Source organism: Ureibacillus endophyticus (genome assembly GCF_003628435.1).
Taxonomy (GTDB): domain Bacteria; phylum Bacillota; class Bacilli; order Bacillales_A; family Planococcaceae; genus Ureibacillus; species Ureibacillus endophyticus.
Map to the genome: position 1 here is coordinate 1 of NZ_RBZN01000017.1, position 57,671 is coordinate 57,671.

63 protein-coding genes (1 of these 63 running past the window's edge) are annotated in these 57,671 nt (G+C 35.7%); 13 read left to right on the forward strand and 50 right to left on the reverse strand.

Features of this window, described 5'->3' with window-relative positions:
- Positions 1-108: 108 nt before the first annotated feature.
- Complete coding sequence (locus tag D8M03_RS17960) at positions 109-237, reverse strand: hypothetical protein (RefSeq protein ID WP_281272152.1); 129 nt, start codon at positions 235-237, stop codon at positions 109-111.
- A 479-nt stretch (positions 238-716) separates the two neighbouring features.
- Entirely contained in the window at positions 717-1,028 is a 312-nt protein-coding gene (locus D8M03_RS08550; RefSeq protein ID WP_121214351.1) for a hypothetical protein, read from the reverse strand.
- A gap of 557 nt (positions 1,029-1,585) precedes the next feature.
- Between D8M03_RS08550 and D8M03_RS08555 the strand changes: the two genes are divergently transcribed.
- The 4 genes from D8M03_RS08555 (at position 1,586) to D8M03_RS08570 (ending at position 6,320) form a co-directional block, all read left to right on the forward strand.
- Positions 1,586-3,667 carry a methyl-accepting chemotaxis protein gene (locus D8M03_RS08555; RefSeq protein ID WP_170148408.1) on the forward strand — a complete coding sequence of 694 codons (2,082 nt, stop codon included), beginning with the start codon at positions 1,586-1,588 and terminating at the stop codon, positions 3,665-3,667.
- Between the two features lie 132 nt (positions 3,668-3,799).
- Complete coding sequence (locus tag D8M03_RS08560) at positions 3,800-4,615, forward strand: hypothetical protein (protein WP_121214353.1); 816 nt, start codon at positions 3,800-3,802, stop codon at positions 4,613-4,615.
- 198 nt (positions 4,616-4,813) lie between these two features.
- Positions 4,814-5,326 (forward strand): DUF2269 family protein, encoded by a 513-nt coding sequence (locus D8M03_RS08565; protein WP_121214354.1) that lies wholly within the window; start codon positions 4,814-4,816, stop codon positions 5,324-5,326.
- 247 nt (positions 5,327-5,573) lie between these two features.
- On the forward strand, positions 5,574-6,320 hold the full coding sequence (locus D8M03_RS08570) for a YHYH domain-containing protein (RefSeq protein ID WP_121214355.1): 747 nt from the start codon (positions 5,574-5,576) through the stop codon (positions 6,318-6,320).
- Between the two features lie 269 nt (positions 6,321-6,589).
- Here the strand turns inward: D8M03_RS08570 and D8M03_RS08575 are convergent, their stop codons facing one another.
- The 14 genes from D8M03_RS08575 to D8M03_RS08640 form a co-directional block, all read right to left on the reverse strand.
- A complete protein-coding gene (locus tag D8M03_RS08575) occupies positions 6,590-7,303 on the reverse strand; it encodes a hypothetical protein (RefSeq protein WP_121214356.1) in 714 nt (237 codons plus the stop codon).
- 179 nt (positions 7,304-7,482) lie between these two features.
- Positions 7,483-8,430, reverse strand: a complete 948-nt coding sequence (locus D8M03_RS08580; protein WP_121214357.1) for a DUF4145 domain-containing protein — start codon at positions 8,428-8,430, stop codon at positions 7,483-7,485.
- Positions 8,431-8,513: 83 nt separating this feature from the next.
- Complete coding sequence (locus D8M03_RS08585) at positions 8,514-9,965, reverse strand: 5-methylcytosine restriction system specificity protein McrC (RefSeq protein ID WP_121214358.1); 1,452 nt, start codon at positions 9,963-9,965, stop codon at positions 8,514-8,516.
- Entirely contained in the window at positions 9,958-11,463 is a 1,506-nt protein-coding gene (locus D8M03_RS08590) for an McrB family protein (protein WP_121214359.1), read from the reverse strand. Before D8M03_RS08590 ends, D8M03_RS08585 begins: the two co-directional genes overlap by 8 nt.
- 126 nt (positions 11,464-11,589) lie before the next feature.
- Positions 11,590-12,246, reverse strand: coding sequence for a carboxymuconolactone decarboxylase family protein (locus D8M03_RS08595; RefSeq protein ID WP_121214360.1), 657 nt, complete (start codon positions 12,244-12,246; stop codon positions 11,590-11,592).
- Between the two features lie 992 nt (positions 12,247-13,238).
- Entirely contained in the window at positions 13,239-13,553 is a 315-nt protein-coding gene (locus D8M03_RS08600; RefSeq protein ID WP_121214361.1) for a MazG nucleotide pyrophosphohydrolase domain-containing protein, read from the reverse strand.
- 108 nt (positions 13,554-13,661) lie between these two features.
- Positions 13,662-14,201: a DinB family protein gene (locus tag D8M03_RS08605; RefSeq protein WP_121214362.1), complete on the reverse strand. Its 540-nt coding sequence runs from the start codon at positions 14,199-14,201 to the stop codon at positions 13,662-13,664.
- A gap of 90 nt (positions 14,202-14,291) precedes the next feature.
- Positions 14,292-14,798: an SRPBCC family protein gene (locus D8M03_RS08610; RefSeq protein WP_121214363.1), complete on the reverse strand. Its 507-nt coding sequence runs from the start codon at positions 14,796-14,798 to the stop codon at positions 14,292-14,294.
- A 17-nt stretch (positions 14,799-14,815) separates the two neighbouring features.
- Entirely contained in the window at positions 14,816-15,106 is a 291-nt protein-coding gene (locus D8M03_RS08615) for an RNA polymerase alpha subunit C-terminal domain-containing protein (protein WP_121214364.1), read from the reverse strand.
- A gap of 58 nt (positions 15,107-15,164) precedes the next feature.
- Entirely contained in the window at positions 15,165-16,271 is a 1,107-nt protein-coding gene (locus D8M03_RS08620) for a Ger(x)C family spore germination protein (RefSeq protein WP_121214365.1), read from the reverse strand.
- On the reverse strand, positions 16,268-17,362 hold the full coding sequence (locus D8M03_RS08625) for a GerAB/ArcD/ProY family transporter (RefSeq protein ID WP_121214366.1): 1,095 nt from the start codon (positions 17,360-17,362) through the stop codon (positions 16,268-16,270). Before D8M03_RS08625 ends, D8M03_RS08620 begins: the two co-directional genes overlap by 4 nt.
- Positions 17,359-18,825: a spore germination protein gene (locus D8M03_RS08630; protein ID WP_342768800.1), complete on the reverse strand. Its 1,467-nt coding sequence runs from the start codon at positions 18,823-18,825 to the stop codon at positions 17,359-17,361. Before D8M03_RS08630 ends, D8M03_RS08625 begins: the two co-directional genes overlap by 4 nt.
- A 183-nt stretch (positions 18,826-19,008) precedes the next feature.
- On the reverse strand, positions 19,009-19,665 hold the full coding sequence (locus tag D8M03_RS08635) for an LbetaH domain-containing protein (RefSeq protein WP_121214367.1): 657 nt from the start codon (positions 19,663-19,665) through the stop codon (positions 19,009-19,011).
- A gap of 75 nt (positions 19,666-19,740) precedes the next feature.
- Positions 19,741-20,640 (reverse strand): PhzF family phenazine biosynthesis isomerase, encoded by a 900-nt coding sequence (locus tag D8M03_RS08640; RefSeq protein WP_121214368.1) that lies wholly within the window; start codon positions 20,638-20,640, stop codon positions 19,741-19,743.
- Positions 20,641-20,745: 105 nt separating this feature from the next.
- Between D8M03_RS08640 and D8M03_RS08645 the strand changes: the two genes are divergently transcribed.
- A complete protein-coding gene (locus D8M03_RS08645; protein WP_170148409.1) occupies positions 20,746-21,174 on the forward strand; it encodes a DUF3888 domain-containing protein in 429 nt (142 codons plus the stop codon).
- Positions 21,175-21,234: 60 nt separating this feature from the next.
- Here D8M03_RS08645 and D8M03_RS08650 read toward each other — a convergent pair whose 3' ends face one another.
- Positions 21,235-21,501, reverse strand: coding sequence for a hypothetical protein (locus tag D8M03_RS08650; RefSeq protein WP_121214370.1), 267 nt, complete (start codon positions 21,499-21,501; stop codon positions 21,235-21,237).
- Between the two features lie 515 nt (positions 21,502-22,016).
- Between D8M03_RS08650 and D8M03_RS08655 the strand changes: the two genes are divergently transcribed.
- The gene (locus D8M03_RS08655; protein WP_121214371.1) at positions 22,017-22,481 is read left to right on the forward strand and encodes a VOC family protein; all 465 of its coding nucleotides are present in this window, start codon (positions 22,017-22,019) and stop codon (positions 22,479-22,481) included.
- A gap of 334 nt (positions 22,482-22,815) precedes the next feature.
- The gene (locus tag D8M03_RS08660) at positions 22,816-23,358 is read left to right on the forward strand and encodes a DUF7010 family protein (RefSeq protein WP_121214372.1); all 543 of its coding nucleotides are present in this window, start codon (positions 22,816-22,818) and stop codon (positions 23,356-23,358) included.
- Here the strand turns inward: D8M03_RS08660 and D8M03_RS17685 are convergent.
- From D8M03_RS17685 to D8M03_RS08700, 9 genes are all read right to left on the reverse strand, one after another.
- Positions 23,353-23,529 carry a hypothetical protein gene (locus tag D8M03_RS17685; protein WP_170148410.1) on the reverse strand — a complete coding sequence of 59 codons (177 nt, stop codon included), beginning with the start codon at positions 23,527-23,529 and terminating at the stop codon, positions 23,353-23,355. The genes D8M03_RS08660 and D8M03_RS17685 overlap by 6 nt on opposite strands.
- Before the next feature lie 77 nt (positions 23,530-23,606).
- Complete coding sequence (locus tag D8M03_RS08665; protein ID WP_121214373.1) at positions 23,607-25,283, reverse strand: sensor domain-containing protein; 1,677 nt, start codon at positions 25,281-25,283, stop codon at positions 23,607-23,609.
- 11 nt (positions 25,284-25,294) lie between these two features.
- The gene (locus D8M03_RS08670; protein WP_121214374.1) at positions 25,295-28,291 is read right to left on the reverse strand and encodes an EAL domain-containing protein; all 2,997 of its coding nucleotides are present in this window, start codon (positions 28,289-28,291) and stop codon (positions 25,295-25,297) included.
- A gap of 297 nt (positions 28,292-28,588) precedes the next feature.
- Entirely contained in the window at positions 28,589-30,202 is a 1,614-nt protein-coding gene (locus D8M03_RS08675; RefSeq protein ID WP_170148411.1) for a GAF domain-containing sensor histidine kinase, read from the reverse strand.
- Between the two features lie 25 nt (positions 30,203-30,227).
- Positions 30,228-30,953 carry a LytR/AlgR family response regulator transcription factor gene (locus D8M03_RS08680; RefSeq protein WP_121214376.1) on the reverse strand — a complete coding sequence of 242 codons (726 nt, stop codon included), beginning with the start codon at positions 30,951-30,953 and terminating at the stop codon, positions 30,228-30,230.
- A gap of 573 nt (positions 30,954-31,526) precedes the next feature.
- A complete protein-coding gene (locus D8M03_RS08685) occupies positions 31,527-32,123 on the reverse strand; it encodes an NADPH-dependent FMN reductase (protein WP_121214377.1) in 597 nt (198 codons plus the stop codon).
- Complete coding sequence (locus D8M03_RS08690) at positions 32,123-32,761, reverse strand: NAD(P)-dependent oxidoreductase (protein ID WP_121214378.1); 639 nt, start codon at positions 32,759-32,761, stop codon at positions 32,123-32,125. The genes D8M03_RS08685 and D8M03_RS08690 overlap by 1 nt, the downstream gene beginning before the upstream one ends.
- Before the next feature lie 12 nt (positions 32,762-32,773).
- A complete protein-coding gene (locus tag D8M03_RS08695; protein ID WP_121214379.1) occupies positions 32,774-33,814 on the reverse strand; it encodes an LLM class flavin-dependent oxidoreductase in 1,041 nt (346 codons plus the stop codon).
- A gap of 9 nt (positions 33,815-33,823) precedes the next feature.
- Positions 33,824-34,672: a VOC family protein gene (locus D8M03_RS08700; protein ID WP_121214380.1), complete on the reverse strand. Its 849-nt coding sequence runs from the start codon at positions 34,670-34,672 to the stop codon at positions 33,824-33,826.
- Positions 34,673-35,010: 338 nt separating this feature from the next.
- Here D8M03_RS08700 and D8M03_RS08705 point away from each other — a divergent pair, with 338 nt between their 5' ends.
- Positions 35,011-35,340, forward strand: coding sequence for a winged helix-turn-helix transcriptional regulator (locus D8M03_RS08705; protein WP_121214381.1), 330 nt, complete (start codon positions 35,011-35,013; stop codon positions 35,338-35,340).
- A 104-nt stretch (positions 35,341-35,444) separates the two neighbouring features.
- Positions 35,445-35,930: a hypothetical protein gene (locus tag D8M03_RS08710; RefSeq protein ID WP_121214382.1), complete on the forward strand. Its 486-nt coding sequence runs from the start codon at positions 35,445-35,447 to the stop codon at positions 35,928-35,930.
- A 69-nt stretch (positions 35,931-35,999) separates the two neighbouring features.
- Here the strand turns inward: D8M03_RS08710 and D8M03_RS08715 are convergent, their stop codons facing one another.
- From D8M03_RS08715 to D8M03_RS08760, 10 genes are all read right to left on the reverse strand, one after another.
- On the reverse strand, positions 36,000-36,443 hold the full coding sequence (locus D8M03_RS08715) for a GNAT family N-acetyltransferase (protein WP_121214383.1): 444 nt from the start codon (positions 36,441-36,443) through the stop codon (positions 36,000-36,002).
- A gap of 320 nt (positions 36,444-36,763) precedes the next feature.
- On the reverse strand, positions 36,764-37,417 hold the full coding sequence (locus D8M03_RS08720; RefSeq protein WP_121214384.1) for an HAD hydrolase-like protein: 654 nt from the start codon (positions 37,415-37,417) through the stop codon (positions 36,764-36,766).
- Between the two features lie 12 nt (positions 37,418-37,429).
- Positions 37,430-37,645 (reverse strand): hypothetical protein, encoded by a 216-nt coding sequence (locus tag D8M03_RS08725; RefSeq protein ID WP_121214385.1) that lies wholly within the window; start codon positions 37,643-37,645, stop codon positions 37,430-37,432.
- A gap of 100 nt (positions 37,646-37,745) precedes the next feature.
- Positions 37,746-38,174: a DUF418 domain-containing protein gene (locus tag D8M03_RS08730; protein WP_170148412.1), complete on the reverse strand. Its 429-nt coding sequence runs from the start codon at positions 38,172-38,174 to the stop codon at positions 37,746-37,748.
- 24 nt (positions 38,175-38,198) lie between these two features.
- A complete protein-coding gene (locus D8M03_RS08735; protein WP_147404816.1) occupies positions 38,199-38,861 on the reverse strand; it encodes a DUF418 domain-containing protein in 663 nt (220 codons plus the stop codon).
- A gap of 180 nt (positions 38,862-39,041) precedes the next feature.
- Entirely contained in the window at positions 39,042-39,290 is a 249-nt protein-coding gene (locus D8M03_RS08740) for a DUF5412 family protein (protein WP_121214388.1), read from the reverse strand.
- 6 nt (positions 39,291-39,296) lie between these two features.
- Positions 39,297-39,686: a hypothetical protein gene (locus D8M03_RS08745; protein WP_121214389.1), complete on the reverse strand. Its 390-nt coding sequence runs from the start codon at positions 39,684-39,686 to the stop codon at positions 39,297-39,299.
- A complete protein-coding gene (locus D8M03_RS08750; protein WP_121214390.1) occupies positions 39,683-39,916 on the reverse strand; it encodes a hypothetical protein in 234 nt (77 codons plus the stop codon). The genes D8M03_RS08745 and D8M03_RS08750 overlap by 4 nt, the downstream gene beginning before the upstream one ends.
- Positions 39,917-39,928: 12 nt before the next feature.
- Positions 39,929-40,738 (reverse strand): ATP-binding protein, encoded by an 810-nt coding sequence (locus D8M03_RS08755; RefSeq protein WP_121214391.1) that lies wholly within the window; start codon positions 40,736-40,738, stop codon positions 39,929-39,931.
- A complete protein-coding gene (locus D8M03_RS08760; RefSeq protein ID WP_170148413.1) occupies positions 40,680-41,426 on the reverse strand; it encodes a conserved phage C-terminal domain-containing protein in 747 nt (248 codons plus the stop codon). Before D8M03_RS08760 ends, D8M03_RS08755 begins: the two co-directional genes overlap by 59 nt.
- Positions 41,427-41,773: 347 nt before the next feature.
- Between D8M03_RS08760 and D8M03_RS08765 the strand changes: the two genes are divergently transcribed.
- Complete coding sequence (locus tag D8M03_RS08765; protein ID WP_121214393.1) at positions 41,774-42,145, forward strand: nucleotide excision repair endonuclease; 372 nt, start codon at positions 41,774-41,776, stop codon at positions 42,143-42,145.
- Between the two features lie 73 nt (positions 42,146-42,218).
- On the opposite strand, the gene D8M03_RS08770 is transcribed toward D8M03_RS08765, so the two are convergent.
- From D8M03_RS08770 to D8M03_RS08780, 3 genes are all read right to left on the reverse strand, one after another.
- Positions 42,219-42,797 carry a transcriptional regulator gene (locus D8M03_RS08770; protein ID WP_121214394.1) on the reverse strand — a complete coding sequence of 193 codons (579 nt, stop codon included), beginning with the start codon at positions 42,795-42,797 and terminating at the stop codon, positions 42,219-42,221.
- 90 nt (positions 42,798-42,887) lie between these two features.
- The gene (gene panF, locus D8M03_RS08775) at positions 42,888-44,315 is read right to left on the reverse strand and encodes a sodium/pantothenate symporter (RefSeq protein ID WP_211330881.1); all 1,428 of its coding nucleotides are present in this window, start codon (positions 44,313-44,315) and stop codon (positions 42,888-42,890) included.
- Entirely contained in the window at positions 44,315-44,587 is a 273-nt protein-coding gene (locus tag D8M03_RS08780) for a YhdT family protein (RefSeq protein ID WP_170148414.1), read from the reverse strand. The genes panF and D8M03_RS08780 overlap by 1 nt, the downstream gene beginning before the upstream one ends.
- A 147-nt stretch (positions 44,588-44,734) precedes the next feature.
- On the opposite strand from D8M03_RS08780, the gene D8M03_RS08785 reads away from it, so the two are divergent.
- Positions 44,735-45,208 (forward strand): hypothetical protein, encoded by a 474-nt coding sequence (locus D8M03_RS08785; protein ID WP_121214397.1) that lies wholly within the window; start codon positions 44,735-44,737, stop codon positions 45,206-45,208.
- Positions 45,196-45,489 (forward strand): YxcD family protein, encoded by a 294-nt coding sequence (locus D8M03_RS08790; protein WP_121214398.1) that lies wholly within the window; start codon positions 45,196-45,198, stop codon positions 45,487-45,489. Before D8M03_RS08785 ends, D8M03_RS08790 begins: the two co-directional genes overlap by 13 nt.
- A 331-nt stretch (positions 45,490-45,820) precedes the next feature.
- Here D8M03_RS08790 and D8M03_RS17690 read toward each other — a convergent pair whose 3' ends face one another.
- The 11 genes from D8M03_RS17690 to D8M03_RS08830 all read right to left on the reverse strand — a co-directional run bounded on the left by D8M03_RS17690 (position 45,821) and on the right by D8M03_RS08830 (position 57,404).
- Entirely contained in the window at positions 45,821-45,997 is a 177-nt protein-coding gene (locus D8M03_RS17690; RefSeq protein WP_170148415.1) for a hypothetical protein, read from the reverse strand.
- 67 nt (positions 45,998-46,064) lie between these two features.
- Positions 46,065-46,334, reverse strand: a complete 270-nt coding sequence (locus D8M03_RS08795; RefSeq protein WP_121214399.1) for a hypothetical protein — start codon at positions 46,332-46,334, stop codon at positions 46,065-46,067.
- Between the two features lie 191 nt (positions 46,335-46,525).
- The gene (locus tag D8M03_RS08800; protein ID WP_121214400.1) at positions 46,526-48,736 is read right to left on the reverse strand and encodes a 5'-nucleotidase C-terminal domain-containing protein; all 2,211 of its coding nucleotides are present in this window, start codon (positions 48,734-48,736) and stop codon (positions 46,526-46,528) included.
- A gap of 189 nt (positions 48,737-48,925) precedes the next feature.
- Positions 48,926-51,631, reverse strand: a complete 2,706-nt coding sequence (gene acnA, locus D8M03_RS08805; protein ID WP_121214401.1) for an aconitate hydratase AcnA — start codon at positions 51,629-51,631, stop codon at positions 48,926-48,928.
- A gap of 238 nt (positions 51,632-51,869) precedes the next feature.
- Positions 51,870-52,070 (reverse strand): YqaE/Pmp3 family membrane protein, encoded by a 201-nt coding sequence (locus D8M03_RS08810; protein ID WP_121214402.1) that lies wholly within the window; start codon positions 52,068-52,070, stop codon positions 51,870-51,872.
- Positions 52,071-52,915: 845 nt separating this feature from the next.
- Positions 52,916-53,038 (reverse strand): hypothetical protein, encoded by a 123-nt coding sequence (locus D8M03_RS17965; protein ID WP_281272153.1) that lies wholly within the window; start codon positions 53,036-53,038, stop codon positions 52,916-52,918.
- 48 nt (positions 53,039-53,086) lie between these two features.
- Positions 53,087-53,641, reverse strand: a complete 555-nt coding sequence (locus D8M03_RS08815) for a hypothetical protein (protein WP_121214403.1) — start codon at positions 53,639-53,641, stop codon at positions 53,087-53,089.
- Positions 53,642-53,895: 254 nt separating this feature from the next.
- Complete coding sequence (locus D8M03_RS17695) at positions 53,896-54,033, reverse strand: hypothetical protein (protein WP_170148416.1); 138 nt, start codon at positions 54,031-54,033, stop codon at positions 53,896-53,898.
- A complete protein-coding gene (locus D8M03_RS08820; RefSeq protein WP_121214404.1) occupies positions 54,018-54,848 on the reverse strand; it encodes a DUF2785 domain-containing protein in 831 nt (276 codons plus the stop codon). The genes D8M03_RS17695 and D8M03_RS08820 overlap by 16 nt, the downstream gene beginning before the upstream one ends.
- A 58-nt stretch (positions 54,849-54,906) precedes the next feature.
- On the reverse strand, positions 54,907-56,253 hold the full coding sequence (locus D8M03_RS08825) for a vWA domain-containing protein (protein ID WP_121214405.1): 1,347 nt from the start codon (positions 56,251-56,253) through the stop codon (positions 54,907-54,909).
- A 29-nt stretch (positions 56,254-56,282) separates the two neighbouring features.
- Entirely contained in the window at positions 56,283-57,404 is a 1,122-nt protein-coding gene (locus tag D8M03_RS08830) for an AAA family ATPase (RefSeq protein ID WP_121214406.1), read from the reverse strand.
- Between the two features lie 234 nt (positions 57,405-57,638).
- Between D8M03_RS08830 and D8M03_RS08835 the strand changes: the two genes are divergently transcribed.
- On the forward strand, positions 57,639-57,671 hold the 5' portion of the coding sequence (locus D8M03_RS08835) for a right-handed parallel beta-helix repeat-containing protein (RefSeq protein WP_121214407.1). Its footprint extends 1,884 nt past the window's final position; 33 of the gene's 1,917 nt are visible here — the first part of the coding sequence; the start codon lies at positions 57,639-57,641; its stop codon lies beyond the right edge, outside the window.

The window sequence follows — 57,671 nt, forward strand, 5'->3', positions numbered from 1 at the left end:
AGTATAGCTCATAACGATTCCTCCTCTGATGTTTGTGTGGTAACTAACATTTTATACGAGGTCGTTGTGGGCTTCTTCTATTTTGACTTACAGGTGTTGCACTTAATATTACAATCCGTCATTTAAATAACTTTCAGCTAGTTCGTATGCTGTATCTGTACCTGGAATACCATAAATCGCTTTGGAATAAGCCCAATCTAAAACTTTTCCTATATTCGATTCAGTGAGCGCTGTCATATTTCTCCTCCTAAACAAATCTAACCTAATTATACAAATATGCATATTTTTATATATTTTTTATTTTAATAAATATTGAGACTTTATTTCATATTATTTACTACAATTTTATCTGCACTTAAATGCATTAGATGAAATTCAATAACAATATAAATGGCCAACACCCAATTATATATCAGGGGTATTGACCTTCAAATATTTAATAGAAATCATGTGTATGGAGACGGCGGGAGTCGAACCCGCGTACAGAAACCCAAAACTCTAGCTTTACTTTTATAGTTTGTCTATGTTATTTTATTTTTTTACTCAAATAGCTTCTATATAGACCGATATATCAAGACTAATAAGGTATCAACAAGTAAATGTTAATAAATCTCAAGTAAACTACTAAAGAAAAAACAAAAAAACAATACGTTTATGTATTTTTGAAATATAACCAATACAAAAAGGTGAGCAGTTTTCCTCACCATAAATTGTACTTATGATTTTTTCGTAAACATCAGATCAAACAATCTGAAAAAGTTATAATCCCCTGTTGTTTCTAACTCAATTTCAATACTTTCTGAAAAGTTTGCTCCAAAATCTGCAAACAGTTTTTGATAGTCTGCATTTTCCAACATATCGATACGACGTTCTGCCGCTCTTCTAATTCGATCTCCATTTCTTTTGAAACCACTTAAATATATTTCTTGGTGACATTGTTGAATTTCATACGAACGGTATGCTTCTAAGAATAAGTCCCACTCGTCGTTAGCTAACGTATGGTAACTTCTTTTATCTGTGTCGCTCATCTTTCATCCCCCCACCGTTCAATTCATAGTCAAACCAATCTATAGAAATAAACCATTTTCTTGCAACTCGTCCGCTTAATAAAACCCTATAATCCAATCCACATTTTTTATTTTCAAAAATTTTACAGTATGCGGAATATTACTTGTTTTATACATTATATTTCCCTTGAGAGTAATTATCCCTAGAGTTCAGACATTTCCTTCGATATTTTTAAATTTTCTATTGACTTTTGCAAAATCCTTTACTTGTAAAAATTTTTTTTTGCAATTAAATATGGTTAGTATTCACTACATCTCCACTTACACACAATGTTTTCTACTAAGTTTCGATTGTCGTTCAGTATTCATTCGAATCCTCGTCTTTTTATTTTGATTACCCCTTCCCCACACCTCGAAAGTTTCAATCATTTCACATAATTTTCATACTTTTTTAAAATATAAATAAAACGTGTAAACTTTTATAACATAAAATTAGATAAATTCACCAAAATATGGTATAAAATCTATAAAAATATTATTTTATGTTATTTTTTCTTACATTAGAGAGGTGTTTTCCTGTGAAAATTTTTCAACCTGCCGTTTTTGTTCTTAACAAATTTCGTTTCTCGCTGAAATTTTTAACGATTATGTCCATTACCGCTGTTGCTTGTTTTGTTTTAGTTTTCGCACTCATTCGTCAGCTCAATGCACAAATTGAATTCAATTCCTTTGAAGCTTATGGTGTGGATTATTTAGAGCCCATGCAATTATTGTTGCAAGATGCCCTTGCCTATCGACCGGTACTAGAAACAGGTGATTCGGCATTAGAAAAACAAATCGAGGAACACTTTGTGGCCATCCACCAAGTCGATGAAAAGCTTGGCCCTCTTTTAAATACCCCAGAGAGCAGTGTTTCTGAGAAAATACAGCAAATTGAAGCAAATTGGTCAACGTTAAAGCAATCCAAAAGCTTAACAAACTATGAAAATTGGGTATCATCCATTATTTCTATTTATCAAAATGAAGTAGCGAACAACTCCAATTTAATTTTAGATCCGGATTTAGATACGTATTATTTAATGAACTCTTTTTTATTTTTAATCCCGAACTATGTACAAAGTCTAAATAATTTATATTTAACGATCGAGCAATACACGGATGAAGTATTAACGATGGAACAAAAAGTTGAGGTAATCAGCTTATATTCAGTCCTTCATTCAACAATTAATCAATTGCAGTCTAATTTTGAAACTTCCACTCGTCATACCGCAGATGTTTCGATTTTTAACGAAATGAAGAATATGTTAGACAATATTTCGAATGAGTCAAATTTACTTTTAAATACAATTGAGCAACGTTTATCGCTACAGGATAGTGTGATTGATGAAAACATGATGAAGCAATTCGAATCAACGATGATTTCACAATTTGATAAATTTGATGACTATCATCTTGAACATGCAAAATTACTCGATTTTTTAATTAACATACGAGTAGACAACTATAAACAAACGAAATATTTAAGCCTTGCAGCACTGGCGGTATTGGGTTCAATCGCGTTTTATTTTGTCATTGGTTTTTACATTTCGATTCGTCACGCTGTAAACCAAATTCAAGTTTTAGCCAAACGTGTAGAAGATGGAGAACTAAAAGCCGAGGCGTATTTAGATTCAAAGGACGAGTTTGCAATGGTTGCTCAATCATTTAACAATATCATCACGTCATTTCGAACAATCATTGAATCCAATCTTCAAACAATCGGTCAGCTATCTACCAATTCAAAGCATCTGCTATCCCGTGCTAGTGAAACAAGTCAAATCACCCATGCGGTTACGGATAATTTTCAAGCATTTTCAAATAATATGCAACAACAGCTTCAAGCAACGAATGATAGCATACAGGCGGTTGAAGATATTGTGGAACACATCGATTCGATTACACAAGCAACATACTTAGTATCAGATGCCTCCCATGAAAATACGAAAACTTCGATGAAAGGAAATGAGCTCCTTCAACAAATGACGGGTCAAATTGAGGCGATACAAACAACATTCCATCAAGCTGCGAAAATGATTACCCTTCTTGGTGAACGGTCAAATCATATCAATGAAATTACCGCAACAATGGAGAATATTAGTCAACAGACAAATTTACTTGCCCTCAATGCATCCATTGAAGCGGCTCGTGCAGGCGAACATGGAAAAGGCTTTGCTGTTGTTGCAGAAGAAGTACGCAAGCTAGCTGAGCAGTCAAACGAAAGTGCCAATCAAATTCGCATACTCATTCATGAAGTACTAGGTGAAACATCTTCTGCTGTGCAAGCGATGGAAATGGGTACGAAGGAAGTAGAACAAGGGATGGCCATCGTTCAATTAGTAAGCCAAGCTTTCGAGGAAATATTACAAAGTGCTAATAATGTATCCAATCAAACAAAAAACATTGCACAGGCTGTGGATCAACTCTCCTCCGCTTCAACGGTAATTACAGAAAAAGTATCGGAAATGCAGCAAACAACCATGCAATCAAACGAAAAAACGACCGAATTATTCGCCTTTGCGAAAGATCAACTTCAGGCAATGGAATCTGTCTCCTCTACCTCTCAGCAATTAGATGATATTGCGAAAGAACTGGAAAAAGGCGTAAGGAAGTTTGAGGTTTGATTTCAAATGATATGGAAATTAAAATAACAGAGGATTAGCATAAGAGCTATCCTCTGTTTTTGCGTTTTAAACTTCGAAAGATTCATTTATTATTAAGATACTTCAATCACATTTGATAAGGAGCTTGTTCAAATGAATTTATACTTAGATATTCCTCTTCATGGTTCAATTCGCATAGTTAACTCTAAAAATCAATCACCAAATTCTAGAGTTTTAACTGATATTATTAATTCCAATTCTCCTTTTGTTATTCAAGCAAATAATAATATAGTAATTGATAAATCCTTTTGGAAACCTGTACCAAATGTCATTCGCTATACGTTCCAATATCTTGGGAATAATCAATTTCAAAGAATACAAAACAGTTTAAATAATAACCTTATTGGTAATTCTAACTATCCTGATATGATTTTCAAACAAAAGAATAATAACAACAAATTAATTGGTTTCATTTTAGAATCACCACATGAAGATGAATACCAACATAATTTCAGTTCAATGATTCCAATTGCCCCAGCACAGAACCTTGCTGCAACTGGCGGAGTAATACATAATGAGATTAATCATGTACTAATTAGTCTGTCTACTCTATACCCCACTCATTTTTCTAACGGGGAAATGATTGATATCGTCATTTTAAATCCCATTCCTTATCAAACTTCATTATTCCATGTTCATCAAAAAGCTTTAAAAGGCCCATATGTTACGTTAAGGAATAACATTTGGAAATGTAATTGGAATATGCAAAGTATAAAAAATGAATTTCATTCGATATTAAACATCTTTAGTACAAACGATATTTTAATCAATTGCTGTACTAGCCAATTACAACCTATTTTACATACTTGGCTTCAAAATACACTTTCTTCAAATCCCCCACTACTTTTAAGAGGGCATCATCCATCAACTTTAAGAATGAGAGGAAGATGGTATCAAACAATTAATTAGTGGGGATTTATTGATATACCTTGGAACAAGCTTTAAAATAAGACCTCAGATGTAGAGAAATATAAGGCTGTGGCTCATTATATGCTTATCCCCTTTCTATTAAAATGAATAGTGCATTTAGTAGCAGTTATCGGAATTGCACTTATTAATAATGCTATTTGTGGCAATAATTAGTAGAACAACTTGGGGGTTTGCGTAATGAAAAAAATTGGTCCAAAAGGCATGAAGTGGCTGAAGATTATCCACGTGTTTCTTGTGGTATTATTTTTCGGAGGCATTTTAAGTTCGGTAGCTTTAACTTTTCATATTGATTTCTCAAATTATGATGAGTCCTACCTTGGATATAAAAGCATTGTTGTGATTAGTGATAACATTGTGCGCTGGGGTGCGATTGGAACTTTAATAGTGGGTCTCATTTACGGATTTTTTACCAACTGGGGCTTTTTCAAGCATCGATGGGTTGGTGTAAAATTTGTGCTTTATATCATTCAAACAATCGTTGGAATTTTTGTGGTAGACAAGCTCATGCTAGCGAATATGGAATTGTTGGAAACTCAAAAAGAAATGGCTTTAATCAACCCAATCTTTGCTCGAAATCACGTGTTACGAGATAATGCGGTCTATTTCCAAATCATCGTTACAATTTTTATCTTTATTATTTCATATTTAAAGCCTTGGAAGAAGAGAAAAGTTCCTGCAAAACAAAACTAATGGAAAAAAGCGTGGTTGGTTTAACCGCGCTTTTTTGCGTTTTATTAAACTTATTATGCAAATGAATGTGAATGTTTTAATTTTTCAGCTTTTAATTTTAATACCTTGTCCAATTTAACATATATCGCCTTCCTAAAATCTATATATTTATCAAATTATATGATGACAAATATTAGGTGATGTGGTAAATTCTACATGAAACTTTTGTATCAAATTATAGATTTAGTGTTTTTTGGGAGGAATTTTTATGAAAAAATCAAGAATCTTATTATCAACAGCATTAATCATGGTACTATCTGCAAGTAGTGTGTATGCACATCCAGGAAGAACAGACAGTAACGGTGGTCATACTTGTAGAACGAATTGTACTGAGAGATGGGGATTAGAGTATGGTGAGTACCACTACCACAACGGTGGCAGTTCTTCGTCTAATAGCTCATCAACAAGTAAATCTTCAAATAGTTCTAGCTCTGTAAAGAAAAGTGGTCAATCTGCAAAAGAAATTGCAACACAAAAAGCTAAGAAAGCTCAACAAGAAAAAGAAGCAGCTGTAAAGAAAGCAAAACAAATTAAACAAGCTGAAAAAGATGGCTATGCAGACGGTTTAAAAGATGGTTATAATGGAATTTCTAATATTGGCATAAGTAAATATCAAGGTGCTTACAATAAAGGCTATAAAGAAGGTTTTGCTAAAGGGAAGCTTAAGTTAACTAATGAAAAAAACAAAGCATACCGCGCAGGATATTCAGCAGCACAAAATGGTAAATCTTCGGTAGTACCTTCTATTTATCAAACTAATAAAGCACTATCAGATTCCTACTTACAAGGCTTTGAACGTTTTGTTATAGATGTTGAAAAACAGAAGTATTATCAAATGGGATATAATGACTCATTTAATATGGAGAAATATATAAAACCAGACTTTGATAACGCAAATCATATTCGTTGGTACAAAGAAGGCTTCGATGCAGGTAAGAAGAAACAAGCAGCTTAATATATCTTTAATCTATTACTAAATGAACAAATAGTAACATAAGGATAAGTTTTTTACGCAGATATTTTATATAGCTAGCACATCTTGTAAACAAAACTAAATGTAATAATGAGATGACTGTCCGCAATTGAATTTTTTTACTTGTTAAAAAGATTTACCTATTTTTTATAATAAGAATAATTGTTACTAATAGTGATCGTTTGTCGGTAAAAGTAGCTAATTCGATTCAAAAAAAAGCGTGGTTGGTTTAACCTCGCTTTTTGTGTTTTTTAAATTAGTTTCACAACATACATAACAACCGTAACAACCAACAATACCGGCATCGCCTCGTTTGGCAAAAGCAGTTCGATTTTGCGTCTAATTAGAAATGCCACTATGATGAGTGTGATGAGTCCATACAACATATAACCACCTTCAGCGATGATCGGCGTTGCAGGGACAAAAAATAAAATAGTTAATGCCATTAAGAAGAACACAAGTCGTGCTACCATTTGTGTAACACGTAGGGATTTCTTTGCCCCAAGGATTAAAAATGGCATTGAAATGACGATGCCACCAATAACTCCTCCTGGAAAAATCGTATGTTCAAAACGCATCGCAATGTATGCTATTACGAATAATAGAGCCGCTGTTAACGCATCCACTACCATTTTATTTGCGCGGTAAATATAGATGCATACAAGTACACAAACTAGCATTCCTAATTCTATTAAAATAATCTTCGTTGATTGGACAAATAGAATCTCTCCAATTGTTAATAATGCAAACCAAGTGATCGCAACAAGTATCCATTTATGAAGTGTTTCATACTTTATTTGCTGCACGAGCTTTATCCATCCAATGGTAAAGACAATATATATAAGAGCCGTTAAAGCTGCCATAAAGACATCCTGCATGATATTTTCCTCTGGATCAAACATTGTCAGCGTCAATGAAATGACTGTAATTATATATGTAATTATTAATAGGAGATTTTTCTTCATTCTCATCCCACCTTTCCTAAAATTATTGCACAAAAATAATAGAAAAGATATATTTTTCCATTTGAAAACAATCGTTCCCCTATACTCTTATATAAGTGCAGCTTATTAATTAATATGTAAAATATTCCTACATCATCGCCCAAAAAAGCGTCTCTACATATAGTAGAAACGCTGCACAATTACTGATATCTAGAATTGAGTACTTCACCAATTCGTAGTAATATTGCTTCTAGTTCGCCATTTGTTTGGAATGTAAATGGATGTCCATAATTCGATTTTTTTGTGTTATCTTCTATCTTTCTCGGAAATTTTGTTAATCCTGTGTGTTTAAGAGGTTCTGAAGCCATTTCCTCTAGCTGTGGTGCCTTTGCAATCAACGTAGGATGAACAACAATTGTAGGCGTTACGTTATCTAACAAGTAGACATATGCTTCATCGTCTTTTTCCCCAAACTCCATATGTTTGAATTCTGCAGTCTTTTTCGTTGTTTTCTTCAAATCGAAATTTGCTTTTTTAAAGGTTTCTTTATATTGATCTAACGGGACAATACGTTCACGCTTAGGGACTTTTTGAGTGTTTATTTTTTTCACTTCTTTTACTGTATTTTGTTGTTTTTCTTGTTTTAGTTCTTCCAGTTGTTTTTCTATCTCAGCTATCTTCTTTTGATGTTCTTTCATCCATTCCTGTATAAAATGAGGCTCTTGAATTTGTTTAGCGGGCAATTCATAATCTGGCGCATTGAATTTATAACTCCCATATACTTCCACATACCAAACACCCAAATCAAAAATAAACTGATGGGCTTGTTTTGCCACTTCGATATCCATCTCTGTCGGTTGATGCACTGCGGTATTGCCGTTTTTTCTTATGTATTCGAATTTTTTATAAATATCATCTGGAATAATATCATGATTATACAAGCGATTCGTCTTTTCCCACTGTTTCAGCGGATACACTTCATTCATATTTTCTTGCTCAAAAATCATGTTTACTAATGTTTCGCCAAACAAACGCGCATTCATCATGGCAGCTTGTGGTTGGTCCCATAAAAGGTCCTCAAAACGTAATACCAACTCTTTTAGCGTACTGGAATAATCCCCAAGAAATTTTAATATACTAGATTTCATTTTTTACTTCCTTTCCTTAACTCCTTTATAAGTTTACCACAATATTAAAAGCCCAACTTCTCATTGAGAAATTAGGCTCTGGACTATAGTTTGCTTTTAATTACTTTTAAGATTTTAGACATGGATTTTTCAATATTTTGTTTAAACGTATCTGTCCATACCTTATATGTGCAATCTCCTACTGGCACAACGACTTCAAAGGAATAGAATTTTGTTTTCTCATTAAAAGGACTTATTTGGAATTCATTATTCAAAATTTCACCATGATTCGTTGGGAAGATGACTCCTGCAGCTTTGGTATCATAAGAAACCATATAATTGATGACTTGTAAATAATCATCATACACTGGGTTCAGGGATTTTCCCCTCGCTGTAACGTCATACCACTTCGGTTTAAATTTCGCATCAAGGATAAAGAAAGGAGTATCAACATTTCGATAGAATACAAAATCCGGACGAATCAGTTTTCTATAATCTTTCCCATCATTACCTTTAAAGATATAAAGGTTATTTGCTGCATCAACGAAAAACTCTTCACCTAAGAAATAATTCTTATAATTATGTAGTAAGAAGCTCTCCCATAGGTCAGGGATATAGTATAATAAACCGTTTACTGATTCATCTTTCCCATCAAAAACAGAAATCCCTAAGTTTCTAAATATTTTAATACACGTTTTTCTCAAGACTTCATATTTAGTGAAATAAGGATGAGAAAGTGGTGTCATGCTATTTAAAAGCACTTTATGTCGATTGCTCGTAAAATATTGTGGTGCAGCTTCCTTCAATGAGTTTATGATGGTTCTCATTTCATTATCCTGATCAATATGCTTTACAGTCACTTCGGGAAAACTGCTTTTCAAGTAGTCATAGGTATGAAGGATAAGGTGATTGATTGTATTATCCACTGTATTTTCTTTAGAAGTGTAGGCTACTTTCCCATTGAAAATCAAATTTTCTTGAATATGTCTTGGAACATTAATCGCCCCTTTTATCCGACCATCATTGTATTCCTTTCGTTGATAGGTTCTAAACAATCCTTGTCGAAAAGCTTCTTTTAACTGCTTTTTAAAAAGATATAAAAGTAGTACGGCTAACAAATCCTCATCACTCGATTCGGTGAAAAAATCCTCACTAAAATTTGGATTTTCATAGGATAACATGTAAGAAAGAAAATATGGCTTTATTTGATCAAAGCGAGAGGTAATTGTTATTTTTACATCAAAGACTTGGGATTCCCCGTCCTCCATATCCACTTTTACGTCCTTCACTTTCAAAACCCCAACCAACCCTTTTGTTTCAAAAAGACTTTTTGAAGAGAACGTGTCGAATTCAATAAGCGTTAATTTATCCTGATCCTTAAAACCTGTTTCAGTAATATTCGCCATTAATTTTGAAGGTTTGATCCTTTCCTTCACAGCTATTTCAAATGCACGGAACTCTGGGCTTTGTCTATCGATAATTGAATCTTGTCTTTCAATTAACTCATCGTAGGAAGTATAGTCCTTAAAATAAAACTCTAGCTGTCTGTTATTCATCCTTACTCAATCCTAGAAAAGCAGATTCACAGGCTGCTAAAAATTGCTGCGTATTATGATAACCTCTACAATATTCCTTTAAAATTGGTTCAATACGGTACTCCCAAATTTCACCTTTCGCATCAATAATGTCAGAAGCTTTACTTTTTAAATAGGCTGGCCCAATATGATGCGCTTCCGTTAACCCCATTTTTCTTCCTTCTTCGCCGCTAATCAACGAATTTAATGCTTTCACACTTTCTATTAATTCGTGTAAATTGATGTCTTGATGAATCTCGTTGTTTTGTTGCATCCCTTCTAACGCATCTTTCATAACATCATTAGCTTTTACTTCAATCCACTGAAATCTTCTTCGTAACGCAAAATCAAAGGCCTCTACAGATCTGTCAATATCATTCATAGTCGCAATAATATACACATTTTTCGGTATGAAAAATCCATTTTCAAAGACATCCGACACCATTGGAACAGCTCTTTTATTCTTCATTTCATAAGTTGGTAAATTACTATATTGCGTTTGAAAAATCGTTTCTCGATATTGTTCCTCAAGTCCATACATAAGTTCCCCAAAAACTCTTGATAAATCAGCACGATTGATCTCATCGATTATAAAAAAGTATTTTTTATTTGGTTCATTTTCTTTGACAACCGCTCGGCAAAAGTCTTTGAAACTTCCGTCTAATTTTACAAACTGTGTCTGCCCATCTTCTATTTGTACTGGACGTAACCCTTCAACGAAGTCCGTATAATCATAGGAGGAATGAAATTGAACAAAAGCAAACTTTTCCCCATTAATTTCGCCAACATCGGGTAAGTTTTTAGCAAATTTTTTAGCAAAATACGTTTTTCCTGTCCCTGGCGCACCAGTTAATACTATTTGCTGAACACCGTTGTTAATGAGTTTTTCTAGCTTTACTTGTAACACATTTGTTTTATTCACAGTAGATTGCCCACTTTCTTCTGCTTCGAATGAAACACTTGAAAGATCTAGTTCCTCGTAGCATGTATTTATTTTTTGGATTAAGCTTTGTCGTTCTTCTCTAGTAGAGTGAATACTATTTTCAATTTTTTCGATTAACACTCGAATAACTTCCTCAACCGTGTTATCAAGTGGTATGCCGTTCTCGATAAAAGCCTTCATTCTAGAAGACATTTTGCGATCATCTTTTGCACCGATGATAATGTCACCAAATAAAATATTATAGTAGCCATCTTCACCTTTATAATTCCAAAGCTTATTTCCATTTTGGGTGAAGTTACTTTTTAATGAGCCAACACCTGAACTAGTTAATCCTTCTATGAAGCCAAACTCACAAAATTTCCGACTCGGGTTTTGATTGCCGATAAGTACCATTAATAATCCGAAAAACGCAGATTTATTGTTAGTTTTTTTTGCCACTTTAACTAGACCCATCAATAATTTTTCTGACTCTTCGCTTTCTTCATTGTTAAATAGATTACGTAACTCATGAATCGTCATTTGTTTTATATCAATCATTTAATTTTCCTTCCTCATAAAGTTATTGAAATATAATTATATATTTTACCATATGGCAATATTTGTAGATGCAAAAAAATAGCACCTTCTGAAAAAAAGAAGGTGCTAGACTATAAGATTATTTAATTATTTATCATATGCTAATAAAGCATTCACCCCATGCGCCAGGGCTGATCCTGCTTTTAACGCCGTTGCTACTAGAATAGCTTCTGCAATTTCTTCCTTTGACGCGTCCGCTTTTTTGGCGTTCTTCGTGTGTAGGTCGATGCAGTACGGGCAACCTGTTGTATGCGCCACTGCCACCGCAATCAACTCTTTCTCCTTCACGCTTAACAATCCTGCTTTTAGTGCTTGCTGGTCAAAGTTGATAAACGCTTCAAAGCAATCCCCGTTTAGCTTAGAAAATTCTCCTAATCTCTTAAAATATTCTGCTTTATACAATTCGTCGTCAGCGCTTTCATCATACGTGTTTAGTGCATTGACCCCATGTGCTAAAGCTGAACCTGCTTTTAAAGCAGTTGCAACCATAACAGCCTCTGCGACTTCTTCCTTTGTGGCTTCTGCTTTTTTAACCGCTTTCGTATGAACATCAATGCAATATGGACAGCCTGTTGTATGTGCCACAGCGACGGCAATTAACTCCTTTAGTTTAACTGTTAATTCCCCTGCAGCTAACGCCTTCTTGTCAAAAGTCACAAATGCTTTAAACGCATCCGGCGCCAATTCACCAAATTCCCCTAAAAGATCGAAATAAGATTTTTTGTACAAACTTGCCTGACTCATCTTTTCTCCCCCAATTTAAAGTGTTTTGCTTTATCCATGGGTGCCTTTGCATGAGATGTACTTACTAGCTAGTATTTAATTTACCATAAATGGAAGAAAATATAAATTGAAAATTTTGAAATTTGATAGAGTTTTTAAAGATTATTTCTATCATGTTGTGTTAGTTTTTCTAGAAGGTAGTGAAAGATAAATCTTTGGAAAAATATTCTCCTAATGTTTGCATGAGAAAGATGAAACTGGAGTAGGAATTGGATTCATCAGTCCAATGAATACAAAAATCTAATAAAATCCGTGTGAATATCGTATTCATAAACCCCATGAATACAAAAATCTAATGGAATTCGTGGGAAATTCGTATTCATAAACCCTATGAATACAAAAATCTAATGGAATTCAAGTGAATATCGTATTCATAACCCGATGAATACAAAAATCTAATGAATTTCGTGGGAAAATCGTATTCATAACCCCGATGAATACAAAAATCTAATAAAATTTGTGGGAAATTCGTATTCATAAACCCCATGAATACAAAAATCTAATGAAATCCGTGTGAATATCGTATTCATAAACCCCGATGAAGGTCAAATCACACCAAAAATCCAGTCGAAATGGTCTTCATAACCCCGATGAAGGTCAAATCTCACCAAATATCCAGTCGAAATGGTCTTCATAAGCCTGATGAAGGTCAAATCTCACCAAATATCCAGTCAAAATGGTCTTCATAAGCCTGATGAAGGTCAAATCTCACCAAATATCCAGTCAAAATGGTCTTCATAAGCCCAATGAAGGTCAAATCTCACCGAAAATCCAATCGAAATGGACTTCATAACCCCGATGAAGCTCAAATCCCATCAAAAATCCAGTCGAAATGGTCTTCATAAGCCTGATGAAGGTCAAATCTCACCAAATATCCAGTCGAAATGGTCTTCATCAGCTCAATGTATCCCCCATCTTCGTTTCTTGATTTAACAAGTGTTCTTAGATATGTATCATTTAAACCGATTTGTAAGTTTCTCTTTATGACTCTCCATAATCTCAGTCAAATCAATATCGTACTTATCCGCTAATATAAATAAATTATCCAACACATCCCCAAGTTCTTCTTTTAAGTTCTCAATCTGTTTTTCTTTTGATAGTTCCCTATGGTTTGGGCGATCGATGCCAATTTCTAGAGTTCGAACTGCTTTTGAGACCTCTCCCACTTCTTCCGTTAAAAAATTAACACGAATAAACGAATTCAACTCATACCAACCGCGCTCTTTATAAAAATCAGTAATCCATTTCTGGTATTCAAAAATATTCAATGCTATCACTCCTTATTTTTCCATAATAGCACAAAAAAAGCGCATTCTAATTAAAGAAATGCGTCTGAAAAAAACTTCAAATATTCGGTATTTCATATCCAAATAGAGCTATTTATTGTTCAAATCTCTCTTTTTCAATATCCCCAAATATTCTCTCCATGGCCCCACGTCCGATCTGTATCGCTCAGCCATTATCCGTACAATTTGCGAAATATGTGTTAAATCATGCACAACCCAAGTTGACAGCAACTCTCTTATTTTCACTGTACCAAATGCAGGATGGTACCCCTCCAACTCGAAATCGGCAGGCTCAATCAACGTGTTCATTTTACTAATATTTTCCATTCTAATTGTTTTAAACTCCTGCAAAGATTGGTCAATGGTCCTTTGAGATTGATTCTTTAAATGGGAAAACCGATCAAATTCAGGAAATGGTTGATTGCTACCGTTTTGAAGAATAAACTCTAACCTTGGGATCCAGTTGTTTTTCTCCCCTTCAATGAGATGGTCCACCACTTCAATGGCATTCCACGTTCCTTCGCCCTCATTACAGTATAGCCAACCATCAGATAACCCCGATAAAAAATGCTCCAACGTTTGCGGTGTTCGTTCTAACACTTCAATTGCTTCTTTTAAGTTAAACTCCATCTAACTCCCCCTCCCCATCTTTTATGATTTTTTCTCCACAAAAATTCAGAAAGCGCAAATCCATCTCATTGGAAATGCGCCATTACCATCTTATTGACCTGTATAACTAATTTTCCCTGTTTCCACAAGTTCCTTCAGCCCCAAGAACATGTAATACCAGCCTTGTTCTGTGCCACTACGCCAGTCATCATGGGCTTTTACGATATCAGCATCAGTCCAATTTTCTTCATGAATCACCGTAATTTCTTGTGTGAAGGTCATTTCACAGCCTTGTTCCTGTTCTTTTAGCTCCACTGTAATGGTATCGGCTAAATCGTTGCCGCTTAGTTCTGGCATTTTAAATGTGAATACGAGTTTTTTCGGAGGATCGATTTCTAAATACTCCCCGATTGCACGATAGTCTTTACCGCCACGATGGTCAACAATTTCCCACGTACCGCCTACTTCAGGGTTGTTTTTGCATACCTTATTTGTTCCTTCCAATGTGAAAAACCATTTTTTCATCATGTTTGGGTTAATCCATGCATCAAACACTTTTTCAGGTGCTACATTAAATTCTCTTACCATCGTTAATGTTGTTGTTGAGATGTTTTCCATACTAAACCCTCCGTCAATTATTCTTTAAAGGATAAACCCGCCTCTTCCAATGAATTTCTCAAGATGGGCATGGTCGTTTTTCCAATACCGTGGAGATTTAAAATTTCTTTTTCCGTGTATTGGGATAGTTTTTCCAGTGTATTAATTCCTTCATTCGTTAAGGCTCGTCTGGCTGGTGCAGCTAATTTCGATAAGAAGCCACTTTCTGGTTTTTCCTCTTTATCACATGTAGGACAACTTCTGCAATCACTACTCTTGTAATACGTATGCCCTTTTTCACATACCCTTAAACTTTTTTCAGATTTCAAGATAACCCCTCCCCCAAAATTCTAATTTCAGTATAAACAAAAAAACAGGCAGTACCTATTAATAAATACTACCTGTCTTAATTATCTCAACTTCCACATTCGGTTTAATAGTTACGTTTTTAAAATCCTTATCCCAATTCAATTTCTCCCATGTTTCCGGATATGTAGTCGACACCCTCAAGCCAATTCCAAAAGGATCACAATTTGCTTCTTGCAAAATGTTCGTAATCTCTTTTGCTTGTTTTGTAAGTTCTCTAGAAATTTTTTGGCTCAACTCATTTTGATTAATATTCTTATTTAGATTATGAGGATAGCTATCGATTCCAATTTTTAGTTTCAAATTTATCGATGCCATGACATTCCCGTTTTTTTCGTCGACTTCGATATCCAATTTTCTTTTCACTTGTTTTGTGGAAATTCTAATGGACTCATCCTTTGCTTCGTCCAACACGAGGTACATTTGGCTCGTTTTTTTTAATTCGTCCATCATTAAAAGCAATAAACTGCTTTGCTCGATTGTTAGTGTTTTTCCAGAAAACTTATCCCCATCCATCAATGCAACACCAGCTATCCGGATTTTTTCTGGTGTTACTTGCTCCATATATGGAAGCAGCAAATCTCTCCCTTGCGTCAAAAGTTTTGTCCATATGGAGGAAATCGATTCATCTGGCAAATAGGAGGCGTTTTCTCCCCCTTCAATTGCTTGCAAAATAAAGAAGGCAATTGGGCTTTTTTCAATTTCAGTAGATATCACGGATTCTGCAGTTCCTTTTGTAATCGCCACTTTTTTCGCAATATTAGCATCTTTCCCTCGATAATAAAATTCCAGCAACTGATTTATTCCCGTTTTGGCCATCTCATCGCCAATCAGTATTATATGTGCCTGACTAAAATCCACTTCCCCAGCTACCATACTATCGATTTCGGTTCCTAATCCGATTTGCATTTCCTGCTCTGCAAAAAGAAGTATGTCCTCAACATCGAACTGGCCGCCACCTTTCCCCTTAATATTCACTGTTCTTACCGTCACTTTCACATTGCCTTCTTCCGTCAAATCATAACCAATCCCATTCACAAAAGTTTTATTGACAAGATGATGCTGATCCCAACAGCCTGCCAACATAAGAGACATCAGGATGTATAGTAGTAGGTGCCACTTTTTCATACGAAACCACCACTTCTGCGTTTTTTCACAAGGCGAGATAGAAGAAGCAACAAACAAGGTAAGAAAATTACAATGGTGTAGCTAAGAAACGAAACATATTGAGTCAGAGTATCTGTAATTTTATCTGTATTCGGGATAAAAGATAAGCAAAACAGGATAATGCCATTGATGATAACCGCATTTTTATAGGATTTTTTCTTACCAGCTAGACATTTGCTTGCAAGGAACAAATACATAATAATTGAGGTCGTCATTGGAATAATCCAGATAGAAAGAAAAATTAAATCTAGTCGGTCAACCATTCTGTACGTTAGCCCCCTAAAGAGAAAAAGTACAGGCTCCCTAATTTGGTGTAATTGCTCAGGACTAAATGTGACAAGACAAAGAAAGGTGATAAACGTGTAAAAGCTTGTAACAAATAAATTGGCGTAAGATACCGTTTTTAGCATGCCTTTCGTATTTCCAATAACAAACGGGAAGAGAAATAGCAGTGCTTCAAATCCAAGCATGGCAAGTAGCGCATTATTACTCCCAAGCAAAATATTCTTCCCTCCTGCACTCCCAACAGGAAGAATAAATTGAATTTCTTTTGGTAGCCAAATCGAAAGAACCGTGATACAAATTAATACTAAAATCCAGAAAGTTGCCAGGACAAAGAACCTCGCAATAACTCTTAAATTGCTAACGGTCAAATAGACGCAAGAAGCAATAATAAGAAATGAGACTACCCACCCTGGAGTTAAAGGTAATAATTGCTCATTAAGTATTTTTATCATTAATATCGTCAACGTACTTCCTGTAAAAATGAAGTAAAAGTAGATGGTAGTATTTACGATGGTTCCCAAATGCTTTCCAAGGAGTTTTTTCGTGATGTCTGTCAACATATCATTCGGAAATTTCTTTAAAAGTTTCAAGTAGATAATAAGCAAGAATTGAATAACCACCCCCGCAAAAAGTATCGAAATCCATCCATCCCCACGCGCGGATTCCTGAACCACATTCGGTAGTGATAACAGGCCAATTCCTATCTGAGTTTGAATCAAGACCATTAACAGCTGGAACTTGGTAATAGAGATTTGACTACCCATCATGATTTTTTCCACCCCCGCGTTCGCCACTGTTGCTTCTTATAGGCAGGTAGAGAATCAGATGGTCGAGTCACCATTTTCCATGCAGGCATTCGAATTAACGTATCTTTTAAGTCTTTTTCCTTTAATGGAGCTAATGGAGAAAAGTAAGGCATTCCGAATGTTTCAAGTTTGCATAAATGCATGACAATCACCATTAATACAATGGCAATTCCAAAAAAGCCTAATACGGCTGCAGCAACCATAACTGGAAAACCAAGTAGTCGAGCACTTGTCCCCATCTCATTCACTGGTGCAACAAAGGACGAAATAGCTGTCAGACCGATGATTACAACCATGGTATTGGAAACAAAGCTGGCTTCCACAACCGCCGTCCCAATCACCACCCCACCTACAATCCCGATTGTTTGTGCAATAGGTGTTGGTAAACGAATGGACGCTTCCTTCAGCAACTCCAGAACAATTTGCATTGTAAAGGCTTCGATAAAAGGATGGAATGGTACGTTCTCCAATGAGACTCGCACGGAATACAAAATGCCGATAGGAAGAACTTCAGAATGATAGGACACAATGGCAATATAAATAGCAGGTAAACAAATGGAAATGATATAACTTAAAAATCGAATACAACGGAAAAAAGTGCCGACCATCCATCTGCTGTTATAATCATCTGATGCTTGGTAAAAGGCAAAGAAGGTGATCGGCATAATCAAAACCCTTGGATCTCCATCCACCAATAGAAGAACTTTCCCTTCCGTCAAATAGGAAACGGCTCGGTCTGGCCTTTCCGTATGTAACATTTGTGGAAAAGGTGAATACGGATTATCCTCTATGAATTCCTCGATTTCCCCAGATGAAAGCAATTGATCCACATCTATCGAGCTCACTCTACGCTTTATTTCCTCTACCATTTCGCTATTGGCCAAGTTCGCTAAATATACGAGATTAACCTTCGTATTGGACTGTCTTCCTAGCGTATACGATTGAACTTTCAATTGAGGAGTCTTCACCCTTCTCCTTATCAAAAGTAAATTCGTACCGATACTCTCTACAAATCCATCATGGGCACTTTTTATGCTCCGCTCATTGGCTGGCGTCTCTATAGAACGGGATGTCGTTTCAGCAACGGATACTGTCCAGGCTACTTCTCTCCCTTCTATTAATATTACACAGCAGCCTTCCATCAGCTTGCTACCTATTTCAGAAATCGATGAAACGGCCTGAACTTCGGTTGCTTCTACAACTTTGTCAATCTCCCCTGTTTCGGCTTCGAGTATGGGGGCGATCACGAAGGTTTGAAGCTGTTCTTTATTCACCATCGAATCTAGGAATAAAATGGTACAGTTCTTATTGTCAAAAATCATTTCTTTTGTAGCTAAATCTTCAGTGTAACTAAAATATTTAAGGATTTTACGGAAATTGTTTTGTAGTTCCTGCGTCAGCTGCTCTTCCACGCTAGTCTCCACCTCCCATCAAAGCACATTTTTTCCTATTATTCTTTCCGTAACGTTTTTGCGTTATTCAATTGGGGATGGCTGTCGGCAAAAACGGGGGTATATTAGTTAAATTATTGGTATTAGCAAGGGATGGCGGATAACATTATATCCGAAATAATATCCAAATAAAAAAAGCTGCCAAATGACAGCTTTCTAGTCATAAGCAACCCCACAGGAGCAACGATTTTTCCCAAAGGAGTGATGATAGGATGGGGGAAATTCTTGGTTCACCCGTTGCACTTCTCGGGCAAATTCCTCACGATCTTCTGGGATACGTGAAAGTGCGTCCGCCTTTTCTTGAGTGTCAATCGTTGCACCAGGTGGTATGAATCGATTCGGCGCAATTCGCACGCCATTTGTCACGACCGCATTCGTTGAAATATAGGTGCCTTCCCCGACAATTGCATTAAACACAATGGCATGAAATCCAACAAAGACGTTGTTGCCAATGTAGCAAGGTCCATGAACTAGGGCACCATGGGCAATGGATACTTCATTTCCAATGTAAATCGAATATTTTTCTTTTCCTTTCCAAATACGTTTATCTAATAAACCATGCAGTACAACACCGTCTTGGAGATTCGTATTGGAACCGATATAAAATGGCGTGCCTTCATCCGCGCGAATACTCACATTCGGTGCGACATACACGTTATCTCGAATCGTTACATCTCCAATGACACTTGAAAACTGACTGATAAATGCGGTTTTATCAATTTTAGGGTATCGTGGAACAGGATTGAATGAAGTAATTGGGTTGGGACTGATGAATGGTTTAAAACAGTCTGACTCAGTGTTTTTTCTTTCCAACTAGTCACCTCCTCAATTTTTAATAGCATAACTTTATAGTATGCAAAAAAATGGATGAGGAAGAGACTAAAGCTTCTACCCTTCTATCGAAACATCGAGATTTTTCACAAAAATTGCAGTCCCTGTTATTTCAACATCATAAGAGTCCTCATTTTTCGAAATTTGTACCATTACCCGGCCATCTTTTCCGATTTCTTGTCCTTGCTCTACGATGAGATTCAATTTATCTATCTGTCCGTTTTTGATGTACTGCGCACAATATGCCCCCATTACACCTGAAGCCGTTCCTGTCACAGGATCCTCTAATGTTCCTGAGTAAGGAGAGGAAAAATGCCTCCCATGCATCTGTGCATTCACATCAAAGGTTTCTAAACAAAACGGATGTACCGATGCTGTAGGCATTTCTTTTAAAATTTCAGGAAATGTTTTATTATTCGGTTTCATTCTTTTAAATGCTTCTAGTTTCTGAATGGGCACGATTAATGTCCAAGCACCTGTACTGCCGTAAACAATTGGGAAGTCTTCATGAAGGTCACTTTCTTCTAAACCAAGGGAATCGGCTAAATCTTTTCGTGAACCTTTGAATTCAACAAATTGAGGAGAAGTCTGTCTCATGGTGATGAGAATTTCATTAGTAGCACCTGTCTCAATTTTGATTGGCAAAATACCAGCTTTCGTTTCAATGGTAAACTCTTTTTTGTCACCTAAAAATCCTTTTGTATATAACCCACATACAGTCGCCATTGTTGCATGCCCACATAAATTCGTCTCATGCCCTGGTGTAAAATAACGAATTCGAACGTCTGCTACTTCGGAATTAAGAGCAAAGGCAGTTTCATTGAATCCTACTTTTAAGGCGATTTCTTGCATTTCTTCATCCGACAATGGAACTGCGTTAAAAACCACCCCTGCAGGATTTCCTTTATTCGGTTCCTTACTAAAAGCATCAAAATGATAAACGGATATTGATTTCATATAATCTTCCCCATTTCATTGATAATTCCACTTATTTTACCATTATGTTGTAAGGAAAATATAACTTTTTCGGAGCAAACTAATGGTTAAAAAGGTGACATGGTTATGAAAAAATATATTCTGATTCCAGTCATTACACTTTTGATTTTGACCGCAGCATTATTAACCTTTGCGGAAACTCCTTATTATCAGCCACCAAAAGAATCTGATGAAGAACTTGTCATGGACATGTTTTTTTCACTGTTATTACCAGAAATTCAACAGGCCGTTACCCATTACTATGCAGATTCTTACTATGAAAGCCCATTAGTATATCCGTATCAAATTAACATTTTGAAGATGGAAAGAACGAATGGTTATCGTGGATTTATGTTTTCCGTTGTCATCGAAGTAACGCCGGTCTTTGGTGCACACAATCCGATCGGCAGAGATCAACTCACCTTTTCGATTACACCTTCTGAAGTTGAACTGAAAAAGTTTAAACATTTGGAGGATTTTGAGCTACCAGAGCATTTGAGGGATTTGAAGAGATGATTTCAAAGGAACCATATAATGTGGTTCCTTTGAATTATTGTTTTTATAGTAAGATTTAACTTATGAATTTAAAACACGATTAATAAAATATTTTGCAATCTCTGCATCTTTTTTTCTTACCGAAACAACATATTGTTTTTCGTATTTACTGTCCATCCCGAAACTCCCAAAATTCCCTCGCTTTGTTCCAGGTCCTACCCAACTTAATGAAGGGTCTATTACCTTATAGGTATACTTAATTCCCTCTCTTGCTAAAATATCTTGCACCTTCCATAATTCATCTATTGAAAATCCAGTATAAACTTCTACTTTATTAAAGAAAAACATATCCCTTCCCCTTTAAGTTGAAAAAATGATTTATTAAACTTCTTTACTTTAATACGGATATGAAGATGGAAAGTTTTCAAAATTCATAGTTTGTATTGTGGTTTAGTAACTAACCAGAACCAAGTCGAGGTACTATTATTGTGATGGATATGTTTTCATTAGAAATTCAACAAGCAGTTACCACTATCAATTTAATGCTTTGAAAATGAAAAGAACAAATAATTATCATGAATTAATATTTTCCGTTTTCATTTTTATGCATGATGAATACCAATAAAAAGGTTTAAATATGTTGACTTAAATTTTGACAAATTCCTTTCCTAAAACTTAATCCCCATTTATTTGCTCTCGGCTCACTAAATGAAACACAGCATCGCTTTGGTAATATTTTCAACAATCTACTCAACAGTTTAGTTGAACCAGAAACATATTTATTTTTCAGCCCTATGAATGAGGTGTAATATTTAAAAAATTGCTATTATTTTATTAACATAATTATGTAAGGGGTATTTTTTATGATAAAAGGTTTATATGAAGCACATTTGCCAGTAAAAAATTTAGATAAATCCATAGCGTTTTACGAAAAATTAGGCTTGAAAATGGCATGGCGAGATGAAGACACTGCTTTCTTTTGGTTAGAAGAAGGTAAAAGTTGGTTAGGTTTATGGGAAGGAAATGAGTATCAAACGCCTTACCACCCTTCTTTACGACACATTGCTTTTCGAGTTTCATATGAAGATTTAAAAGAGTCTCTAAAATGGTTAGATTCTATTGGTGTTGAGGGAGTGCCATTCGGTGGTAGAGAATCAATCGAGCCGTTTGTAAGACCACACCAAGGCAATGCGTCTGTTTATTTCAATGACCCAGATGGCAATAGTTTAGAATTGATGTGTTATGTTGAAGTTCCAGATAAATTAAAACATATTAAAGAAAAGTTATCCTTTGAAGATTGGGAGAAATTAGTTGGAATCGAAGTTTAATAAAAAGCGTATCTAATATAACGGATTTATATTGCATACAAATAACATTCACAAGCAAAAGTTTGGACAAACATTGTTGTAACAGCGTTTGTCTCTTTTTTTGCATAACTTTGTTTATACAAATAGTATAATCGTAAATTTTCTTTAGCTGCTCTTTTATTAATTATTCCAGGTTTTCATCACTTCTACATAAAATTCCGCTCTTTTATACCCTACTCTAACAATCTATGTAAAGAAATATATAGAATTTTTTTCCTATATACCTATTCATAACTTGTTAAATTATCAGTTATAATAATACAATTAATACCATTTTTAGAAAGTTGGTGGGTTTGTGTCAAAAAGTCTTGAAACATTACAATCGGATATTATTAAGGATGCCAAAAAAGGCTTTCCTATTTTACTAGCTGGTTCTATCGTGTTTTTCATTTTTACTTTCTTACCTTTGCTGTTCTCAATGAAGGCCGTTTATTTAATTTGGATTTTTGGATTAGGTGCCATTTTTCCTTTAGGCATTTTATTAGGGAAGTTATTTGGGATTGATATTTTAAAAGCTGGCAACCCATTAGGCACATTAGGCGGCATTGTTGGAGGTACTCAAGCCTTCTTTATTCCGGTATTTGTTATCGTGTATATGCACATTCCAGCCTATTTACCATTTACGATTGGATTACTTGGCGGCGCACATTTCTTGCCGTATATGTGGATTTACAGAAGCAGAGCGTACTTATTTGTTACTCTTGGCGTTTGTTTATCTTCTTTAGTTTTTGGAGGTTTTTTTGTATCTCAAGCATTTACTTTGGTACCAATTTCTATTTGCCTTGTATATGTGATTGCGGTTCTTTTGATTTTAAGAGAGCTTAAAAGTGATTTATGAAAATATGGTTGTAATATGTAGAATATCTGGATGAAAACACTCTTTATGTGGACGAAACGCAACACCATCCGGACGATTCCACTTTCTATGTGGACGAAACACGGCACCATCCGGACGAATCCACCCTCTACATGGACGAAACGCTGCACCATCCGGACGAATTAAACTCAATCTAAAGCCCCCGCTATAGTTTTGCGGGGGCTTGTTCTATTCTCACTATATAAAACGTAAAAACTATACATAATAAGCTAGAATTGTAGTAAGAATTCAGCATCGTCATATATTTTATAAGCATTTTTCCCACTATCTTTCGCTTGATACAAGGCAAGATCTGCGTTTTTCATTAAGGAAGATTTCGTAAAATTTTTAGAATTTGGTGCCATTGCAATGCCAATGCTTGTCGTAACCATTAATTTTTCGCCATTTATCTTCCACGGCTGCTCCATTTTATTAATGATTCGTTCTGCAATTTTGATTGCATTTTTCTCATTCTGAATGCCAGTTAGTAGAATCACGAATTCATCGCCACCTAATCTTGCCACTGTGTCGTGATCGCGAACACACTCTTTAATTCTACGGCCGAATTCTTTAATTACCAAATCCCCAATGTCGTGACCGAACGTATCATTGATAGACTTAAAATTATCCATATCTAAAATAATAAGGGCTAACCCATTGTTTTCTTTTAAAAAATGTTCCTTTGCTATTTCAAAACGTTCTTTCAACAAAAGACGATTCGGTAGACCTGTTAATGTATCGTGATATGCAAAATGTTTTAGTTTCGATTCATAGTCTTTTCTTAAACTGATGTCCCGCGTTAGCACGACTAAATGTTGAAATTTATTCTTCTGGTTAAAAACTGGTTTCCCAATAGATTCACACCACAACATTTCTCCATTAGCATTTTTTTGTCTAAATTCAATTTTAAATGGCTCCCCCGATTGTATGGATTTCCGTACAATATCCATAAATCGTCCTAAATCATCCGGGTGTACATTATGAATAAAATGTTTTCCAACATACTCTTTATGGGGATACCCTAAAATGGATTGATAGGAGGGAGACACATAGGTAATCTCACCATTCTTGTCCACTAATGTAATCAAATCGTGGGCATTTTCTGCAATGATTCGGAAACGTTTTTCATTTTCTTCAAGCTTTTCGATATTTTTCTTTTCTTCTGTAATATCTTTAAACATCCCAAACAATCCGATAACTTCATTTTCCAATATTAATGGGACAACTTTTAAATTAATTGTTAAGATGTTGCCTGATTTATCTTTTAATAGAAATTCTCCACCTGTAGAACGTCCATTTAATGCCTCATTAATCAATTGCTGAAGTAAATAAATATCTTCATAAATGATGTCCACAAAAGACTTCCCGACTAATTCCATAATGTCAAAGCCTGTAATTTTGACAACTTCAACATTCCCATTTGTAATTCTGCCTTTTTTATCAAAGGTCAATATGCCATTTGGGTTATGGGTAAATAAGGATTGATATCTTTCGTTACTTTCGGCAATTCTTTCTACCATCTCATTTACATAAGATTGGGCCGACTTTTCTTTCGTAATATCTCTGACAACGGATACGATTCGGATGCATTTTCCGTTTTCATCAAAAATGGGGGTTAGTTTCACTTGTGAATAGTGCATTTCGCCAGCATTCACTCTATACGAATCTTCATACGTAATACTTTCTCTTTTGATTATTACTTCTTGGTATTTTTTATTTAAAAATTCTGCTTGTTCTCTCGGTAACACATCTTTAAAGGTACTCCCCAAAATGTCATGATTCAATTTCAAGATTTGCTTGGCACTTTTATTTATAAATTCGTAGCGAAACGTTTGGTCTTCTACTTTCACCACAAAAACCATATCATCGATGCCATTGTATAAAATTTCTTGAAAAGAAAATTCCATATAAAATCCCCTTATATATTCAATTGTAACAACTTTTTATTAAAGTATTGAGAAGCAGCTTCATAGACAAATGCTGTATCTGGTATGTTCTTATTGTTTCTTCTATATGAGCTTAGTCGATTGATGACAGAAGATAAACGTCTTTCGGTCGCTTGATCGATTTCAAAGCTTAATCCATAGGTGAAAATACAACTATCTACTTCTTCAAACCATTTGATAGCGCCAGTAAGTTCAAAAATTTCGTTAAGAATTTGGCACTTAACACTGAATTTCATTTGGGTATTAACTGGAAGCTTTAATGTCGAAAGAATCTTCACTCCCCCGATTCCGATATTATCGATGAGGATAGGAGATTTACCAACGTTTACTCCCTTCCCGTTTACTTCTACAATCGTCATTTCCCCTTCAATTGGAGCAGGAAATTGGAAACGATAGTACTTTCTCTTTTCCACTAATACGACTTTTGAATTATTCACTTCTGCTTTTAGATACCCTTGTTTTAACAGCTTTTCAAAGGTCTTTACCATCACTGGTTTCGAGTAGATATACCCTTGGACGAGATCGCAGCCATTTTGTTTCAAAAACGTAAATTGCTCTGATTTTTCTACCCCTTCAGCAACTACTTTCATCCCAAGTACTTTACTTAAATGCATCGCAGAAGAAATAATTCCTCTTTCAACCCCATCTTCATTCCCAATATGGTCAATAAAGATTTTATCGATTTTAATCGTATTTGGTTTAAACTTACGTAATGAATCTAATGAGGCATATCCCGTTCCAAAATCATCAATGGCAAAGTTTATCCCTAATTCTTTTAACCCTTCGATGGTTCTAATTACTTTCTTATCACTTTTTAGTAAGGAACCTTCTGTAATTTCAAATTCTAAATAGTGAGCAGGTACTTGATAAGCATCTAATTGCTCTTTTACAAATTCTAAAAGACCTTTTTTAATGAAGCGGATTGGCGGGATATTAATCGAAATCGGACGTACTTCAAATTCTCTATCCATCCAATCTCGTAAATACATAATCACCTTTTGAATAACCCAATCTGTAATGTTATTAATCATATGATTTTCTTCCGCTAAAGGAATAAATTCGCCCGGTGACACCAATCCCCATTCTTTATGATTCCATCGAATTAACGCTTCGGCACCACAAATTTTTCCTACACTCGGGTCCACTTGCGGCTGAAAATATAATTCAAATTCTTCATTGAGTATAGCTTTTCTCATATCTCGGTCTAGGACATATTTTTTATAAGAAGAGATATCCGTTAAATGGGAAGACAGTTGATAATTATTTTTTCCTTCCTTTTTCGCTTTGTAAAGAGCTGTATGTGCATTTTCTAACAGCACTAACTTCTCTTTCCCTTCTTCCGGGAAAAACGTAATCCCAATACTTGTCGTAACATATAATTCGTAATCTTGCACAATCAGCGGGTTTTCAAATTCACGGATAATGTTATCTGCGAGTTTATGAATATCTTGTTTACTAGAATAATGTTGAACAACCATGATAAAGTCATTACTACTTAATCGTGACAGATAAACATCTTGAGAAACCATTGCACTCAATCGTTTACCAATTAACTTTAACGCCTCATCCCCGACATGGTACCCTAATGAATCATTAATAATATTAAAACGGTCTATATCAAAATATAACACTGCAAAAGCACTCTCTTCTTTACACAGTTTATCTAAATGATTATAGAGTGATTTTTGATTCGGTAAGTCCGTAAGCGCATCGTAGCTTGAATAATATGTAAGTTGTTCTTTCGTTTCCATCTCACCCGATATGTCTGTCACTAATCCAAAATAATTCGTGATGTTTCCGCGAACGTCCTTTCTAGGCACAATTTGTTCGAGAATCCATTTCGTCTCTCCTGCCCCATTGATGATTCGATAAACTACTTCGATACTTCTACCTTTAGAGAGCTCTTTAACTCCTTCTTCAATTGTCTTATAACAATCCGGTTGAATCATGTTGTACCAAAGATTTTTCTCTTCATAAATTCTTTTTGCAGGGTAAGCTGTGATTTTTTCTAATGCTTTTGAAACATATTCAAATTTCCCATCAAATGATTTCTTCATCCATATGCCCGATGAAATATTGTCAAACATATAATAAAAGTTATCTTTTACTTTCGTAATTTGATTTTCTAATTCGATTTGATAGGTTTCATCTTTAATGATACCGATAATCTTATACGGTCGGTCCTCTTTAAAGAAGACTTCTGCATGTACTTTGATATAGCGAATATCCTGATTTTTACCATGATAAATACGGAAATGATTTACGAAGTTTTGCCCTTTTTCAATGGCATTATGTATTTTTTCATATGCATCTTCATAATCATGGGGATGGACTAATTTAAACGGGTCCTCCATTTTGACACAATCATCTTTGTTGATACCAAAAATATGATAGAAATAATCCGAGCAATATAATCGATCTTCTTCAATTAAATATTCCCAACTACCGATTTCGGTAATTTCTTGAGCAGAGTTTAAATGTTTTTCGCTTAATGTTAACTTATTTTTTAACTGCACTTTTTCGGTAACATTAGCTGCGATTAAATAAACACCTTCCACTTGTCCCTCATGCTTAATTGGGATGAACGTAACAACCAAGAAGATGGATTGATTTGAATGTGTTTTAATTTCTATTTCATGTTTTTCCGTGTTCCCTTTTAATGTATTGTAAAAGGCAGACTTAAGCTTTTTACAATGATCCTGTGATAACATTTTTGTTACTTCTTTTACATCTTGTATTGGAAGACCAAGTAATTCATGTATCTTTTTATAATCAATTGTGATGACTTCACTATCTTTCGAAAAGACAATCACAATATCAGGATGATATAAGGCTAGTGAAGAGTAATAATTAAATAACCTACTATTATTCTCTTCATTTAAATTAGTGTTCATTGGTTGCTGAGAATCCTTCCTTAAAAACAACTCTTTCAATTTATTACTTTTTTTCGTAATCGATAAATCCCTCATAATATTGCCTCCCTATTTTCGTTTCAAAATAGAGGTATTTGTATAAATCTTATTATAAAACGTATCCTTTTCAATTTTATGTATACCTCCCGAAATGCAGAGATAGACGTCTGACATGTCCTGTACACCTTCTGAAATAACCACAGAAAAATATCATTTATTTGCGATTCATTAACTAAAAAGTCATGATTTCTTATAGGATTTTAGAATCTAATAAACTTCTATAAATTGTAAATAGTTTAGGAATATTTTATCTATTCCTATCAAAAAAAAGACTAGTGAATATTCACTAGCCCTTTAATTTAGTGGTAATTTAATTGTAAATGCACTTCCTACACCTATTTTGCTGCTTACCGTTAAACTTCCACCTAATTCATTTATGATTTGTTTGGAAAGTGATAACCCAATGCCACTTCCTTCAATTGATGGATTATTTGAAGACGATCGGTAAAAAGTTTTAAAAATTTCACTTAACTCGTTCTCTTCAATTCCAATTCCAGTATCTTGAAATTCTATCATTACAGCTTCTTCTAACACTTTTGTAAAAATCCGTATTGAACCATCGCTATTATTATATTTAATGGCATTTATTAATAAATTATTGAACACTTGTTTTAATCTTTTTGAATCCGTAAAAATGCTTAATTCTTTTTGTTTGAAAAATTCGATTGTAATCCTTTTACACTTCGAGAAATATGTAGCATCGCGAATACACTCATCTATCAATGAATTGATATCAACCTTCTTCAAATCGAATGTTAGTGATACATTATCATACCGGACAAAATCTAACATATCGTCAAACATTCTTTTTAATTGCTTCCCTGCATTTAACATTTTCTCAAGTTGATTTTGTTGAGTTGCTGTTAAATTTTTGTCTTGTGATGTAAGTAGTAATTGATTGTACCCCATAATTGAATTAAGTGGCGTCCGTAATTCATGACTCATTAGCAATAAAAAGTTCGATTTTGCATTGTTAGCTTTATCTGCTCGTTCTTTTTCAAATAGCAATTGTTGATTAGTTTTAATTAGTTCCTTATTCGTTTCTTTTAAATTCGAAATTAATAAAACTCTTTCAAGGGTTATTGCGATGCGTTCGCATATTTCACTGATTAATAAAATTTCATCGGCTGAAAACGTGGATCGTTTACTGGAACCAAAAGATAATGTGCCGAGAAGTTTCCCGTGAGCAAGTAATGGATAACAGATATAAGCCTTTAATCCCATGCTTTTAATAACCTGAGCTTTAGGATCAGTGGATGTTTGTACATGTTCAAGAATCAATTTTTGCTTGGTCTCTGCAACTGTTCCACAACCTTCTTCACCCAATTGGAGAATTTCAATGGATTTCATCTTCTCGGGGGGAACTCCATGATAATTCAATAACCGAATTTGTTTACTAGAACAATCTAAAATATAATTCGTATAAAAATCAACATCTAGCAGTGATGAAAGACTTTCAAAAAGGGAGTCTAATATTTGTTTTGGTTCATTAAACTCCAAAATTTTTTCAGAAATCTCGCTTAAAATTGATAGTTTCTGGTCATTTTCTTCAATAATGCCGTTCACTTGCGCATGCTTTGTATTATCTTTGAAAAATAAAATATATTTGTTATTAGTAGGATAGATTTTAACTTCAATCGTCAAAAAGTTATTTATTTGAACTTCAAATGTAGAAGCAGTTACCATGTCAAACTTCACTTCTTTAATAATCTGATCCATTAGTGAATGAAAAAAAATAGTAAAATTTTCTTTTTTAGCGCCCATTTTCGAAGAACAAAAAAATTTGTACAACTCTGCAAATGTATTATTCGTGATACTTGATTCTAAAATTTCTAACGTTTCACGATTAACAATCATATAACTCTCATTTAAGGGTTTTACTTCAGTAGCTTGAAATTCTAATGACAAAGCACTCATCCTATCAAAGGTATTTTTAGTTACCTAAAATTCTAGTTTCCAATTCCTTTATTTTCAGCTTGGACACATGGGCTGGTTCATCGATTCCGTCAAAATATGCAAGAAATGTTTCGTAATCCTGAACAATACTTGAGATTTTGTCGATATTCACGATATTCGATCGGTGAGCCATAAAGAAATTGCTGTCTAAACGCCTAGATAGTTCTATTAGATTTTCATTTGTTTCAATCCTTCGACCGCATAAGTGGATAATGCACTTTTTCCCTTGTTTTTCAACAAAAAAAATATCTTCCATTGGAATTAAATGGAGGATGCCGTTTGTTTTAATTTTTAATTTTTTCGTACCTTGAGGATTTCTTTCAATATTTTCGAGTTCCAGACAATTTTTCACCTTTTCTAATGCTTGAAATACTCTAACACCCTCGATCGGTTTTACAATATAATCAATTGCAGACTCCGCAAACGCTTCCACAGCAAATTCATCATAACCAGTAATAAATATCACTTTTATATCCGATTTAATACTTTTACATTTTTTAATCGCTTCCATCCCATTTAGCTTTGGCATATTAATGTCTGCAATAATTAAGGCAGGATCATCTAAAATGACTTGGTCTATTAATTCCTCACCATTTGTACAAGTTGCAATTACTTCAAAACTGGGGTGTCTTTCTATAAACGCTACAATGATTTCTAAAGAATCTGGATGATCTTCAGCTACGATTGTTTTTATTCGTTCCAAAAGTGTCACCTCACTTCACTAGTCTCTTTCGCCATTCAATTTTCTGAAAAACAATCAGTTTACAAAATACATAATTTATAAGCACGTTATTATCTCATATTTTCAATTGAGTTTTCTATGTAAATTCTTAGATGGTTTTCGGATGAATTAACAATACTTACAAAAATTAACATTAGAAGGGCGCAAAAAATCGCTGTCGTTGATAAGACATACCAAATAATCCCGCGCAACCTCAATGTTTGTTCATATTATTTAATCCTGCATACCAGATAATTCAATATCCGTAATAAAAAGAACATTACATACCCTACTAATATACTTCAGATTTGTCAAGTAAGTAACTTCCATTTTAAAACCTGATACCCATGTTTCGAACCTATCAAATGATATTTCAAAAGGGAAAAAGGACATTTCGAGACTTAACGTAAATTTTTATTGACAAAATCAAAAATTGTTATCTAAATTTCTATATTTAATTAAACTGATGCATAAATATAAGAAAAATTACCTAAATACCACTACCTTTGTACTAATGAAAAAACCTTGATGAAGAGAATCATCAAGGTCAAATAATTATCGAATTGTTTTTAATGCTGTTGCCCAAGGAATGACTTGGTCTAACATATCGTTTACTGATTTTTCTTGATGTTCGCTTGGTTTGAACACATTGCCGTTTTCAAAATCCGTAAATAGGGATAATGCTGGATGTACGCGAACGTCTGCTACTAATAATTCACCTAAAATGCCACGTAAATGTTCCGCCGCACGAGCTCCACCAACTGAACCGTACGATACAATACCCGCAGCTTTGTTATTCCACTCTTCACGAAGTAAATCCAATGCATTTTTTAACGCGCCCGTAATGGAATGGTTGTATTCTTGAACGATGAATACAAACCCGTCACAAGCATTTACTTTTTCTGACCAAGCAGCTACGCCAGAATTGTCTGCCCCTGGTTCACCTAAAAAAGGAAGTTTGAAATCTGCAATATCAATGATTTCGTATTCTGCATCTCCACGTTTATCGGCAAGTTCCTTTACCCATTTTCCTACTTGTGGACTTACTCTTCCTTCACGTGTTGAACCCAAAATAATCCCAATTTTCATCATTATTTTTTCCTCCAAATTTTGTTTTTGCTTACCGCCGAATAGTTTATCCCAAAAGCCCATTATTCTGCCTCGCCAACAACCGTAAATCTTTGGTTTAGATGTTGAGGGTTCTCAATTTCATCAACGACTGCAATGGCATAGTCTGCATAGCTGATATAACTGTCCCCTTTTGAATTGACGAGCAGTTGATCTTTTCCTAATTGATATGAACCTGTTCTTTTTCCTTCCGCATCAAATACAGCAGGGGGGCTAATAAATGTCCATTTCAGGTCTGTTGTTTGACGTAATTCTTCTAAGTTGCGACCTTGCCCACTTGCGGTTGGTTTTACGAAATCCGGGAAATCTGGTGTATCAATTACCTTAATTGTTTTGTTTTTATCGACATAAAGACTTCCTGCACCACCAACAACGATGAGTCTAGTGTTCGTTCCGCGTAGTGCTTCAATTAAAGTGTGTCCTGCATCGACATGTGCTTGCTCTTCTCCAAGGGGCGCACCGAATGCATTGACCACCACATCAAATTGATTCAAATCTTCAGTTTTCAAATCAAACACGTTTTTTTCTATTACCGGAACATTTTTTTCCGCTAGTTTTGATGCATCTCTTACAATTGCTGTCACTTCATGTCCGCGGCTAACCGCTTCTTTTAAAATCAAACTTCCTGCTTTCCCACTTGCTCCTACAATCCCGATTTTCATTTCAATTTCCTCCTAACGTAATGCTTTATGAATTTGTGGCACTACTTTCGTTGCCAATAACTCAATATTCTGTGCTACCTTTTCAAAAGGTAATCCGCCAATATCGACTTGCGCTAAAAAACGTGTATGGCCAAATAATTCGTGCTGGTGTAACACTTTTTCAACTATTTGTTCTGGACTTCCTACGAATAATGCGGTTTCTGGACTAGCCATTTGTTCAAAATCTACTTTTGACATTCTCGTACCAAAGCCACGTTGACGATTGACATAGTGCCAATAATTCGAATAATACGGATAAAACTCATCTTTCGCTTGTTGCGTTGTCTCAGCGATATACGTATGACCTGTGACCCCCACTTTCAAGCTTTGTGGCGAATGCCCTGCTTCAATACCTGCTTGTCGGTACAAATCCACAAGGGGTTTGAAACGATTCGGGTCGCCACCTAATATTGCTAAAGCCATCCCGACTCCAAATTTCCCAGCACGTATTGCGCTCTCAGGAGTACCACCCACACCAATCCATAGTGGAAGTTGTTCCAATGGTCGTGGAGAAATTTCGGCATCCTTTAATGAAGAACGATACTTCCCTGACCACGTAACGGTATCCTGTTGATTAAGTTGTAAAAGTAACTCCATATGTTCAGTAAAGAGTTCATCATAATCGTTCGTGCTATACCCAAACAGAGGGAATGATTCGATAAAGGCACCACGACCCGCTAATATCTCAGCTCGACCGTTTGAAAGTAGATCCAATGTCGCAAAATCTTCAAATAGACGTACGGGATCCAGTGTACTTAACACACTCGTGGCACTCGTTAGCTTAATCTGGTTTGTCTCTCTCGCAATCGCTGCCAACACAACGGCTGGGGATGAAACAGCATAATCTAATCGATGATGCTCACCTACCCCAAAAACATCAAGACCGGCTTCATCTGCGAGTTTTGCAGCCTTTATGATGTCATCTAATCGTTGTTTGGCACTAACTGTATGACCTGTTAGCGGATCAGGTCCTATGTCTGCCAAGGTGTAAATCCCTATTTCAAAGCCACTCATTGTGTCCTCCTAAACAGTTAGTACAATCACATTTCCTGAAGGGTCTTCCGTTGTTAGTTGATAATTATCTTCTGTAACTTGGTAGCCGAGTTTCTCTAAGTTTTCAATGACTTGTTGGCGTGCTTCCTCATCTGCGTACACCAGTGTGTAATAGACCAGACCGACACTATTTTTCGGAGGTTTTGGTGCACCAACCCCATTCCACACATTCACACCGATGTGGTGATGATATTTATTAGAAGAAAGGAAAAGTGCCTGCCCGCGGAAACGGTTCACCACATCAAATCCAAGACCTTTCACAAAAAATTCCTCTGTTTTTTCTATTTCCGCAACGTGTAAATGAATGTGCCCCATAACGGTATTTTCCGGCATTCCTCTCCATTTAGTTGGTGTGACACTTGTTAGCAAGCGTTCAAAGTTTAACGGATCGATGGTCATCTCTACTTCTTCGCCACTCCAAGTCCATTTTGATGGGTCGCGGTCGATATAAATTTCAATTTCGTTGCCGTCTGGATCGTGCAGATATAATGCTTCACTGACTAGATGATCCGATGAACCGAAGCGAATGCCGTTTTCCACTAAGTGAACAACGATATTTGCTAAATCTGATTTTTCAGGTAAAAGAATAGCAAAATGATAAAGTCCAGTTGTTCTTCCTTGTTTCGGAATGACATTATCCGGTTGTTCTAGCGACAAAAAACTTGTTTTGCCATCTGTTGTTAGCTCTACGGTTGTAGCAGTTTGTTCTAAAATTTTAAAACCTAGAATATCTCGATAAAATTTTATGGCCCTTTGTAAATCAGTCACTTTTACTTTCACGTGCCCGATAAATGTAGTTGGTTTTGTGTGGAATCCCATTTTGACCCTCCTAATTTTTTTCGTTAAAAGAAATTTTTGATTAAATTCGAAAATGAAATAAATCAGCATGGCAAGTAGTACAAAATCCAGTTTGTATCCTGTATTTGAAATGCCTCCTTGGATTCAAATATCATGTAAAAAATGTAAGTCTCAAAACTACTCTTAAATAAGTTTTCCTATTTCGTTGCTGTTCATTTATTTTTCATCCTCAGTTATCACTTACTTTATGTAACCTAGTTTATTTGTGTAACTTATTTTTGTCAAGTAACTAAATTCTATTTTGTAACTTATTTATTTCTCTATGGTATTATAGAAGTAAGTGAGGTGTAGGAAATCCTATGAAACAACCAACAATTTGCCCAAAATTCGAAAAAGCCATCACATTATTAAGTCAAAGATGGAACGCATTAGTGATTTATCAATTATTACCAGGTCCACAACGATTCAGTGAGATTCAATCGGCAATTGGCATAAGCGGCAAAGTATTATCGGATCGTTTAAAAGAATTAGAGCATCAAGACTTGATTAAACGCGAGGTTATTCCTGAAACGCCCGTCGTTATTGAATACTCTTTAACAGAAAAAGGAAAGTCTTTGGAATCCGTTTTAAAAACTATCGAAACCTGGTCTCAAGAGTGGATGAAGCCTGACGATGAAAAAAGCCATTAACAAAGTGTAATGTTTACTTTGTTAATGGCTTTTCATTCGAATTATCCATTTGTCACGTTTGTACATATAATGTGAGGACATTTAGTACATCTTGGAGGAATGGTATGACAAATTTTTATTCATTTCATGGAACTGTAACAGCGATTAATGATTTCTTTACAGGGCAAAATGGTGAAGGTTGCACGAAAATGTATACCTTGCAAAACGAAATGGGGGCAATTGTCAATTTCGTTGTGTCCCCTACAACCTTTTTTGTGGACCACGAAATTGTTAGAGTTGGGGATCAGGTGACGGGATATTACAATGGCGATTTACCAGCGATTCTCATTTACCCTCCCCAATACCCAGCAATCGTTATGGTAAAAGAAAATCCCCAACAAAATGTAAAAGTAGACTATTTCAATAATCAATTGCTTAGCAGTGATGGAGATTTAAAATTAAATTTATCTCCAAATACGAGAATTCGATTAACGAATGGCCAGCCATTTTCGTTATACCCTGGAAATCGAGATCTGATTGTCCTATATACTATTACGACAAGAAGTATTCCCGCGCAAACAACACCACAACGCATAATAGTATTATGTTAACTTACTAAAAACTCGTTCTTTTTACGAGTTTTTTTATTTTAAAAAAACTACCCGGTATAACCGAATAGTTTATTCTAAACTCAATTCATATTGATAAAATTGCGTATCTCTTACATAGCCATTTCGTTCATATAATCTTTGGGCAGAATAGTTATCTGGCGCTGTACTTAAAGTAATACTTTTTGCACCGGTTTGAATCCCATATTCCATTACTTTTTGTATGAGCATTTCACCAATTCCTTGTTTTCGCGCTTCTACATCTACATACAAATCGTTCAGGATCCAAGCTCTTTTCATCGAGATGGAAGAAAATGTTGGGTACAGTTGCGTAAAAGCTACATACTGCTGATTGTTTTTTACAACGAAAATCACAGAATCCTTGTTTTCCAGACGTTCCATTATGTATGCTCTGGCACTCTCTATATCCGACTTTTGTTCGTAAAATACTCGGTATAAATTAAATAAATTTGCTACTCCTTCTAAATCTTCCATTGTTGCTTGATAGATTTGCATTTGAATTGCTCCTTTGTAGTTAGTTCTTATTGTTTGAATACGAGTTTTATTGAGTTTATAACATTTTTTCGTCTCATTAGTGCTATGAAGACCATTTTTACTGATTTCTGAACGCATTTTCGTCTTCATCCCGTTAATGAATACCAGTTTTATTGTATTTGCAATATTATTACGTCTTCATAAGTGCTATGAAGACCATTTTTACTGATTTCCGAGCGCATTTTCGTCTTCATCCCATTAATGAATACCAGTATTATTGAGTTTGCAACATTTTCTCGTCTTCATAAGCGCGATATTAGTTTCATCGTTCTTCTGCAAAATTACAATTCAGCCATAATCCCCTTCAACTGTAGGAAATCATCCATCACAAAATCAGCTTTTGCAAGTTCCTCTTCTTTGGCAAAGTCCAAGTTACATCCGATTGCAACTAAGCCATTATCTTTCGCTGCCTGAAAATCCGAAAGTCGATCCCCCACAACTGCGCCATTCGTAATTCCGTATTTCTCCACAATTTTCCCAACTAAATCGGATTTATTCAACGAGTCAATTTGTTCAATACTAAAGGTTTCTGTTACCCATTGATCTAATTGATATGTACTCACAATCGCATTTAAGTAATCTACCAAGCCATTACTTGCTATATAAATAGAACAATTTTGTTCTTTTAGAAAACTAAATACTTCTGTCACATGGGGATATAAAGCACCCTTCCCATTTTTAATATTTTCTATTAACCTTTCTAAGAAGTATGCATCCGCCAGTTCCCTAACTTCTTTTGACTGATTTGGCAACAAAGCTTCCCATACTTTTGGTAAAGGAACACCCATAATTTCACGGTATTTCTCAATTGGTGTGCTACTATCCCAATGCTGAAGTGCCCGTAAATGATTAAACGTATCTTCTAGCGAACATTCTAAAATTTTATTTGTTTGAAATAACGTGCCATCCATGTCGAAAATAATAGATTGAATCAAAAATTTCTCCTCCTATGTCACCCTATTAAGCTCTTTTTTCTTTTTAAACTTTCTCCAAAAATAAATGATGACAAGCATCGGTAAAAGCACCGGTGCAATTTCTGGTACTATTAATAAAAACGAAAAGTCCGTAATCATGATAATTTCTATTAAAACTAAAGAAAATAGCAATCCGAAATGTTGTAGTTTTATATAACATCGATTAAAAAATCCAAGCATTTTTGCCAAAATTCATTTCCCCTATTATGCTTTTTCTTTAATACGGAAAAGTGGCAGAAAAAGTTTCCTATATTTACAAAAAAGGCACAACCCCATCATAGATTGCGCCTCAAAGTGTAGATTTTTTTCTCAATACTGTCTCAAACGGACCTCTAATCGATCTTTTATGCAGTATATTGGCAATGATAACTGAAACAACCCAAACGAATACCGAAACCACATCGCTTCCCAACTGGCTAATGTGTCCACCAAGACCTCCAGCATAAGGGGCTAAAATGAGAACAAATAAAAAAGATTGAAAGATATAAAAACTCAATGAGCGTTGTCCAAGTGCTACTATTGCCTTAGTAACGGTACCTCTTTTTTGTTCCAACTTAATGGCCATTAATCCTATCAACGCTGTCCAGCCCACTCCTCCTGCAAAACCAGTGAATGTATGAAGAGCTTTTGCTGATAATTCCCATATCTCACTGTAAGATGTCCAGAATAAAGAGGACATGAGTGCCATAGGAATCGCACCTGCTGTTGAGATGAACAATCCTAATAGTGCAGCGTTGATAAGTTATTTCCTATGTTTTTGTGGATAATCAATGAATTGAAAACGTGCAACTAAAATGCCAATTAGGACCCCTGGAATTAGTTGAAAACTCAAGAATGGAGTATAAAACATCCACTCAAACATTCGACTTATGGCCGCATCAATCGGATCTGCCATCTTAGTGGTCGACGTCATTTCCATATTTAATGTATCAAACCCTCTTGGCACCGCCGTCCCGACAGCTCCAACAATGAAAAGAATTAATATCGCTAAAACAATTATACTTTTATTGGATAATCGAACAAATAGACCGGCAAATAGTAGAGCGATTAATCCGTATGCCCCAATAATATCTGCTAAAAGCAATGTTGCATGGAGAAAACCGATTAATAACATCCATGCTCCCCGGCGTCTAAAAATACGTTTCGTGTCTTTCCAAGGGATTCCCTTTCTTTCATGTCTTTTAAATAATTGGTGGAGTCCATACCCAAAAAGAATCGCAAACAAGGGGAAAGCTCTTCCGTCAATAAACACTTGCCGCAGAAACACAGTTATTTGATCAGTTATTGTAATATCTCGATCAGTTGAAAAGAGAAATTGATTTCCATGGGCTAAAGCAATGAACAACAACATATACCCGCGTGCTAAGTCTGGTGTTAATTTTCTTTTATAGGCAAACGAGTTCATAATTCTCCTTTTTAATATTATGTTATCTAATAAATACGCATGGAACAAGGCTTTCCCTACCCGATAAAGCCACAGTACAAATACCGCACTTGATTTTCCTCCCAGTTCAGAACCTTTTCCATTGGTATATATCTTAAAAGAGATTTTATGAATTGTCATTGATAAAGATACTTTCGTTGTCTATCCTCTGATATTTAGGGAGCTTTCATCGTAATTCCAATATATCGTTTTCGTATTATCACCATAATCAATTTCCACTCGAATGGCAGCCCTCAACGTTATACCAACTTCATCGATAACTTCGGCTATTACCACAAATTTTTGATTTGGCGATAGATGTTCCGGTAAAATTTCACCTTTGGGCAATTCATCCAGCTCAACATTCAAAAAATCATAAATCTTGTTAGAACTTCCCCCGATAACTACCATAACAAACTAATCTCGATTACCTCGTGCGAACCCAGTAAGTACTAAAATATAAAAGGGATATACAATTACTCCTCCAAGCCCTAATAGACCTGTAACTGGATTAGGTGAATCCCCACCATCCGTAATTGGAAATAGTTTTGCGAAAAAATATATGAAAAGCACGAAATAAGGGAACCAAAGAAGGGCTGTCCAATAATTCGTCTGCCATTCGTTCGTAAGGTAGAACAGTAGAATTGAACCGCCAATTATATCAGCAATTATGATGATACCTGTCAAAACATTGATCGTACCAACTTCTAAATGCGTAATCCGCGCAATTCTATATACATTCAACATCAGTTCTAATGGGACAAAAATCATTATTGCGTACAAAGCGCTCAGCATGTTTAATTTCATGTCATAATCTCCAATTGTTTAGAAATATGACGGAAAATATTGGGAGAAGTTTCAGCCCCACCTCCCCAATCTAGAAAATACTCACACGCCTCATCCATAGTCCTAAACCCTTTCACCCGCTGCAATTGCTCCATCCAAAACACAAATGCCTCTTCAAAATGTTGCGACTTATACTTGTGATAATTCAACCCATTCAACACAAGCATATCTAAAATGTACACTTCATTCATCAAGTTCTCCCCCTAAAACTCGATATTTCGAATGCGTTTATCCTTCGTTTCAGCAAAATGAATCAAATACGTATTTTTCATCATGCGTGACACTAATTTTCGGTCATACATCGCTTCAAGTTTTGTGCGATTTATATTCGTTGTGATGATGGTGCTTTTATTTTGTCGCGCATTGATAATTCCTCTTAAAATGCGGCTTGTGTAATCAGATGCCCGTTTTTCAGTATCGATATCCCCTGTTTCAGCCCCTAAATCATCCAACACAAGGTAATCAACACTAGTAAGTAAATCCGTTACATATTTCTCGGTAAACTTGTTTTCTCGGTTTTGAAAGCTATCCCTAATGCGACGTAACATTTCATCCACATCGGCAAATAAACATGTCACGTGACGGTCAAATTCGTTCAAACTTCTCAAGAGCGCCATGGCTAAGTGGGACTTGCCCACACCTGTATTGCCAGTAAACCAAATGTTAAACACCTCCCCTTTTCGAAATTGTTTTAACGCATTGAGTGCCCGTTCTTTATTGGCCGTCTCTTCATGGTCGGTCACGATATAATTCTTAAATCCCGCATCTAACAACGTTTCATCTTGTAAAATACTTTGTTTGTACAGCATGTTATATTTTGCAAGAGTTTGTCGTGCTATAAGTTCATTGGCCACTTCCCGTTCCAATTGTTGCGTTAGCTTTTCCGTTTCACAAACCGTACAAAGTTCTTTGTTGTTTATTAGCATGTACTGGCATTGATGTTGGTAACAAAACTTAGAAGTGTATGCCATCTGTAAATTGTGCGGTAGTTTGATTTCCGCTATATTTCGCATGTTTTTCACCTACTTTTTCATTTAGGTACGATTCAAATTTTGTGCCGAACAGTGTTTCTGGACGGAGAAACTTGCTCATTTTCGGATCATCTTGCCAACTAACCACCTTTTTGATGATAACCGTTTGAAAATCGTCTTCCGTAAATCCTTCCTGGAAACGTGCTTTAATTAACTTTCGTGTGTTCTTTGTGTTATGGCGATAACTTGTCCCTGCTTTTTCGTTCAAGAAATCGATAATCTTTTTGTACGGAATGGAGAACTCGACAATATCTTTTTTATCAGTATTTTGTAATTCAGTATTTAGTTTAAAGTCAGTATTTAGTAACGCTGCGTTCCCTTGATTAATGGAAGTTGGATTGTGGTTACCTTCTTGGACCTTTTCTAAAAGTAGTTTTGGTGGTACTTCATAAACAATTGTCTCCCACTTGACAATTTTATGATCAACATAGACTGGAAACCTTTCCACATACCCATAATTTTTTAACTCATTAAGACCTGAGCGAAAAGATCTATCACCGTCTGTAGCATGTTTCATTAGTTCATCAATTCGAAAATACCAATCATCTGGCTTCGACAACATATGAGCAAGTATCCCTTTTGCTTTCCAACTTAATCTTCTGTTCTTTAAGAACCCTTGATCCAACACTGTATAATTTTCATTTTTTTCAGCTCGAATAATTTTACTCATAATAACCACCTCTCCGATTTTTGATCCTATAGCTGATTTTGCTTCATGTCTTGAAAGAAGACTTGTCTGGTATCCTTTATTTCGAAAACTTGCTAATGCTCCCACTCCCCTCTTTTGTATGGTATATATCGTTTAAAAAGGAAAATAGAGACATGGAAAGTTAAAAAATTGTCAGGGGAAATTGAGGATTTTATTAGAAGAGTTTTGAAAGTATTTTTGGATAATATAGTGAAAATGTGTTGATACTATTATAAAATTTGCTCCATCATGCAAATCGTAGAACTCTAGCAATTCATTGGCAAATATGGTAGCATGATATTCTATACAAATGAAGGACGTGAATGTAGTTGATTAAAATTGAAATGCCAAAACCAGATGTGGTTATTTATCAAAGACAACAAGAACTAAAAGAAGGCGAGGTTCCGATTAAACCTTACTTTGGATTTATTGATTTCCATAAGATCACTCGTGAAAAAGGCGGGATTTTCTTATTTTACAATAAAGCCAACGAAGTGTTATTTGTCGGAAAAGCCCGTAAAATCCGCCAACGTATTAAAAAACATTTTGAAGATAACGTGTCTCCAATGAAAAATCACCGCGATGAAATTTACAAAATCGAAGTGTACGAAATAGAAGACCCAATGGAACGCGAAATTTACGAAACATACGCAATTAACCGTTTTAAAGCGAAGTATAACGTGGAAAAAGTGTTTTATTAATATAATTTCAATGCTCTCTTACTGAAGAGGGCATTTTTTCTTCACAAAAAAAGTACGAGGATTTCTCCCCGTACTAAAACCCAATCAATTCCCCAATTTGCTTAATATCCGATAAAATAAAGTCCTTATTTCTCATCACATCATCAAACCAAGAATCTACTGGTTTCTTAAATTGTTCTTCGATTTCTTTCTTTTCATGCAACATGCCTACTAAATAGTCAATCATTTTTGTACGTTGCTCGTAGAATTGCACTCTTCGATGGAAATCTGTATTTACTTCTACCTTGAAAATTTCACCTAAACGAATAATGCCGGCATTTACCTTTTGTTCCGCATAAAGAGAAGATCCTACTATCGCTAATTTATAAGTAAAGGAAACGGCCATTGGTTTAAAATAACTTTGCATTAATTGTTCCACTTGTTCCGTTACTACTTGAAGCTGGACTTTTTGCGTTTCCGTTAATGAATGTGTTTGTTCAAATACCGGAATCACTTTGTACGTTTCATCTAATAAATTATGTATCGTAGCTAAACGCTCTTGGTCAAAATGTTCCCCAACTCGTTGATAGATTGTTTCTGCTACGAATAAACGTTGTAAATACCCTGTTAATAATACGATTCCGTTATATTGCTTTGTTGCGTTTTTTGTCATTTTGAAATGACCCCCCTATTCCATTTTTGGTCATTTCTAACTAGAAAATCCCCAATTTCACTACCTCTATTATAATGATAATTAGAAAAATTAACTAGCCCTTCTTTGTGTGGCTAAACTTACTACTACAAACACTACAAATGATACTAGTATAGGGAGTGTAACAGTATGCATGCCAAAAATATGTGGTGACAGGCGATCAATTAAAATATAGAGCGTTAATCCTGTAATCATAGATGCCACGGACCCGTATTTGTTCGCTTTTTTCCAATACAAACCTAAAACTACTGACCATAAAAAGGCCGACTCCAAACCACCAAAGGCAAACAAATTCAACCAAATTAAAAATTCAGGTGGTTTTAATGCGAAAAAGACAACAGCTAGTCCAATAATTGTCGTCACCCAAAAGCTTCGCGATTTGATTTGTTTTTCTGAAGCATTCGGATTGATAAAATGTAAATAAATATCTTTTACAAATGTTGAACTTACGAGAATGAGCAATGCATTTACTGTAGACATAATCGCCGCCATTGGAGCTGCTAAAACAATACCCGCTAAAATTGGCGGTAATACTTCCAATGTTAATAACGGCATCACTTTATCCCCTACTTCAATGCCTGGCAAAACGGGTCTTGCCAACACACCAATTAAGTGCATACCAAACATGATTGTCCCTATACCAATAGTGCCAATCAAAATCGCACGGTGTAGGCTTTGAGAATTTTTATAACTCATTGCACGTACTGCGATTTGAGGTAACCCAACAACTCCTAAACCAATTAGGATCCAGAAAGTGGACACATATAACGGTGTTAATGAACCATCTGAACCGAATGGCGTTAACATTTGCGGATTTTCTTCTGCTAATGAGGTCATGATGTTTTCAATTCCCCCACCAGCAATGATAGTACCGATTAGCAGGATAACTGTCCCGATAATCATGACAGTTCCTTGCATTGCATCGGTTAATGCAACAGCCCGGAATCCACCAATAGTCACATAAACTAATACTGTAACAGCAAAAATAAGCAATGCCACTGGGTAACGAAGTCCTGTTAATGATTCAATTAATCGAGCGCCCCCAACCCATTGTGCTGTCATGCTGGCAAATAAAAATACAATAATACTAATGGCTGAGAGAATGATAACCACATTACTGTCATACCGTTTTTTCAGATAATCTATTAATGTAATGGCTTCATATCGACGTGAGATAATGGCAAATTTTTTCCCCAAAATCATCAAAACGAAATACCCCGCCGGAAGTTGTGCCATCGCCAGTAATACCCAGCCTAACCCCATGTTATAGGCAACACCGGGTCCGCCGATAAAACTAGACGCACTTCCATAGGTCGCCATCATGGTCATGGCAAGTAAAAAGCCACCCATCTCACGCCCACCAAGAAAATATTCTTGTAAAAATGAATCGGCTTGTCTCACCTGTTTATTTGCCCAAAATCCAATGGCAAAAATAATGATTAGAAAAATAAATAATGGAATAATAACGGACCAATGAATCATTGTTCTTCTCTCCCATCATCAAAGGGAATATTTTTGAAAAATAATTTGATTGTTATCCAAATAAGAACAATCATGAATATTGTTCCAGCTATACAGCTGTAGAAGAACCATGCAGGAAATGAAGCAATATACGTATATTCAGAAGGGTCTTTTGAGCCTAATCCATAAGCAAACCCGTACCAAATCGCAAAATTCACTACCACGAGCACGATTCCAATGATCGCTTCCCTATTCGCGACCTTAAACCGAGGATCTTGCAACTTTCTCATCCTTTCATCTAACTAGAAATGGAATATTTATCACTGTATTAGTGCTATGTAAATATTCATACTAATGTTAGAGTATTTATTTTTTAAAAACAACATATTTTGTTATAATTATAGACGTGTTACAACTAGGATGGAGGAGTTATATTAATGAAGTTAAAAACACTCTCTGCAATTTTGTTAGCGTTTACTTTAGCATTCACAAGTGTTGGTACGGTTATTCTTCAAGATGACGTGCAAACAGTAGAAGCTAAAAAGTACAAGTCTGGTAAGAAAAGCTACAATCAAAATCCAGGCTCAACAAACAACAACAATATTAACAAAAATGATGCAGACACAAACGTAAACAAAGCAACAACGACAAATAAAAATACAACTGGCACGACGACTACTGCGAAAAAAGGTGGATTCTTCTCAGGCGGGTTAATGAGAGGTTTATTCATCGGGGGTCTTGCTGGATTATTATTTGGAAGTCTATTCTCTGACATGGGGCTAATCGGAAACATTTTAGGTTTTGCGATTAACGCCGCAGCGATTGTCTTCATTGTGTTCATTTGTATGAAAATTTACCAAATGATGAAACGCAAAAAAGATAAAGAGGTAACGGATAATTGGAGAAATTAATTTTATCAGAACAAGAAATCGTAAATGCACTTTGCTTATTCCATGCAAAGTTTAAAAATGTACAACCCCAGGACGTTGAAGTCGAGTTAATGTATGATGACGATGCAGGTTTTACAGCCGAGGCTTATGTTAACGGGCAAATGGATCTGTATAATACGGTGAATTTTATTACCGCAATTCGTTTATACATTGACGAACAACTAAATCGCGACTCCATGTCCGCACGAATTGTGTTAGACCTTCACGATGAAGAAGGCATTATTGCAAATGTTGAATTTTAATAATTGATGGATGAATGGCGACTCAGTGGTTGGGTCGTCGTTTTTTGTGTTGCCCTCTTGGGTATGGGGGAAGCTGCAAACATTGGAATAATGAATTTTTTGGGATTTTTATTATGGTGACCTTCATTAACTTTATGAAACCTTGTTTTATTGTATTTGCAACAAATTTTCGGATTCATTCTTGTTATTAATACCGTTTTTGTTGTACTTGCAACAAATTTCTGTCTTCATATGCTTGATGAACACCATTTTTGTTGTACTTGCAATAAATTTTCGTCTTCATATGCATGATGAACACCATTTTTGTTGTATTTGCAATAAATTTCTGTCTTCATATGCTTGATGAACACCATTTTTGTTGTACTTGCAACAAATTTCTGTCTTCATATGCTTGATGAATACCGTTTTGTTGTATTTGCAATAAATTTCTGTCTTCATTTGATTGATGGATACCATTTTTGTTGTATACACAACAAATTTTCTTCTCATTCGTTCGTTGAATTCTCACCTACCAACTATCCCCACCGCCATCTACTCAAAACAAAAACCAAAAGCCCTTTAAGACTTTTGGTTGGTTAGTAATCTAATTCCGTTGTGTCGAAGTAGACGGTTTCGCGGATGTCGGTGCTTCGATCTTTTAGATGATAATAGCTAATGTTGCCATTGATTAATTCTACGAAAAACTCAATTTCAGCATGAGTATATACCGGCCATTGTGCGATGGCTAAGAGACCTTGTGGAGGAGGAACTTCTTTTAAACATTCAAGTATTTGTGGATCATTAAAATTCAAGTAAAAATATCGTCCGTCTCGAATCTTTGCTAAAATACTATATCTTTTTTTCATGAATCCTCCTATAATTTTCCAATAATATTAATGACTACTATTAAATATATATGTCTACTATTTTATTAACAGTATGTATTAATTTCAACAAAATTTTGAAGAATTTACAAAATAAGTTGAATTCTTTATGACAATTGAAAAAAGTATACATAAAAACGGACTTACGTTAATACGTAAATCCGTCTTTTTATTTACTTCTGAGCAGCCACGTCAACAATGCGACCTTCTGTTGATGCGTTTACTTCTTTTAATGATTGTAAATGCTCTCTTAAGTTCTCCCAATCTGAAAGACCAAGATCTGTTACTTTCCCATTTGCATATGCAGTTGCGAACATATCAAACCCGTCTCCACCTTTTGCAGTGAAAGCATTTGTTGCTACTGTGTATGTTTTATCATCTTCAATAGCTACATCATTAACCGTAATACTAACAATACGGCTTCCAGCTGGCTTTGAAGAATCAAATTCCACTTTTGTTCCTTTTGAAACGTGTAAGAATCCACCGTTTTCTTCAGGGTATTTGCCAACTGACAATTCAAATGCTGCTTTTAACTCTGCACCCGTCACATCCATCAATGCTAACGTATTTCCGAATGGTAGAACAGAAATGACTTCACCAACCGTAATTGGTCCCTCTCCAATGCTATTACGGATTCCCCCACCGTTTTGGAATGCCATAATGACTTCATTTTTCGTATAGTTTTTCGCTTTTGCTAACATGCCATCTGTAATGTAGTTTCCTAGTGCAGTTTCATTTTTTCGAACACTTAGTCCCTCTTCGTTGCCTTCATCCGTTACGCGTGGATTTGGTAATGCTTCTGTAGCAGTTACACCAATTTCATCGTTTTGAACGGCATCTACTTTTTCTTTATATGGTTTTAAAATTTCTAACGCACCTGGATCATCTGCGTATTTACCAAGTTCGATTAACTGTCCACCATATTCCACAACAACGCCATTTTCGTCAAAGGCAACATCTAGTGTTCCTAAGAAATCGCTATATTGATATGCTTGTACGATAATCGTAGCGTCTTTATTTTCCCCTTTTGCGTTTTTATCAACGACAACAGGCTCGTCCAATTTCGTATGGCTGTGTCCACCAACGATTACGTCAATACCTTCTACAGCTTTTGCTAATTCAAGGTCGTTGTCAATTGCAGCAGTATCATCATATCCGATATGTGTTAATGCAATAACTTTATTCACACCTAAATCTTCAAAGGCTTTTACTGCTTTTTGCGCTTCTTCGATATAGTTTTCAAATTTCACTTTTCCTGGTGAAGAGATGTCAGCTGTTTCTGCCGTAGTTAAACCAAAGATACCGACTTTTTCTCCATTGATTTCTTTTACAATACCAGAATAAATTTTTCCTTTTTCCGGCTCACTTGAAATTAAATCATTGAATAAACCAGTAAATGTATCATCTGCTGAGAAGTCCACATTTGATGATACGAAGGAGAATTCTGCTGCTTTAATGAAATCGGCTAATGCTTTGTGTCCTTCTGGGGTAGAGCCTAAATCAAATTCATGGTTACCAAAAGTCATAAAGTCGTAACCCATATAATTCATGAATTTCAAATCTGCTTGACCTTGGAATTCATTGAAATACAGCGTACCACTGAATACGTCCCCTGCATCAAGTAATAACGTGTTTTCCTTTTCTTCACGCAATTCTTTCACAGCTGCTGCACGTTTTGGCGCATTTTCTGCACGTGCATGTGTATCGTTACTGTGTAAAATTGTTAATTCAAAATCTTTTTCAACTGGTTCTGGTTGTGGTTCTGGCGTCGGATTTGTAACTAGATTTAATGCACGCACAATAAATGCTGCCGCTTGACCACGAGTAATCGGGTCATTTGTTCCGAATGTAGTGCCAGATACATTAGTAATACCATTGTCTAATAACGCTTTTACATAAGGTGCGTCACTTTCAGATACATCTGTAAATGGAAGGGCATCATTATTTTTTGGTTCTAATTTCAGAGATACTGCAATGATTTTTGCAACTTGTCCACGAGTAATCGTTTCATTTACTTTAAACGTTTGATCGTCATAGCCATCAATAATGTTAGCTTGTGCTAATGCAGCAATTGGACCGTAATATTGATGAGATGTAGGTACATCTGTAAAGTTTGGATTTTTCACATTATTTACATCTAGTTTTAATACATTTGCAATAATTTTTGCCGCTTGCCCACGAGTAAGTGGTGCACCTGGTTTAAACGTTCCATCTGGATAACCAGTGATGACACCATGTGATGCAAGTAAAGAGATTTCTTCAAATTGTGTATGTGTGGATGGTACATCTTTGAATGTAGAAGCTGCAAATGCTGGTGTTACTACTAGTGCTGAAGCAACTAAAGTTATTGCAGTCGTTGCTGTGAAAATTTTTTTACGTTTTATGACCCTCCATTTTTTTGAATATTATAAGATATTCATAATCTATTACCTATTCTACAAGAAAGATATGTAAAAGACTAATATTTTGCTGTAAATATAATGTAATTTATGTAAAGGTATACTATTTAGTATGTGCAAAAATACGAAAAAAAAAGCAAGTTGAACGAGTCAACTTGCTTTTAATCGTATCTATTAAGCCTCTTGAGCTTTGTTACGAAGTACCATTTGTAGGATACCACCGTGACGGTAGTAGTCTACTTCTACTTCTGAGTCGAAACGAGCTAGAGCTTGGAATTCTTTCACTGTACCGTCTTCAGATTTAGCAGTTACAGTTAAGATATCACGTGGTTTTACATCGTCAGTTAAGTTAACTGAGATTTCTTCTTTACCAGTTAAGCCTAGAGTATCTGCGTTTTCACCTGGTAAGAATTGAAGTGGTAATACACCCATCATTACAAGGTTAGAACGGTGGATACGTTCATAGCTTTGTGCGATAACTGTTTTAATTCCTAGTAAGAATGTACCTTTTGCAGCCCAGTCACGAGAAGATCCCATACCGTAGTCGTTACCAGCTAATACTACTAAACCAGTACCGTTTTCTTGGTATTTCATACATGCATCGTAAATGTATTCAACTTCACCAGTTGGCCAGTAAGTAGTGAATCCACCTTCTGTACCTGGAGCAACTTGGTTACGGATACGGATGTTTGCGAATGTACCGCGCATCATAACTTCGTGGTTACCACGACGAGAACCGTAAGAGTTGAAGTCACGGATAGCAACACCGTTTTCTTGTAAATATTTACCTGCTGGAGTATCTTTACCGATTGCACCAGCTGGAGAAATGTGGTCAGTTGTAATTGAGTCACCAAACTTAGCAATTACACGTAAGCCATCAAGACCTTTGATTGCTTCTGGCTCTTTAGAAAGACCAGTGAAGAATGGTGGGTTTTGAATGTAAGTTGATTTTTCATCAAATGTGTATAAAGAATCAGTTGATGTTTCAATTGCATTCCATTTTTCGTTAGCAGTAAATACTGTTTCGTATTCTTTTTGGAATAGTTCACGAGTAACTACTTTGTTTAATACTGCGTTAACTTCTTCAGTTGAAGGCCAGATGTCAGCGAAGAATACATCGTTACCATCTTTGTCTTTACCTAAAGAATCTTTTTGTAGGTCGATGTCTACAGTACCAGCTAATGCATAAGCAACTACTAATGGTGGTGAAGCTAAGTAGTTAGCTTTTACAAGTGGGTGTACACGACCTTCGAAGTTACGGTTACCAGAAAGAACTGAAGTTACGAATAAGTCTTTTTCTTTAATTGCTTCTTCGATTTCAGGTAATAATGGACCTGAGTTACCGATACATGTTGTACAACCGTAACCTACAGTGTTGAAACCGATTTGGTCAAGGTAAGATTGTAAACCTGAATCTTCTAAGTAACCAGTTACAACTTTAGAACCTGGTGCTAAAGAAGTTTTAACCCATTTTGGTGGTTTAATACCTTTTTCAACTGCTTTTTTCGCAACTAAACCAGCAGCTAAAAGTACGTATGGGTTAGATGTATTTGTACAAGAAGTGATCGCAGCGATTGCTACAGCACCTGTAGGCATTTCTACATCGCCTTCAGCAAATTTAATTGTTGAAGTTTTAGCGAATTCATCTTCAGTTAAACCGAAACCTTGTACGCCCATTGGAGCAGTAACTGCTTCATGGTAACGAGCTTTCATTTCTGAAAGTGGAATTAAGTCTTGTGGACGTTTTGGACCAGAAAGGTTTGGTTGAATGTCTTCTAATTTAATTTCTAAAACGTCAGTGTAAACAGGCTCTAATTCTGGATCGAAGAATAAGCTGTTTTCTTTTAAGTATTTTTCAACTACTGCGATGTGCTCTTCGTCACGACCAGTTAAACGCATGTAGTTTAATGATTCTTCGTCAATTGCGAAGAAACCACAAGTAGCACCATATTCAGGAGCCATGTTTGAGATTGTAGCACGGTCAGCTAATGGTAATTTAGATACACCAGGACCGAAGAACTCAACGAATTTACCTACTACACCGCGTTGACGTAATACTTGAGTTACTTTTAATGCTAAGTCAGTAGCAGTAGCACCATTTGGAAGTTCACCAGTTAATTTAACACCGATAACTTCTGGAATTGGGAAGTATGAAGGTTGACCTAACATACCTGCTTCTGCTTCGATACCACCAACACCCCAACCAAGAACACCGATACCGTTGATCATAGTTGTATGTGAGTCAGTACCTACTACTGAGTCTGGGAATGTTTCGAATGTGCCGTCAGCGTTCTCTTTAACGTGAACAACTGGAGCTAAATATTCTAAGTTAACTTGGTGTACGATACCAGTTGCTGGTGGTACAGCACGGAAGTTATCGTATGCAGTTTGAGCCCATTTTAAGAAGTTGTAACGTTCTGCGTTACGTTCGAACTCAAGGTCCATGTTAGCTTGTAATGCAGATGCATTACCGTATTTGTCAACTTGTACTGAGTGGTCAATTACAAGGTCAACTGGAATAGCTGGGTTGATTTTATTTGGATCTCCACCTAATTCTTTCATAGCTGAACGTAAAGATGCTAAGTCAACTACTACTGGAACCCCAGTGAAGTCTTGTAATACTACGCGAGATGGTTTGAATGGTACTTCACCTTCTGGATCTGCACCAGCACCAAATTTAGCTAAGTTGTTTACGTGTTCTTCTTTAATTACATAGTTATCGAATTGACGTAATACTGATTCTAATAATACTTTAATTGAGTATGGTAGGCGTGAAACGTTCGCTACGCCTGCTTCTTCGATTGCAGCTAAACGGTAGTAGTTATACTTTTTACCATTTACTTCGAATGAAGAACGGCTGTTGTGTAAATTGCTTGCCATTGTTGTACTCCCCCTAATTATAATTCGAAAAGGCTAAAATCAAAGCTTCTTTCCTCCAAAGAGAATCATAACGCAAAATTATACATAAGTAAATTACATTAATTTTATCTTTTGTGATAAGTTAAATTTATGACCTGTGTTGGAAATGCTTTGCAGATGGATTATACATGAGTGGTGCACAAAATAAAAGCACCCTTGTTAAGGATGCACATTATTGAGCATAATAAACAAATCATCGTCATTTTTCTAGATTTTTCATTAACTTTACTTGGCGTTTCATTCGCTCATCCGCTTTTTTATCTTTCACCACTAAGATCGCATGAATAACTGCAGGAATCCAAAAGACAAAACATAATCCAAAATTAATGAGCGCTTGAATTGGCTTTCCACAAAACAAAACAGCTAATGGCGGTAGGAAAATGGCTATTAAGTACATCACGATGATTTTACACCCTTTCTACTTAAATAGAAGGATGTCTATTTTTTGATGATTTTAATCATGTTTTTCGTGGGTTGGTGTGGTTGCGTTGTATGGGTCTGGGGCGAAATTTGATTTTTGGTTAATTTTTTGTGAGTCTTGGGTTTCGTGGGTGGTATGAAGACGTTTTTCGCTTTAATTTTAGTTCATTTTGGTGTTCATCGGGGGAATGAAGACGTTTTTTGCTCAATTTTCGGCTCGATTTGGTGTTCATTTAGGTTATGAAGACCATTTCTGACTATTTTTTCGCTCGATTTGTCCTTCATCACGCTTATGAAGACCATTTCTGCTTAATTTTTCGCTCGATTTGTCCTTCATCGGGCTTATGAAGACCATTTCTGCCTAATTTTTCACTCAGTTTGTCCTTCATCAGGCTTATGAAGACCATTTCTGACTATTTTTTCGCTCGGTTTGTCCTTCATCAGGCTTATGAAGACCATTTCTGACTATTTTTTCGCTCGATTTGTCCTTCATCGGGCTTATGAAGACCATTTCTGCCTAATTTTTCACTCAGTTTGTCCTTCATCAGGCTTATGAAGACCATTTCTGCCTAATTTTTCGCTCGGTTTGTCCTTCATCAGGCTTATGAAGACCATTTCTGACTATTTTTTCGCTCGATTTGTCCTTCATCGGGCTTATGAAGACCATTTCTGACTATTTTTTCGCTCGATTTGTCCTTCATCGGGCTTATGAAGACCATTTCTACTTAATATTTCGCTCGATTTGTCCTTCATCACGCTTATGAAGACCATTTCTGACTATTTTTTCGCTCGATTTGTCCTTCATCACGCTTATGAAGACCATTTCTACTTAATATTTCGCTCGATTTGTCCTTCATCACGCTTATGAAGACCATTTCTGCCTAATTTTTCGCTCGGTTTGTCCTTCATTGGATTTTGAAGACCACTTCTCCCTAATTCCATTGTCAAAACGCGACTCCCCATCAAACAAAAAAGCAGCCACTCAAAAAGTGACCGCTAAACTGATAACTCACTTAGAACATTATTTTTTTCATCTAGTACCTGGATATTATATTTTTCTTGATCCTCAAGTTTCGATAAATCAATGTACCAAATAGAATACCCTTGTACATTATATAATTGAAGAACTTCTTCATCTAATGAAGTGAAATCAACTAAATCTGCTTTTTCACCATTCACTTTAACAGTAATTTCGCCATTCGGTTTAATTAATCCATACAAAATTTTGCTATCGGAATGCGCACTTTTGATAGCATTTTCCTCAAGTGGATTTGGTAATTGAGCATAAGTACCCTTTCCGGTACTCCATCCTCTTAAGTTTTTCGTTACAACCCCTGTGCCAAAATATTGACTATTCGATAAGAAGAAATATCGATGCTCTTTTTCGGTCTTTGGTCCTTCAATCCATTCATAATCAGCATCTTTTGGCAAGGCTTCTTCAGGTGTGTCTTTCCCATCTCCAGAAAACTGAACAAACAATATATTGAACATGTACCCTAGTAATAGAACAAATGCCGCAAATAAAAGAATTCTTGTAAATCGGTTTCGCATATACCCACCTCTTTTCTATTAAAGAGTTTCGTAATTAAAATATTCGGTGCAAAGAACGAACGCGCTCCGTTTTTCTTGTTGTCCAGCTACGAACGCTAGCTCTTTCGGTCACTTCAACTTCCTCCTACGCGTGTAAACACGCTTGTCGGAAGTCTCCGCAGTACATGGATGTACAAGTGCCGACAATGCCACGTGATGTGGCGTTTTTGTCGGCCAGTGCCGTCAAGAGCTGGACGAGCGTTCTCCGCTTTTCTTTATTGTCCAGCTCCGCGCGTTAGCTCCTCGGCAACTTCACAATCGTCTGCAAGGGCAAAAAGCGCCCTTTTGCCAATTCTTCCAGTTGCTGTCGGAGCTGAACGAACGCGCTCCGCTTTTCTTATTGTTTCATCCATTTCCCTAACATTAACGAAACAATCCCCATCACTTCCGGCGCTTTTTTTGAGAATTTCAACGTGAAGTAGAGGGTTTTCATGAAGTTTAGGGTGTTAGTGCGGGCGGCGAAGTATTGTGGTGTATAGCCGACTTGCATTACGTAAAATTGTAATTTGTCAAATACTTGTTCAATCCATTCAATTAACACTTCTTCTGGGAAGTCATGATTAATCAATTGCTCTACAATGGCCACAAAGCGTTCATCTTCATCGTTTATGAAGACTGAACCTTTCCAAAAGCTATCTTTGATTCCTTGTAGAAGAATTGGCGATAAACGGATTTCAAATGCAGGGTGTGACACGATGGCCGTTGCTAAATCTGCACCGTGGGCAATAGCAAGGGCCCAGCCTTTTTCCCCTACAAACCCGCGCACATCCTTCTCTTTGCTTAAATAAGACGCACTCGCATTTAAAATTGCAGAGGCATCTTTCTCATTTAAAAAATGCAGTTGTCGGTCTGCATGAAGTAACCCCGTTAACCATAACGCTGAAAAGGATCTTGTAAACACATGATCAGACTCTTTTTCATGAATAGAAGAATACAAATAATCATTTTCTACTAATGTTTTCGCAGTGTTGTTCATTTGTTCTACAGTCAATTGATTTTGAGAAAGTAGCTCGATGAATAAACGGTAATTCAGTTGATCCCGCAATTCGTTCTCGGGAATACCAATATGTAACAGCATATTATGCAATAGCTCATCCCCGTGCTCCGCTACATATTGTTGTCTACCTTCTAAATTCATATTTAATAGGTTTATTAAAGTTGTTTTCAAAATTTGTATCCTCCTAACCAAAACTCTATACAATTGTAAACTCGAAGTAGAGTTTTGGCTACAAAAAGGAATTTCCAATAGAAAAGGCTTCTGTTGCTTCAAAAAGGTCGTTTACTTCAATTACTTTATCCGAAAAAAGTTCTACCAGCGTTAAATCTACGGCATTAAAATAATTCGTTAAAATGATGCTGACACATTCACAGGACTTTTGCTTTTTCGCTTGATTAAACCTTTCAATAAAACTCGTTGCTAAAAAGCTCGAACCATCAGTCAAAAATAAAATATCCGCCTTCTTAAACGGACTGTCATTGATAATTTCTAGTGATTTCAAAAGTGGCAACTCAAAATTCGTTCCCCCACTTAAAAAACTATTACAAAAATCCATTAACTGCTCAATGGAGGAATGTCCCTTATAAAAATATTGCACCTCTCCTAAACTATCCGAAAACGGTATGATGACCATGTCTCTTTTTTGTTTTTTGGCTATCATTAACAATGCCAAACTAAACGCTTTGCACTCGTTTTTAATCGAATACATCGAACTACTTTCATCGATACAAAACACAATTGGCCCTATACCCTTTGGAGGTGGAGTGGCATCATATTGAAACGTTTCATATTCAGAAAATCGCCTTAGAAAATCGAGCCTTGTTAAAGGATATTTAAATTTAGCAAGTTCCATCGGGATTAATTTCGAAATTTCTTGCCCGATATGGATATTATGAATGGTGAAATCCTTCTCTTCTCTTTGTTGTTTTTTCGTCACGAAGGGTTTTAATTTCCCCGTCAAATCCGCAATTTGTTTTAACGATGGATTACTCTGCAATTCTTTGGCTAATTGAAGCTGCTCTTTAATCGAAAGCTGGTGGAACTGTTTGCCATACATTGCCGACACTTCATAAAGGTCCTTTTTAAGCGATAATACTTCCCCTTTACTTACATTTAATAAAATTGTGATATCCCGTGCGAGCAACTGATTGGCTTTCTCATTTTTCATTTTTGGATTCAACTGGTTGTGGGATGGTAGGACACTATGAAAATAAGTGAGGATGCGCTGGACTAAAAACTCGGTCGTAATGATTGACAACAGTTCATCTAGCTGGGTTAGATTTTTCCAATTGTTATATTCTTGATTGGTGATTAGTTTTTCAATGATTTTTACATGTAGATTGCACTCTTTTTGTTTCGGTAATTGAATATTCGCCGTGTAAAAAGCGGCCCAAATATCCCCTACTAAATTCGTAAAGCCAGAGAATATTTCCTCGCCCTCTTCACAAAGCTTCTGGAGTGTTTTGGCATAAGTGAGCAATTCGTTAAAGCGCGTCATTCTTTCTTGTGACACATTCAAGATTGAAATCGAATATTGCCCACTGATATATTCATTTTGTTTATAGATGCGAACCACCCCTCTGACGATATCATTACAAAAATATTTTAAAAGCCGATTACTTGAGAAGTCATGTCGAGCAAACGCTTATGCATATCGTTTTTTAGATCAATTAATTCTTTTCGATTAGGCATTTTCGATGTGAATTCTTGTACCTCTAAATATAAAGATTTTCCTTGTAATAATAATTCGCCAACCATATCCTTCGCATGCTTAGAATTTTCCGTCATGGAATGTTCAATTATCTGTATTAATGTATCAAATTCAGGGACGATTCTTTCAATGAATGTATCTACTGAATCATCGATGATTTCATATATAATTTTTGAAGCTGTTTCTCTTTCTTCTGGTCGATTCCATAAGACATTAGTCAGAATCCCTAAATCCTTTCGTTCCACTTCCATTCGGCCTGCTAAATAAGCATTTGCCCGTAATAATGAAAGGGATTGTTTAAATCTACGGTCGGATGGTTGAATCCCCTCATCTTGTAAACGGATTCTAACTTTTGCGATTGTATGATAAATGGCATCTGGGATATCTACTAATTCTACTTGCTTTTGGTGGTACTGTAATTCATTGAAGGATAAGGATGGAATGTTTGATACTTCATTATTTTTTAACATGGAAATAAACATTTCGTTCTCCCGGATATACTTTACTTCCAAACGAAGCAAAAAGCGGTCAAATAATGCTTCTAATCCGTCACCTTCTTCAATATATTCGTTAGACGAACCAATTAATGTCAATAACGGACAATTAATTGGCTTGCCATTATCATAAAAAATTCGCTCATTAATTAGCGACAATAGCGAGTTTAATACACTAGAGTTTGCTTTAAAAATTTCATCGATAAATGCAAAATGAGCCTCAGGTAGCATACCCGAAGTGTTTCGTTTGAAATTACCTTGCTCTAACTCCTTTAATGACAATGGGCCAAAAAGCTCATCTGGTGTACTAAAACGGGTTAATAAATGTTGAAAATAACGCGAATTTTCAACAAGCTTACTAAGCATACTTGCTAAAGCACTCTTCCCTGTACCTGCTGGGCCAATCAATAACACATGCTGACGAGAAAGTAACGCAACCATTAAAGCCTCAATTTCTCTTTGACGATCGTAAAACATTGAATTGAAGGACTGGATGATTTGCCTAAGCTTGTTGGTTTCCATCTAGTTTTCTCCTTTTATATGAAAAAAGTAATTTAGTTTACATATCAATTATGTGCAAAAAATTCCATTTTTATACTAATAACTTCATAGAAAAATGATATTTATTCCTCAAAAAAAGAATAGGAGTAAATCCCCTTCCACTTCATGCACTGCTCTTTTCTAAAAAAATGATTAAGATTTGGTTTTTTTAGTGAAAATAGGAGTATGAATTTGCTGTAAGAAGGAGGACGTTGAATGCTGAAATTGATTTCAAAATTACTGATCAAT

Excerpts from the sequence above, each read along its gene's own strand:
- D8M03_RS08670 (WP_121214374.1), bottom strand. The coding sequence starts at position 28,291 with ATGAGGGATTTATCGATTACGAAAAAAAGTAATAAATTGAAAGAGTTG.
- D8M03_RS08815 (WP_121214403.1), bottom strand. The coding sequence starts at position 53,641 with ATGCGAAACCGATTTACAAGAATTCTTTTATTTGCGGCATTTGTTCTA.
- D8M03_RS08755 (WP_121214391.1), bottom strand. The coding sequence starts at position 40,738 with ATGCGAAATATAGCGGAAATCAAACTACCGCACAATTTACAGATGGCA.
- D8M03_RS08620 (WP_121214365.1), bottom strand. The coding sequence starts at position 16,271 with ATGAAAAAGTGGCACCTACTACTATACATCCTGATGTCTCTTATGTTG.
- acnA (WP_121214401.1), bottom strand. The coding sequence starts at position 51,631 with ATGGCAAGCAATTTACACAACAGCCGTTCTTCATTCGAAGTAAATGGT.
- D8M03_RS08550 (WP_121214351.1), bottom strand. The coding sequence starts at position 1,028 with ATGAGCGACACAGATAAAAGAAGTTACCATACGTTAGCTAACGACGAG.
- D8M03_RS08595 (WP_121214360.1), bottom strand. The coding sequence starts at position 12,246 with ATGAGTCAGGCAAGTTTGTACAAAAAATCTTATTTCGATCTTTTAGGG.
- D8M03_RS08760 (WP_170148413.1), bottom strand. The coding sequence starts at position 41,426 with ATGAGTAAAATTATTCGAGCTGAAAAAAATGAAAATTATACAGTGTTG.
- D8M03_RS08585 (WP_121214358.1), bottom strand. The coding sequence starts at position 9,965 with ATGAATAACAGACAGCTAGAGTTTTATTTTAAGGACTATACTTCCTAC.
- D8M03_RS08645 (WP_170148409.1), top strand. The coding sequence starts at position 20,746 with ATGAAAAAATATATTCTGATTCCAGTCATTACACTTTTGATTTTGACC.
- D8M03_RS08605 (WP_121214362.1), bottom strand. The coding sequence starts at position 14,201 with ATGGAGTTTAACTTAAAAGAAGCAATTGAAGTGTTAGAACGAACACCG.
- D8M03_RS08710 (WP_121214382.1), top strand. The coding sequence starts at position 35,445 with ATGACAAATTTTTATTCATTTCATGGAACTGTAACAGCGATTAATGAT.
- D8M03_RS08700 (WP_121214380.1), bottom strand. The coding sequence starts at position 34,672 with ATGGGATTCCACACAAAACCAACTACATTTATCGGGCACGTGAAAGTA.
- D8M03_RS08715 (WP_121214383.1), bottom strand. The coding sequence starts at position 36,443 with ATGCAAATCTATCAAGCAACAATGGAAGATTTAGAAGGAGTAGCAAAT.
- D8M03_RS08685 (WP_121214377.1), bottom strand. The coding sequence starts at position 32,123 with ATGGGCTTTTGGGATAAACTATTCGGCGGTAAGCAAAAACAAAATTTG.
- D8M03_RS08740 (WP_121214388.1), bottom strand. The coding sequence starts at position 39,290 with ATGGTAGTTATCGGGGGAAGTTCTAACAAGATTTATGATTTTTTGAAT.
- D8M03_RS08580 (WP_121214357.1), bottom strand. The coding sequence starts at position 8,430 with ATGAAATCTAGTATATTAAAATTTCTTGGGGATTATTCCAGTACGCTA.
- D8M03_RS08640 (WP_121214368.1), bottom strand. The coding sequence starts at position 20,640 with ATGAAATCAATATCCGTTTATCATTTTGATGCTTTTAGTAAGGAACCG.
- D8M03_RS08590 (WP_121214359.1), bottom strand. The coding sequence starts at position 11,463 with ATGATTGATATAAAACAAATGACGATTCATGAGTTACGTAATCTATTT.
- D8M03_RS08650 (WP_121214370.1), bottom strand. The coding sequence starts at position 21,501 with ATGTTTTTCTTTAATAAAGTAGAAGTTTATACTGGATTTTCAATAGAT.
- D8M03_RS08570 (WP_121214355.1), top strand. The coding sequence starts at position 5,574 with ATGAAAAAATCAAGAATCTTATTATCAACAGCATTAATCATGGTACTA.
- D8M03_RS08750 (WP_121214390.1), bottom strand. The coding sequence starts at position 39,916 with ATGAATGAAGTGTACATTTTAGATATGCTTGTGTTGAATGGGTTGAAT.
- D8M03_RS08785 (WP_121214397.1), top strand. The coding sequence starts at position 44,735 with ATGAAGTTAAAAACACTCTCTGCAATTTTGTTAGCGTTTACTTTAGCA.
- D8M03_RS08560 (WP_121214353.1), top strand. The coding sequence starts at position 3,800 with ATGAATTTATACTTAGATATTCCTCTTCATGGTTCAATTCGCATAGTT.
- D8M03_RS08745 (WP_121214389.1), bottom strand. The coding sequence starts at position 39,686 with ATGAAATTAAACATGCTGAGCGCTTTGTACGCAATAATGATTTTTGTC.
- D8M03_RS08830 (WP_121214406.1), bottom strand. The coding sequence starts at position 57,404 with ATGGAAACCAACAAGCTTAGGCAAATCATCCAGTCCTTCAATTCAATG.
- D8M03_RS08770 (WP_121214394.1), bottom strand. The coding sequence starts at position 42,797 with ATGACAAAAAACGCAACAAAGCAATATAACGGAATCGTATTATTAACA.
- D8M03_RS08695 (WP_121214379.1), bottom strand. The coding sequence starts at position 33,814 with ATGAGTGGCTTTGAAATAGGGATTTACACCTTGGCAGACATAGGACCT.
- D8M03_RS08610 (WP_121214363.1), bottom strand. The coding sequence starts at position 14,798 with ATGGAAAACATCTCAACAACAACATTAACGATGGTAAGAGAATTTAAT.
- D8M03_RS08575 (WP_121214356.1), bottom strand. The coding sequence starts at position 7,303 with ATGAAGAAAAATCTCCTATTAATAATTACATATATAATTACAGTCATT.
- D8M03_RS08655 (WP_121214371.1), top strand. The coding sequence starts at position 22,017 with ATGATAAAAGGTTTATATGAAGCACATTTGCCAGTAAAAAATTTAGAT.
- D8M03_RS08625 (WP_121214366.1), bottom strand. The coding sequence starts at position 17,362 with ATGATGGGTAGTCAAATCTCTATTACCAAGTTCCAGCTGTTAATGGTC.
- D8M03_RS08780 (WP_170148414.1), bottom strand. The coding sequence starts at position 44,587 with ATGAGAAAGTTGCAAGATCCTCGGTTTAAGGTCGCGAATAGGGAAGCG.
- D8M03_RS08690 (WP_121214378.1), bottom strand. The coding sequence starts at position 32,761 with ATGAAAATCGGGATTGTAGGAGCAAGTGGGAAAGCAGGAAGTTTGATT.
- D8M03_RS08705 (WP_121214381.1), top strand. The coding sequence starts at position 35,011 with ATGAAACAACCAACAATTTGCCCAAAATTCGAAAAAGCCATCACATTA.
- D8M03_RS08665 (WP_121214373.1), bottom strand. The coding sequence starts at position 25,283 with ATGGAATTTTCTTTTCAAGAAATTTTATACAATGGCATCGATGATATG.
- D8M03_RS08565 (WP_121214354.1), top strand. The coding sequence starts at position 4,814 with ATGAAAAAAATTGGTCCAAAAGGCATGAAGTGGCTGAAGATTATCCAC.
- D8M03_RS08795 (WP_121214399.1), bottom strand. The coding sequence starts at position 46,334 with ATGAAAAAAAGATATAGTATTTTAGCAAAGATTCGAGACGGACGATAT.
- D8M03_RS08735 (WP_147404816.1), bottom strand. The coding sequence starts at position 38,861 with ATGAACTCGTTTGCCTATAAAAGAAAATTAACACCAGACTTAGCACGC.
- D8M03_RS17695 (WP_170148416.1), bottom strand. The coding sequence starts at position 54,033 with ATGGATGAAACAATAAGAAAAGCGGAGCGCGTTCGTTCAGCTCCGACA.
- D8M03_RS17960 (WP_281272152.1), bottom strand. The coding sequence starts at position 237 with ATGACAGCGCTCACTGAATCGAATATAGGAAAAGTTTTAGATTGGGCT.